This window comes from Dietzia sp. NPDC055343, from assembly GCF_053645265.1.
On the sequence record NZ_JBSHMJ010000017.1, the window covers coordinates 1 to 55,520 of the forward strand.

The following is a 55,520-nucleotide window of genomic DNA, read 5'->3' on the forward strand; positions in this document are numbered from 1 at the left end:
CTCGAACTCGAGGAAGTTGTCGACGGCGGCCGGGTCCATGAACGGCAGGACCTGGCTGCCCCAGATTCCGGCGACGCCGGCCTCGCGGTCGATCCGGTAGTAGAGGTTCGCCAGCCCGGCCCAGGACAGGGACCCCGCGCTGCGGCCGGTGGGTGCTTCCTCGTCGTTGACCATGAATGAGTACGCCCACGACTTGCTCTGCCCCGGGGAGAACTCCGCGTCGTGCGAAAGCGCGGGTATCGAGGTCTTGATTGTGGAGACCTTCAGGTCGCCCAGCCCGTTTACCGCCGCGGCAGCCACCGTGGCTGGCTGCAGAACCCTGCCGTGTTCTCCGTCGCCGTCGCGGAGCCACATCCGGAGGAACCGGGTGTAGTCCGGCATGGTCGAGTACAGGCCGTGCCCGCCCATATCGAGTTCGGGGTCCTGGGGGAGCACCAGTTCGGTCGGGGCCAATGCGCCCTCGGTGCGCTGGTGGACGGCGGCTAGTCGTCCTGCCATCGACGGGGTCATGGTGAAGGCGGTGTCGTTCATCCCCAGCGGGGTGAAGATTCTCTCGCCCATGACATCGCCCAATCGCTTGCCCCGCACGGCCTCGACCACCAGGCCCGCCCAGTCGATATTGGTGCCGTAGTTGAATTGTGTGCCGGGCTCGAACAGCAGCGGCGACATCAGCGAGTCCTTGGTGGCGCCGATGATGTCGGGCTGGCCGGTTTCTGCGAGCAATCCAGCGTAGAGGTCGGAGAAGAACGAGTAGCCGAGGCCGGCCGTGTGCAGGAGCAGCATCCGGGTGGTGACGGGCGTGGACGGGGCGCGCAGGACGGGCGCGGCGTTTGAATCGATGCCCTCGGAAACCTGTAGTTCCGCGATCTCCGGCACGTACTCGGAGGCCGGCGCGTCCAGATCGACCAGACCCTCCTCGACGCACTGAAGGACCGCGGTCGAAGTGACGGCTTTAGTGGTGGAGAACATGCAGAAGACCGTGTCAGTCGACATCGGTGCCTCGTCGGCGATCGAGCGCAACCCCGACGCGCCTTCGTAGATGGTGCCGTCGGCCCGCGTGACGGTGGCGACGACTCCGGGGATTCGCGCCTCGGGGACCGTGGCGGTCGTGGTGCGGTTCAAAATGTCATCGAGGCGGGCGTTCAGGGTGGACATCGGTCAACCTCCGAGGTCGGGGCCGCGGTGCGGCCGAGGGGCCCGCGGGGAGCGGGTCGGGAGGATCGTCACCCGTCGGCCCGGCAATTGACGTCGCGGATCGGAACCGGATGTCCGGAGTCGGCACTCAGATGTGCGGCGCGCCTCGCAGGGTCTGTGACGGGTTCTCGCCGAATCGGCGGCGGTAGGAGGCGGCGAAGGATCCGAGATTGACGTAGCCCCAGGCGTGTGCGGCAGAGGCGACCGAAGCGGCTCCGCCGGCCAGTTCGCGGCGTACTCCGTGGAGTCGGCGTTCGTTGAGATAGGCCCGCGGAGAAACCCCCACGTACTTGGAGAAACCGCCGCTCAGGGCGCGGGCGCTGACCCCGGCCGCCGCGGCGATCTCGGAAACGGTGGGCAGGTCTTGGGCGTGTTCATCGATAAAGTGCACGGCGGCCCGGATGTATCCGGGAGCCGGAACGGAACGCGGCGACGACAGGTCGAGGCCGACCCGGTGTGACCAGTCGCCCAACAGCTGGGCGACCAGCATCTCCTCGAGGTGGCGACCTGCCGGCCCTGACGCGACCGCCGCGGGGTCCACCGCGGCGGTGCGGGACGTGTAGTCGAGAAGGCTCAGCCACGGACTGCCGGGGCCGCCCACGACGCACGGCCGGGACCACAGCCGACTGTCGGGAGCTGTGCCGTACCACCGGAGAGACAGGTCGGTGAGGAGACGCTGGGGGATGGTCAGGTTGAGCTGCAGGTGTTCGGTGTCCGCCTCCAGCCGGTAGGGGGAGTGCGCACAGTCCACGACGTAGGTCTGGCCGCCGGTCAGTTCCGTGCTGTTTCGCAGGCCCGCATGCCGGGTGTTCCCGTCGACGGTGGTGAGTACGAGAATATTGCCCGAGTCCACGGCGAACCCGTCCAGGTCGACGTGGATGCCGTAGGTGAAATGCGTCATCGTCATCTCGCCGATGGCGACCGAGTACATCGACGACGACGGGGTGATCCGCCTCCCGTGAGGGCGGACATCGAAGCTCATGTACTTGTCATCGGTCCAGGCGCGGATGAAGTCCCAGTCTCTGGCTCCTGGCCGATTCCGGGCGGATCCCGGTCGGGGATCGAACTCGGTGATCATGCGGACACATTACGTGCGACCGGTACTCGGCCGATGCACATCGACCGCTCCGGGACCGCGGAGTCCGATCAGCTGACGGTCAGCAGGATCTTCCCGTGCGAGTCGCCGGACTCCAGGAGGGCCAGTGCGTCGGCCGCCTGCGCGAGCGGGATCTCGCGTGAGACGCGGGTGGTCACATCGCCCGCGGAGACCAGCGGCCACACGGCATCCACGACCTCCCGGCAGATGCCGGTCTTCCCCCCGGGCCCGTCCACCGGGCGGGCCCGGAGGTTCGTCGCCATGATCCCGGCGCGCTTGGGCAGCAATCCGCCCAGGTTGAGCTCGCCCTTGACTCCGCCCTGGAGGCCGATCACGATGATGCGGCCGTCCGGAGCCAGCGATGCCACGTTCCGCTCGAGGTACTTGGCCCCCATCACGTCGAGAATCAGGTCGACACCGCGGCCGCGCGCGTCGTGCTCGGTCCACTCCGTGACCGTCTCGACGAAGTCCTCGTCCCGGTAGTCGATCACCAGGTCCGCGCCCAGATCGCGGCACATCTGCACCTTCTCCGGTCCGCCGGCGGTGGTGGCCACCCGTGCGCCGAGGGCGCGGCACACCTGGATCGCGTGCGAGCCGATCCCGCCTGCCCCGCCGTGGATGAGGACCCGCGGCGCGCCCAGCTCCTGATCGCCCCAGTGGGCGTCCCCGGCGAGGATTCCGCGGCCGAGGCCGCCCGTCATCGCCAGGTTGGACCACACCGTGCACGCCACCTCCGGTAGCGATGCCGCCTCGTGCAGCGTCAGACCCGCCGGCACCGGCATCACCTGCCCGGCCGGGACCGCGACCTTCTCGGCATAGCCGCCGCCGGCGAGCAGCGCGCACACCTCGTCGCCGATCGCCAGGCCCTCCACGCCCTCGCCGACCGCCGAGATGCGACCCGAGCACTCCAGTCCGAGGATCTCCGACGCGCCCGGAGGCGGCGGGTAGTGCCCCCGGGACTGCAGCAGATCGGCGCGGTTCACTGCCGTGGCCGCCACATCGATCACGACCTCGCCCTGCGCGGGAGTCGGATCGTCGACCTCGGTCAGGCGGAGTGTGTCGGGTCCGTTCGTGTACTCGATGGCCTTCATGAACCCGACCGTAGTCGCGACCGCAGGACCGGGCATCCGGCCGGGATCGATCGGGTCGTGGAGGCGCGGCTTCGTGCGGTCGCCGGGGGTCCACTACGATGAGCACCGTCGTCAGCGTGTGGTTCCACGTGGAACTACGCAGTCGCGCGTGTCGCGGCAGGCGGCGGGGAAGTGTGGCAGAGCGGCCGAATGCACTCGCCTTGAAAGCGAGCGTGCCTAAACAGCACCGGGGGTTCAAATCCCTCCACTTCCGCAGAAGACCTGCAGGTATTGCAGTGCAAGCGGTGCGCAAGGGGCGGGCGGGAATTCGAGGCCGCGGGCTGATCTTAGGGTCACCTAACCTATGGTTGTGGGTATGACCAGCTTGAGGAAGAGCTTCCTGGGTGCGATCGCCCTCGCCGTCGTCGTCCCCTTCGCCCCCGCTGTGGCCGGCACCGCGGCCACAGCGTCCGCCGCGCCCACGGTCCCCGACGACCTCCCGTTCTTCCCCGAGGTCCAGCAGAACCCACAGGTCACCGTGACCACCGAGGACGGCCGGCCGGTCGACGGCCTCGCCGTCCACCGCGGCGACGTCCTGCTGATCCACGGCACCGGCTTCTCCCCGCAGGCCAACCAGGGCGGCTTCCCGCTGCCGGTCCCACCGGGTGTCCCGAACGGTGTGTACGTCCTCTACAGTGCGTTCCCCGACCACTGGAAGCCGAGCGAGGACGCTCCGTCCGGCTCCCGCACTCACCCGCATGACCGGATGGCATGGGTGACCCCCGCCGGAACGCTCGAGGCGATGCCCAAGGCGCCAATCGACATGCATCGTTCCATCGCCCGCGTGGCCCAGCCGATGGCCGACGACGGCAGCTTCACCGCCCGGATCGTCGTAGACCCTGCCGAGAACACCCCGGGCGACAACTGGGGCGTGTACGTCTACGCCGGCGCCGGCTCCGTCAACGCCGCCGAGGAGTTCTACGTCCCGATCGCCTACTCGCCCGAGCCCGGGCCCGACACCCCGCCCGAGCCGACCCCTGACCTCGTCGTGGACGCCGGCCTCGTCCACCAGGCGACCTCCGCCCTCCAGGGCGGCATCAACCCGCGGTCCGGAGCAGCCGAGCAGGACGGGGAGCGCGTGAGCTTCACCCGCGACCACGCCGCCGAGGCCGCCGCCGGCGACGGTATCCAGCGGTACCGCGGCACCGTCACGGCCACGGCGCGGTTCAACATCGTCGAGGTCGCGATGAAGGACCCCCGGATCGAGACCCGTGCCGACGGCAGTCGTGTGCTCACCGCTCTGGTGTCACAGCGCCACGATGTGGGGGCGGACCTGCTGCACCGGGTCGACGTGGGCGTGCTGGGGCCGGTTGACGTGGCCGGCCTCCACCCCGTCGTCCTGGGGCCCGTCACCGTCGGGCACGTAGCCGTCGACGGCTGATCAATGACGCCGCTGCCCGCGTGCGGCGACCAGCGCCGCGAGCTCGACCCGCGTGCGCAGGTCGAGCTTGTGCAGGACGTGGGAGACATGGGTCTGGACGGTGCACGGGGGCCTCCGGCCCCGAAGACGAGCAGTTCTGCCCCGAGAGGTCAGGGAGTGACGACCTTGTCGAGGTCCGAATCCGAGACGCTGACGATCGTATCGAGGACCTTCGAGTAGTTGGGGGAGTCGCCGGAGACGATCGACACGTGGTTCTCGCCGTCGATGACCATCAGCTTGGCGTCGCCGCCGGCCCGGCGGGCCGAGGTGACGTAGCGTCGCGAGTTCTCGGGCGACACCACCGTGTCCTCGGAGCCGTGCAACGCCACGACCGGGGTGTCCGGGGCGATGTTCTGGATCGGGTCCACCATCGCGTAGCGGTCCGGCACCTGCGACGGGGTGCCGCCGATCGCTTTGACGATCCGGTCGTCGCCGTTCTCGGCCGCGTAGACCGCGTCCAGGGGCCCGGCGATCGAGACGACCCGGGTGGGGCGGAACCTGGGCTGGGAGCCGACCTCGTCGTCGTCGAGAAGATGCCTGGTCCCACCCCACACGGCGAGCTGGGCGCCGGCGCTGTGCCCCACGACCACCTCGTCGTCGATCGTGATCTGCGGGAACATCTCGTCGACCTTCACCACATGGTCGAGGGCGTCGGCGACGTCCCGGAACGTCGTGGGCCAGCCTCCGCCCGAACCGAGTCGCCGGTACTCGATGTTGTAGACCGCCATGCCGCGGGTGGCCAGCTCGCGGGCCAGTGGGTCGAACGCATCCGCGCCGATCTCGCTCTGCCACGCGCCGCCGTGGATGATCACGGCCAGCGGCAGGGAATCGACCTCCTCCTCACCCGCCGGGATATAGAGATCGGCCCAGTTCTGCTCGGGATCGGGCTCACCGGCACGAGTCGGGTACTCGAAGCGCTGCACCGCGACCTCGTCCAGTCGCGCGGGGCCGTCGACCGTCGGGTCAACTTTCGCCACCGGTTCGGGGGAGGCGCAGGCCGGCAGCGCGATGAGCGCAGAGGCCAGGGACAGCGCGATCGCCGCGGTATACGGACGACGGCTGACACCACGTCTCAGGGGCACAGTCACTACCTCGTTAGAGTCTTCATTCGACAAGAGCAACCTCGCACGGCGCGAGCGTCCGCAGGGCGTCTCGCGCGGCACGATGCCGCGCAAAGAATGAAGCTCAGCTTAGCGTCTGTGCGAGGCGACGCGAACGTACCGCCACGTATGGGGCTGCCCCCCCCACCGGAAAGCGCAGGGGGATCAGCGGATGACGCGAACCCGGCCCGGCTCCGGCGACGTGAGCGGTCCTTCATCGGTGACATAGCGCGTCAGCGCGGAGATGTCCGTGAGGCCGGCTTCGCGGCGGGTGCCGCGCTCGGCGAACGGCGAGCCGTTCCATTCGGGGGAGGAGAGGAACTCGTTGACCACCACGGTGTACTCGGCGGCCGGGTCGACCGGCTCGTCGTCCACCGTCAGCTCGGTGACGCGCGCACCCTCGGGTTTGCTCATATCGACGGTGTAGCGCACGTTCGAGGACACGGCGGGGCCGTGGTGGCCGATGTCGTCGGCGAACTGGTCGAAGGCGTCCTGGAGGTCCTGGCCGGTGACGGTGACCAGGTAGAGGCGGTCGCCGTAGGGCTGGACCGTGTGCAGGGTGGCGTAGTCGAGGGGTCCTCGCGGCATGTCGGCCAAGAGCGAATCCGGGTTGGACAGCGCGAGATCCGCGCCCCGGCCGCGCGCCGCGTGGAGCTGCCCGTCGGCGATGACGTCGGCCAGCGGGGACTCGCCGTTCTCGTCCATCTCGAGCGGGATCGTCTCGGATGCCTCGCCGATCACCTCGCGGGCAGCCGGCGCCGAGGCTGCCCGCGCCTGACGGACGAGCTCCTCGGTGGCGGCATCCGGCTCAATGTCCAGGTTGACCGTCTGGTTGAACACCGACGTCTGCGGACGGATGACGTGGCCGGTCGTGGGATCCACGGCCAGGTCGACGACGGTGACCGAGCGGCCGTGGGAAGCAGGGGCGACGACCACCCGCTCGTCGTTGTCAGCGTCGAGGATGCGGCACGTGGCCGGGCCGCCGGACGCGCCGACGATCAGGGCGTCGACCGCCGGGTTGACGTTCTTGACCATGTCGATCTCGGTGAGCTGCTCCGGACAGGCCCCGGGGTCCAGGTTGTCGTGCACGGAATCGGACTGGACCAGGCCGACGATCGCCTCGACGCCCAGGAACTGCAGCGACTCCACCGTGTCATCGAGCGCGCGCATGGGGTCGGCCAGCCGGGTGGTGGTCTCCGGAGCCCCCTCCGGCGGCATGGTCACCGCCACGACGCCCACGCGGACGTCGCCGACCCGGTGGATGGCGAAGGGAAACGTCGGCGCCGCGTCGTGCGACGGGACCACGTTGGAGGCCAGGAACGGAAAAGCCGCCCCGCGGAAGGGCGGCAGCGGCGGGTCGACCCGGCACTCCTGCTCGGAACGGCAAGTGGGCTTGACCAGGGATCGGATGTGGTCGGCGCCCTTGTCGAGCTCGCGGCGGCCGATGCCGGCCCCGTCGACCCCGATGCGGTTGAAGAACTCGATGGTCGGACGGTCGCCCAACAACGCCGCCTCGGGTGCGGTCCCGCCGATCGAGTCGCCGGTGGCCAGCAGGAGCGCGTTGTCGGACTGGGCGCGCAGCTTGGCGACGGTGGCGGCGAGGTGGGGACCCCCGCCGGCGGGGCGGACGTTCCCGGATCCGTCGCGCAACTCGCCCTGGAAGCCGACCGGTCGTGACAGTGCCCCCGAGAACTCGCCGATCCCGAGGATGCGCACCGTCTGCGCCTCGACGGACGGGCTCCACGGCTTACTGGTTTCGTTGGTCGTACCTGCCTGAGCAGCCGCGACGGGCGCCGAGACGAGGCCCATGGTCAGCGCGGCGACGGCCGCGACGACGAGCGCCGCCACCGCGGCGGCGGAGCCCGGCCGGGACGTGAGCGTCATTACGGACGTATGGGCAGCTGCGGAGTTCGGCACAGGGCGTGAACTCAGCTGCTGCACATCGACTCCTCACAGGGCGGCCGTAGTTGGGCGTGGCAGAAGAGAAAGCGGACTTGGGGTCTGCTTCCCGAACCTCGCCCATGGTGCCGTCGCCAGGTCACGGGACCCCGCCGGAACAGTCACATTCCGGTTACGAATTCCTTCGCGGCAGCGAGGAACCTGTCGTTCTCATCGGGATCGCCTATCGACACCCGCACTCCGTGGCCGGCGAAACAGCGGACGATGACCAGGCGCTCGCCGCAGTGCTCGTCGAACGCCGCGGACCGGTCGCCCAGCGGCAGCCAGACGAAATTGGCCTGGCTGTCCGGAACCGTGAAGCCCATCCCGAGCAGGGCCTCACGAACGCGGCCGCGCTCGGCGACCACCGCATCGGTACGCACCCGCAGTTCGTCGCCGGCCTCGAGGCAGGCGATGCCCGCGGCCTGTGCCAGCGAGCTCACCGAGAACGGCACCATCATCTTGGCGACCGACGTGACGAGCTGCGCCGGGCCCACCAGGTAGCCCACCCGCAGGCCGGCCAGCCCGTAGGCCTTGGAGAAGGTGCGCAGGGACACGACGTTCGTCCGGGCCATGGCCTCGACCACCCCGTCCACGGGGTCCTCGGAACGCATGTACTCGTAATAGGCCTCGTCCAGGGCCACGGTGACGCGATCGGGGATGCGGCCCAGGAACGCCGCGAGTTCGGCGCGACTGACAGCGGGGCCCGTCGGGTTGTTGGGGGTGCACACGAAGATCAGGCGGGTCCGGTCGGTGACGGCGGCCGCGATCGCGTCCAGGTCCAGCGAGCCGTCGGCGCTGTTGGGGACCTGCACCGGCACGGCGTGGGCGATACGGGTGATGATCGGGTACGCCTCGAACGATCGCCAGCCGAAGATCACCTCGTCGCCCGGCGCGCAGACCGCCTGCACGAGCTGCTGGCACAGCGCCACCGAGCCGCACCCGGTCGTGACGTTCTCCGGCGCCACCCCGAGGAAGTCGGCGAGCCGCTCCACGAGCGCGCGCGCCGTGATGTCGGGGTAGCGGTTGGCGCCGGTGGCGGCCTCACCTATCGCCACGGCCACGCTCGGCAGCGGCCCCGTCGTCGTCTCATTCGAGGCGAGTTTCACCGCGCCCGGCACGGTCGCGCCGGGAACGTAGGCGGGGATGGCGTCGAGGTCGTTGCGCACGTCAGGGGACATGATTACAGCGTAGGACTATCGGGTGACCAGCAGGTGACCGGGCGTTTTGCGAACCAACGACGGCTGTGTGTACTGTTACTCCTCGTTGGCTCAGCAGAGCCTCCAGGAGGCGTGCCAGAGCGGCCGAATGGGACTCACTGCTAATGAGTTGTCCTCCTAAAAGGGGACCGGAGGTTCAAATCCTCTCGCCTCCGCCATGTCGGAGAGCCGGGTGACCGGCTGATCTGGCACGACAGAAGAATATGAGTATGCGCCCGTAGCTCAATGGATAGAGCACTTGACTACGGATCAAGAGGTTAGGGGTTCGAGTCCCTTCGGGCGCACGTCACGAACGCCCCCGTCCACGCGACGGGGGCGTTCGTCGTTTGCGGGCCCGCCTTGCCTGCGCCTCTCGCGCCTCCGCGTGCCGCCCCACGCTACCCCCGCCCTGCGCCCCCGCGCGCCCCGCGCTCCGCCCATTGGTCGCCCCCGTGCCCCGCGCCCCCGCCCCGCCGATTGGTCGCAGCGCTTCGCGTTTCCCCAAGACAGGCGCCGACGGGGGCGGGATCTGTGACCAGTCGACGACGCGCCCCGGTTGTGTGAACCTTCAGGGATGATCGACGACGACGAGGTCGCGCGCGAGCCCACGAAGGAGTTTCCAATGGCAGCTGGTTCAGGAGACTCGCGGGGAGTACGGGTAGCGATCGCGCCGAACCAGGATCGGCACCTGACCGACGCCGTGGAGGCCGCCGGCGGATCGGTCGTCCCACTCTCGGAGGCGCAGATCCTCGTGTGGATCGGTGGGCCGGACGGGTTCCCGGAGCTGCCGGACGCCATTGAGTGGGTCGCGCTCAGCACTGCCGGCATCGAGCATTTCGTCGACGCGAAGGTGATCGACGACAAGCGGCTCTGGACCAACGCTTCCGGCTTTTACGCGCGTGGAGTCGCCGAGCATGCCCTCGCCCTGCTGCTCGGGGGGACCCGGCAGATCGTGCGTTCGGCCAAGACCCGCTGGGCCAAGGAAACCGTTGACCCGGCGGTCCGGACCCTCCGGGGTTCCACGGTCTCGATCATCGGAGCGGGCGGGATAGGACGCGAGCTCACACCGTTGCTCAAGGCGTGCGGTGCGACTGTGCTCGCCGTCAACAGATCCGGGCACACGGTCGACGGCGCCGACGTCACGATGTCGGCTGACCGGACTGATGAGGCGCTCGCACATTCGGACCACGTCGTCCTGGCGGCCCCGGACACGCCGGAGACACGTCACATGATCAACGACCGCACCCTGACGCTGCTCAAGCCACACTCGTGGGTCGTCAATGTCGCGCGCGGGCCACTCATCGACCAGGCCGCGCTGTACCGCGCACTCGCTGCGGGCGCCCTCGGCGGGGCCGCCCTCGACGTGACCGACCCGGAGCCGCCGGCCGACGACGACCCGCTGTTCGATCTCGACAACGTCGTCATCACCCCGCACGTCGCCAACCCGGCCGGCCGACTCACGGAAGAGATGGCGCCGTTCCTGGCCGAGAACCTGCGGCGGTTCGCGGCCGAGGACGAGCTGCTGTCGCTGGTGGAGGTCGGCAAGGGGTACTGAGCACCGGACACGCGCCTGACCGTGACGGAGCGAGGACGGAACGGCTGTTGCTGCGGGGGCGGAGAGGTTCCGGTGTTGCACAGGGGAGTGAAGCCTCACTCACGCGGGAGAAAACTGCCCGCGGCTCGGCGAACGGCGTGCCACGGTACGGGTCCACGCGTTCACAGTGAGCGTCTCGTACCGCCGGATCTGCCCGTTCGGAGGAGAAGCAATGGCACACAGCAAGAGAATCGCAACACTGGCCTCGGCGGCGGCGCTTGCCGGCGGAACCATCCTGGCCGGCGCCGGCGCGGCGGGCGCCCAGGGCTCGTCGGAGGTCGCCAACGACCTCCAGCTCGCCAGCATCGCGCTCAACGGCCCCGTTTCCGTGTCCCCCAACGCGGAAGGCGGCCCAACGGTCGCCTACACCAACGAGGGCGACGCGACCCAGCAGTGCATCGGCTTCACCGCGCCGTACAGCACGATCGAGGAGAACGACATCGATCCCCGTGAGATCAATCCGAACAGCCTGGGATCGCTCGGGGTGCTCGGCACGATCCAGGGTGGTGGCGGCGTCTCCGTTCTGACGGTGAGCCCGCAGGGTGAGCCCGCCGCGGTTGTCAGTGGACCCGGACTCGATCTGGTGGGGACGGCCACCACCTTTGGCACCGGCGTCACGAGCGGTCTTCGAGTGCCGGCCGGCGAGACGGTGACCTGGGACGCGCCCGCTCCGGCGGACGAGCCTGCGGCGGCAGGGGTCATCTGCGCCAGGGAGGGCATCATCGGCCCCCGGCTCGGCAACTTGGTGAACTACTTCGGCATCGACCCGCAGGTGGTCGCCGATCAGGTGAACGACATCCTCGGTCCGCTCGGATCGGTGGGCGCAGGCAGCGTCAACGGCAGCGTCGTGGGCGTGGGAGCCGGCCTCACCGCCTCCCTCGCGGGCGGCGACGACACCGAGGCCGACAGCGGCTCCGGTGCCGCACCGGCGGGTGGCGGTAGCTGAGGAGTCCTTAGCGGGAAGTCTCTGATGGAGGCCCGGTGAGTGGCATCGACCGCCCCTCGCCGGGCCTCTCGTCTGCCCCTCACCGGGCCTCTCGCCGGTACGCACGCAGGGTCTCGACCTGGTCCCACACCACGATCGCCCAGATCGCGATGATCACGACCCACCGGATCGCGGTGGTCGTTCCATCGGCGTCTGTGGCGACGAGGTCCGGGTGGATCACCTGGCCCTGGATCAGCACGAGGCCGGTGAGGAACACGCCGAACGCCACGTCGACGGCCACCTCGATGACCAGCCGTCCACGCCGTGCGCCCGGTTGGACCAGCAGCCACACCTGCATCAGGGCGAGTGCCACGAGGAGGATCAGATAGCCCGCGAGCCAGGCGGTCGGCAGGCCCGGATTGATGAGTGGCTCGCCGTTGTTCAGGTGCCCGATGTAGAGGAACGTCGACGGGATGAACGGCACGGCGGCGAGGACGGCCAGCACGATCAGTGACACGATCGCGTCGACGCGGGTCTCTGCTCGCGGCGGGGCGGCCTCCAGGGTCGCGGGATCCCAGTCGGGCGACGGCGCGAACGGCCCGGGCGTGCCGTCCGGGGTGGAGCGTTCCACGATCGCGACGATGATCGTCCACGCGGCGAAGACGCCGAGGAGCGCGGGCACGACACCTCCGACGACCTGCCCGATCAATCCGCCCAGTTCGGGCTCGGGCGTGGTGGCCACGTAGACGATGCCGTTGGCCAGCGCGGCGATCACGCCGACGACGGGTAGCAACCACCGCAGCACCCGCACCCACACCGGGTACGTGCCCGGCCCGATGAGGTACTGCCGCTGCCCGGAGTAGCGGCGGGCCAGGACGGCCGGGTCGCCGAGCCGGGCGAGCGCCGCGCGTTCGGCGGCGTCCGGATCGGCGCCGGGTGCGACGGCGGAATCCAGTTCGGCCGCGGCCATGTCCTCGATGACGGCGGCAATCTCGGTGGCGATGTCGTCGCGCTGGTTCTCAGGGAGTCGGCGCACCACCTCGGTGATGTAGCGATCGGTCAATGCGGTCATGGTTGGCCTGCCTTCCGGAGTTCGGTGAAGCCGATGCCCAGCGCTCGCCATTCGGAGTCCAGGCGTTCGGCGGTCTGCGCGCCGAGTGGGGTCGTCTCGTAGTACTTGCGGGGCCGCGGCTCGTCGGTGTGCCAGAGCGAGGTGAGTAGTCCCTGGCTCTCGAGCCGTCGCAGGAGTGGGTACAGCGTGTTGGCCTCCGTTGCGATCCCGGCCTCGGCGAGCGTCGTGAGGAGTCCGTAGCCGTACTGCGGCGTCCGGCACGCGAGCAGGCTCCCGAGTACCACCGAGCCGCGCCGCAACTCCTGAAGGTGGGTACTGAGTACCGTGTCCGTCTCATCGCCCATGTGGCACACGATAGTGTGTGTCACACAGTATGTAAATGGCACACAGTAAGAAGGCGAGATCATCAGTGGGCTGACCTGCGGTGTCCTGGGCAGGGTGTTCGGGGCGCCGCAGGTCAGAGGGGTGGGCGCGTGGGAGGAGAGCGGCGAAGTTGACGACAGAGGGACGACGACGAGGCGAGCTGGCCGCGGCGGCCCGCGCTCGTCACCGGGACGGGCGACTCAACTCGCCCAGTCGACCTCGTCGGCCATGCGCAGCAGTCGCTCGCGACGGACGGGATCACTCGCGCCGACCCAGGCGATGAGCCCAAGGACGTGGGCTCGGAAGTCCGGGTGCCCGGCGCGGTTCTGGGAGGAGGCGCCGGAGCGGCGGGCGTTGTGGAGGAGCGCGCGGAGGTTGTCGTACTCGACGCGGCTGACCCGGGGGAGGTCATTGACGACGAGCCCGGCGAGCGTCTGGCGCTGGTGCGCCCGCATGACGCGCACCTTGCCCGCGTGGACGGTGAACCCCTCGGAGGCGATCACCTTGAGCACGACCCACAGCGCCCGGCCGGCGTTCATCTCGTGCCCGGATAGCGCGAGATCATCGCCGTAACGCGTGTAGGTGAGTCCGTTGGCCGCGGCGTATCCGTACAGGCGTCGATCCAGGGAGCGCATCACCAGGTTCGACAGATGTGGAGACGTCGGCGCCCCTTGCGGGAGATGTCGGCCGCGGAGGTAGGCGGCGTGCTCGGAGGGGACGCCGCGGAGCTTGTCCGCAGGGGTCGCGGTGGTGCACAGGTCGGCGAGAAGCCGGGCGACCGCGGGCGGGTATCCGGCTCGGCGGAACACGTCTGCGATCCGCGGGGCGGTGATGCTCTCAAAGCAGTGACGCAGGTCCGCACGCAACGCGATTGGCTTCGCGGAGTGCGGCCACGCGAAGTCGGCGGTGGACGACCCCGGGACGAACCCCTTGGCAGCCCGGTGAGCGGGGATCCGCGAGACCAAGTGCCGCAGGATCCGCCGCTGCACCTCCCGCAGTCGCGGCTTGGGTGCCTCGATGACGCGGACCCCGTCCCGCTTCTCCCGCGTCCACACGCGATAGTGGGGCAGGCCGGGAGTCGCCGTGCGCAGCCAGCCGCCGTGATCGGCGAACCACTCGAGCTCGCCGATGGTGAGATCCAGCCATTCGGCGACGTCGCGCGCCGTGCGCAGTGCGGGCAGCCCGTCGAAGGCCGCGGCGGGCCGAGCCGGCTCGGACACGTCGAAGGACAGGGCACGCGTTGCCGGCGGGGCGGTCCACGGAGCCAGCACTCGCCGCAGGGTCTCGGCCGGGTGCCGGGGTTCGCGCGGGAGCATCAGCAGCGACGGGAGTACCTCGCGCGCGACGTCGCCCGGTAGGACGGCTTCGAGGGCCCGCAGGAGTTCCGGCCAGGTCCAGCCGGTGTAGGTGCGGGAGAACCATGCGGCGGCGTCGCCCACTTCGGCAGGGGACAGTCGCGCGGGCGGGCGTGGCTCGGTCATCAGACAGCGGGACCGTGGCCGGCGGGCGAGGCGACCCTGAACTCGTCTCGGCGGTGCCGATTCGCACGCGGAGCGTGCCGTGCGGCACCGGACGCAGGAACTAACTGTGATGTGTACCCAGGGGTTGCCCCTGAGACGGATCGGATCGATCCACTCTCGCCTCGCCCGCCGCCCACGCCGCACAGTCTGCCAGGGATTCGCTGCTGACCTGCGGCGCCCTGGAAGCACTGTGCAGGGCACCGCAGGTCAGAGGGTGGCGGCCCTGCCGAACCGCCTTCACGCGACGCCGCGGGTTACCCTGCAGCCCATGCGTGTCTCGCCTGACGGAACCTTCGACGGGCTGCGTCCGTCGCACCTGTGCCGGGCGGCGTGCCGGGTCCAGGCGGGCCACGGGCCGATGCGTCTGCACGTCGCGCTCCACCCGGTCATCGACTACCGGCCCTACATCTCGGCGTCTCCCGACGTCTTTCCGCCCGGACACTCCGGCTATGACCAGGGCATGGCTGCTGACCTGCAGATCCCGGCGGAACTGCACGATCAGATTGAGACGTGGATCGATGAGTTCAAGTCGAACTTCCTTCACCTCGGGGACCGCCCGGTCGACCAGCCGGTGTGGCGCGACGGCTTCGACGAGATGGCGTGGCTCGACCGCGGCCACGAGCTCGCCCGGCGGCTGGGCGAGCACTATCCGGAGCACTTCGTGTTCTGCTGCGCGGAGAAGTACGTCGTGTGCGGGCTCGCCGCGGACCAGTTGGACTATGTCTGCGCCCTGACCGGTCAATACAGGCGCGAAGTCGGCTGGCGGATGCCGGGCAACGAGCCCGACCCGGATGTGCCCGCCGAGCTGAAGCTGATGCCCGAGTACGGCGTCGAGTGGGGTCTCTGGGCCGGTGCGTTGCCGTACCACCAGCCGCCCCGGCTCCGTTCGGGCCAGGGACCGATTGGTTTCGCCACACCGCGCTCGCTGGGTCTCACCCCGGAACTCGAGGAGCGACTGCGCGTGTGGAACGAAGACTGGCGGCGCGGCTTCCTCGATTACGACTCCGACGGCGTGGACACCGGGCGTGACCTGGGACTGCCCGGCTACGGTTACGGGTTGCCGCGCTGGAGCGCCGATGTGGATCCCGTCGCCTGGTACCGCGAGGGGCGGACGATCGCCGCTCGGCTGGCAGCCGAGCTCCCGGGCGTGAGGGTGCGGCTCTCCGCGGTGCGGTACGTGTGCGCGCCGCGGCTGCGCCTCGTCGCCAGGATTTTTGACGACGACGAGTTCTTCAGTCGCGACGCGCAGGGCTCCGCCTGGATGCCCGTGTAAAGCGGCAACCGGCCGACCGGCCGGGTCCGTCCATGGGAGGGGTGATGGCCTCCTGCGCATTCGCCCTCAACTCTCCGTAGTTTGTGCCACCTTTGCATCGTGACCTCAACAACGGGTGCGATTCCGCAGTCCAGCACGGGAAAGCCCGATACGCGCATCGCGGTGGCGGCGTTGGCGGCGATACTCGTCCTCGCCCCGATCGTCGTGCTGGACCTGTCGTCGTGGAAGTCGAACGGCTCGCTCTGGTATCTGGGCATGCTTCCGGCACTCATGGGGCTGTTCGCGGGTCGTCGTCTCGCCTTTGCCGCAGCCGCGCTGACGCCGGTGATTGTCGGGATCTCCCTCCTGCTGCGCGACCTGCCGCCTGTTGTCGGAGCCGCGTACATGCTGCTGCTCGGCGTGGCGACGGGGCTCTCGGCCCGGCGGGGGTGGCATGTGATGATGTCCTTCGCTGCCCCGCTCGCCGCCCTCGCGTTGATAGGGGATATGCACGTGGCGCTGCCGTCAGGCAGGTATTCGGCGGACGCCTCACCGGAGTCGATCCTCATGGTGATGGTGGTTCTGCTGATCGGTGGTGTGTGGACTGCGACGTTCGGGGCGTTCGCGATCAACAAGGTGCATGTCACCCCGCCCGAGGCTGTACCGAATCGGACCTCCGTGTACTTCGCCGCGGCGATGGGAGGACTCGTAGCGCTGACCTCGTTCATCTCGTTGACCTGGCTGCCGCCCAATTCGTGGTGGATCGTCCTGACCATGTACGTCGTGGTCCAGCCCTACTACGCGTCTGCGATCACTCGGGTTAGCCAGCGTGTAGTCGGGACCCTTGTAGGGTCGACGGCCGCTGCGGTTGTCGTGGTCGCGTTCCATCACCTGCCCGGCCTGATCGCCGCGCTCGCCGCAGTGCTGACCATCCTTGCGGCGTGGGCCAACCTGCGACTGCCGTACTGGGTGTTCGTCACATTCCTCACCCCGGCGGTGGTCCTGCAGACCGCCGGGGGGACCCACGATGTTGCGCAGGCGATCGCCGATCGCGCCCTTTACACGCTCGTCGGCTCTGGCCTGGCAATAGTCGTGATGGCTGGCGGCCACAAGTATCTGGTCCGGCATCCCCGGCCGCAAGAGACTTGAGTGGCTTGACGACGTCTTGGTGGCCAACGCGCACAGTGGAACCGCGACTGGAGCTCCGGGGGTGGCGCGCCCTGTATGACGACGACGAGGTCGGTCGCTTCGTAGCCTCAGCACATGCCCGCCCCTGCTCGAGACGCCCACCGCCGCACCGCCGGCCATCTGGCGTCGGTGGCTCTGGTCGTCATGTGGAGCTCAGGATTCGTGGGGGCCGAGCTCGGGATCCGCGCGGGCGGCACCCCGCTACAGCTGCTGAGTTGGCGGTTCTCGATCCTCGCGGTGATGCTCGTGACGGTCTGCCTGGCGTTGCGGGTCGACCTGACGGACCGACGGGCGTGGGGCCGGCAGGCGGTCATCGGGCTGCTCAGCCAGGCGGGGTTCCTCTTCCTGATTTTCGAGGGCGTCAACCAGGGGGTCGACGGCGGGACGGCGGCCCTCATCGCCTCGCTCCAGCCGCTGCTGGTGGCGACGGTCGCGGGGAGGATCCTGGGCGAACGGATTACCCCGACCATGTGGATCGGCATGGTGCTGGGGCTGGCCGGCGTGGCGGTGGTGGTCTCCGGGGACCTGGGCGGCGGGTCCGCGCAGTGGTGGGCCTACCTGCTCCCGGCGGCCGGGATGCTCTCGCTGACCACCGGCACGGTCCTCACCCAGAAGCTCAGGCCGACCGAGTCCCTGCTGCAGTCCATCACCATGCAGATGGTGGTGACGGCCCTCGCGCTGGTGGCGGTCTCCGTGGTGGCGGGTCAGACGCCGCTGCCGGCGGAACTCGACTTCTGGCTGGCCGTGCTGTGGCTGGTGTTCCTGTCCACGCTCGGCGGCTACGCCATGTTCGTGTACGTGACCCGCACCCGCGGGGCCACCGTGGCGAGCGTGCTGCTCTACCTCACCCCGCCCACGACCATGCTGTGGGTGTGGCTCATGTTCAGTGTCCCGATCACCGTGATCGCGGTGGTGGGGATGGCCATCAGTGCGATCGGCGTGACCATGGTGCTGCGCTCCCGTTCGGCTGCTGCCGCTCAGGGCGCGCGGAACCAACCCATCGACTCGGAGGGCTGACGGCATGACAACGGGCGACAAGACGTCCGGCGAGGACCAGGCAGCTCTCCGGGATCGAGTGGCCGGGGTGATGATCGGCACGGCGGTCGGCGACGCGCTCGGAGCGGGCTACGAGTTCGGCTCGGCGCCGCTGGGCCCCGGCGGCCCGGACATGATCGGCGGCGGGCTCGGCGGATTCGCACCCGGCCAGTGGACGGATGACACCACCATGGCCTGGTGTGTCCTCGACGCGGCCTCCCGCGGTGACGGACTGCTGGCCGAGGGGGCGCTCACCACGATCGCGCGGCACTTCCGCCGTTGGTACGACTCCGGCCCGTCGGACATCGGTAATCAGACCCGTGCGGTCCTGCACGCGGCCGGATCCGAACCCACCGCCGCCGCGGTGCGTGAGGCGGCTGTCCGCTTCTCGGCCCGGCATGAGCGCTCCGCCGGGAACGGCTCGCTCATGCGCACTGCTCCCGTCGCGCTCGCCCACCTGGGTGATCGGGAGGCCATCGCCCGAGCGGCGACCGAGGTGAGCGCGCTGACGCACGCGGATCCGAGCGCCGGCCAGGCTTGCCTCCTGTGGTCGCTGGCGATCGACCGCGCGGTCCGGGAGCGGGTCTTCGACATCCGTAGTGGGCTGGCGTTCCTGGACGACGACGAAGCCCGCTCCATCTGGGCGAGCCGGATCGGGGTTGCTCGGCGCGCGCTGGGGTGCCTCGGCGTTCCCGACCCGATGGCGCGAGATGATTCACGGCTACCCGGGACTGACGGGCGACGATCTGGCCGCGCTCGCCATCTCCACTGCTGGGCTCGACTCCGGCGGCTGACGTGTGGCTTGTCGGCACTATCCCGTAGACGCCGGGCGCGGCTCGGGAGAAGATTCAGGGGTGAACCCCGAACAGCCTGACCACGTACAGCGAACACTGGCCGATCTCGACGCCCGCCTGGGCCGGATCGCCGGCGAGGTGGCTGAGATCCGTGCGGGGTTGTCGGCGCTCGGCACCCCAGCCGCGGCGCCATCGCCGCAGGGGGCGGGGGAGACGGCCGCGGCCGCGCCACCACGCGAGGCGACGCCCGCTGCCGGCCCGGCCCCGGCGCAGGCGAGCGGTCCGTGGCGCCCGCAGGCTCCTGTCCCGCCACCGCACCAGGGCGGGTCGTGGCGGCCGGGGCCTTCGCCGATGGGCGCCCAGCCGAGCCAGCCCGGCCCGCGTCGGGGCGCCCCGCCAGGCCAGCCCGGCCCGCAGCCGGCTCAGCCCGGCCCGTGGTCGCCGCAGCCCGCCGACCGGCCGTGGCGGCCCGTGCCGGCGCAGGGTCGGCCCGCCCGGCCCTCGCGCATCAACGCCGCCATGGTCATCGCCGCGATCGGTGGCGCCATCATGCTTGCGGGCGTCGCGTTCCTGCTGGTCGTGGCAATCCAGGCCGGACTGTTCCCGCCGATCGCCCGCGTGATCGGCGCCGCGGTCCTGGCCGTCATTCTGGTGGGGCTGGGCCTGCGGTTGCAGTCGCGGCACGAGGCCACCGAGGGCCGGCCCGTCAACCCCGGCGCGCTGGCGCTGGTGGGGACCGGCCTCGCCGCGGCGATGCTCGACGTGATCGCCAGTTCCGTGCTCTACCAGTGGATCCCGGGGCCGGCCGCCTACATGTTCGTCGGCGGCCTCGCGCTGGTCGGGATGATCCTGGCCCAGCGCTGGAGGTCCGCGGTGCTGGCCGGGCTGGTCGCGGCCGGCACGATGGCGCTGTCCCCACTCATCTCGAGCGGCCCCGAGCTGCCGATCTTCTTCGTCATAGTCGGCATCGCCACCGCTGTGCTCGCCGCTGAGCTCGGCCTCGTGGTCCGCCTGATCTGGTCGGTCCCGCCTGCGTTCATGCTCACCGGCTACCTCGCCTCCTCCGACACCGGCCCCGAGGGTGACCAGATCGCCCTCATCGTGGCCGCGCTCGTCTTTGCCGTCGTGACAGTGGCGGTGGCCTGGTACGACTCCTCCCGCAGGGAACCGGTGGCCGAGTACGCCGCCCTCGTCGTCGTCCCCGGCGCCGTCCCCCTGCTCACCTTCCAGGTCCTCACCTACCTCGAACCGGGCTGGCCCGTCGGGGTCGTCCTCGCCGCGGCGTACCTGGGGCTGGCCTACGTCTTCGGGCGGCCGGTGGGACGGGCGGCGGTCGCCGCCGGCGATGCGCGGCGCGGGGCCGGCTTACTGCTCGCCGCGGTGACGGGGTGCGTCGGCAGTGTGCTGCTGGTGGCCGCCTGGGGATCTCTCGACGGCCAGGCCACCACGGGTCTGGCGCTGACGCTCACGGCGATCGCGTACGTGCTCGCCGCCGGGCGGTGGGCGCGGCCGTGGCTGGAGTGGGTCGCCGGGATCGTCGCGGGGCTCGCCCTGCTGGTGTACATGGGGGTCAACCAGCCGCAGCTCGCACTGAGCGAACGGCTGGCGGTGCGCGAGTTCACCTACGTCGACGTGGCGGCCTCGTTCGCCCTCGCGGTGCTGGCGGTCGTGGTGACCTGGTGGCTCGGGCGGCGACTGCCCGGCGCATCCTCGCGCGCGGTGATGGTCGGGGCCGTGGTGGCGCTCGCGGCGTTGTCGGTGATGCTGGTGGCGGCCGGCGTGGTGCTCGGCGACCTGGCCGGCGATCCGCGCAACGGCTTCCTGGCCGCGCACCTCGTCGTGACCGTGCTGTGGATCTGCTGCGCCGCGTGGCTCGTGCTCACCGACAGCCCGCGCGTGGCCGACGCGCGCAAGCTCGGGTTCGTGCTGGGCGCGCTCGCGCTCGCTAAACTCCTGTTCCTCGACCTCGCGACGCTGCCCGGGTTGTTCCGGGTGTTGTCGTTCATCGTGGTCGGCGCGGTCATGTTGGCCGTGGCGGTGCGCTACCGGGGAGGGGACGACGACGCTGCCGCTGTCCCCACCGGCGCCGACCCGTCACCCGCCGAGGGCGGTGGCCCGGCCGGGCAGGCGGCGGGTGCGTGGGCGCCCGGCGGCGGCCAGGGCTGGGCGGGCAACCCCTACCGCAGCGACACGGACCCGTCGGGCAGCGGCTCGCCGACGTAGATCCGGAACGCGCGGGGCCTCGCCCCGGACATGAGAACTTCCACCTCCGGGTGGTCGACTTCGTCCGGGTCGTCCGACGGCAGGCTCCACACCACCTCGCGCGCCGACGTGAGCTCGTGCAGCGCTGTCCGTGTCGCGCGGACCCAGCGCACGTGTTTGAGCGCGGGCTCGTCGCGCAGCTCGTCGTCGGCCAGTTCCTCGCGGTCGCGCAGGTCGACCATGAGGCGTTCGCCGTCCGGCGCCTCGTACGCGGTGCATACGTGGTTGACCAGCACGGCCAGCGGCCACGACGGCCCCGAGCCGAGCAGGTCGATGATGATCATCCGGGCGTCGCCCACCTGGCTGGGCGTCGGAGTGGTGAGGACCTGCATGCGGTCGGCGACGTCCTCGGTGATCTCGATGAGCTGAACGGTCACGACGAAAGCCCCTTCTCTCGACGGGACGGTCGGCAGGGGGATACGCGGCGCGGCCCGGACAGTCCCGACTGTGACCTAGATCATAGTAGATCGCCGGGCCTGCCGGGTATCAGCGAGGTGACGATCCGGGGCGACTCGGGGCGTGCGCCGGTTCGGCACCGTGGCGGGCGTCGCGGCGCTGCTGCCGCTCGAGCCGCCGGGCGGCGTGGCGCTCGTTCTCGCGCTCGACCTCCAGCGCGTGGTCGTACGGGCTGCCGCGGAACCGGCGGAACGAGTAGATCAGCAGCGCCAGGGCGAGGGCCGCGGAGAAGAGGAGCGTCGCACCGGTGCCCCAGCCGCCGACGAGCCACAACTCCGGCGACAGTGGCCACCACGCGGGCGCGGGCGGGTGGATCCCCCAAAAGACGCCGATCCCGGCCAGCCAGGCCACGCCGAGCAGCGATGCGGCGATGCGCGGCCACGTCTGAACGCCACGCGAGGCGCCCTCCATGGCCAGCCGCTTGACGGGGTCGACGCGCTTCTCGAACCACGCGTACTGCTGGGAGAGCACGACCATCCCGGCGAACAACATGAGCAGACCGGGGCCGGGTAGGAACAACGCCGCGATGCCGAGCACCACGAGCGCCCATCCCAGGGTCTCGAGGGCGAGCCGCTTGATCGCGACGTAGCCGAGTCGTTTCACGGGGACCATCGTGGCAGAAAATCCGCCGTGGCTGCGTGCGAGCGGGGGAGCGGCCGCACCCGGGGTCACGCGAGAGACCGCGTCAGGCGGGGACGACGGTGCGGAAGTCGCGGGCGGCGCGCACCCCGGCCTCGATGTCGACCTCGGGCCAGCCGTCGGGGGCGTGGAGGACGGCCGCCAGATGTTCGGCGGTGAGTTCGGCGCCGGCGGCGATCAGTGCGTCCACGGCGTCCCGGTCGGGCGCGTCGAGCAGGGTGTCGTCGGCGAGGCCGTCGATGATGTCGCGCAGCGCGAGCGGCGTGGCGGGGAAGAGTTCGGGGTCGAATCCGTCGTCGACCGGTTGGTCCAGGCGCCACCACCGGCTGCCGTCCCAGCCGTACAGGAAGCCCAGGTAGGTGTCGTGGGAGCGCGCGTGCTCGACGCCGCGCCTCCACCAGCCTGGGGCGTCGCCCACCAGGTCGGTGCCGGCCTCGCCGCCGCGGCCGCTGCCCTCGGTGAGGGAGAACTCGTGGTGCCAGCCGGCGAGCAGCGCGCGGCCCTCGCCGGGGCGCACGAGCGCCATCCACATGTCCTCTTCGCCGACCCAGTGCAGGGCGGCGGCGGTGGGGCGGTGGTGCTCGAGTCCGACCGCGGCGCGCACGGCGGCGTCCACGGCCAGGAGTGAGACGATGTCCTCGGGCGTGGCGTCCATGTCCACGGGGAGCAGAGCCATGTGTCCCACGGTAGGCGCCGAGGGCGACGACGACGAGACCATTGTGATGAACGTCCGGCGACCCGCCGGTTTCCGCCGGGCGGCTGACGCGGTCTGGCCCGACCGGCTGCGGGGGGGCGCCCACCGCTCGTACGGTGTCCGACATGGACACTCGTCTTCCTCCGGGTCCGCGGCTGCCGAACCTGCTGCAGGCACTGCTCGCGCTGTCGGTCCCCGTCGTCCTCTTCCCCGCGGCGGCGAAGCGGTACGGGGTGCCGTTCACGCTCACGATGCTGCCGCAGCGGCGAAAGATCGTGGCGGTCTCCGAGCCGGCGCAGGTCAAGGACGTGTTCGCCGGCTCGCCGTCGGTCTTCCACGCCGGCAAGGGCAATGACCTGCTGCGGCCGCTCCTCGGTGTGCACTCGCTGCTGCTCCAGGACGGCGGCGACCACGCCCGTGCCCGGCGGTTGCTGGCGCCGGCGTTCGGCCGCCGCGAGATCGCCGGCTACCGCGGCCTCGTCGAGCAGGTCACGGCCCAGCAGTTGGACCGGTGGCCGCGCTCGGGGCGGGTGCGCGCGCACGTGCTGCTGAACGAGCTGACCCTCGAGGTGATCCTGCGGGTGGTGTTCGGCGTCTCCGACACCGCGCGGCTCGATCGGATGCGGCCGATCGTGGCCCGCGCCGTCGACGCCGGCCCCGTGGTGATGATCGGCCTGGGGATGCCCGCGCTGCGCGGGATCGGGCCGTGGAAGCGGGAGGTCCGCGACCTGGCGGCCATCCACGAGTTCCTGGGCGAGGAGATCGGGCAGGCCCGCCGCGACCCGGCGCTGGCCGAGCGTCGCGACCTCCTGGCGCTGCTCGTGCGGGCCTCCGCCGAGGACGCGCAGGGCCTGACCGACGCGGAGCTGCGCGACCAACTCATGACGCTGGTGGCCGCCGGGCACGAGACCACGGCCACCGCCATGGCGTGGGCGATGCTCGAGCTGGCCCGCCACCCGGGCGTGCAGGAGCGCTGCGTGGACGAGATGACCGCGGCCGGCGCCGACCAGGACGGGGCGGCCGCGGGCGACGCCGAATACCTCGACGCCGTCATCAAGGAGGTGCTGCGCCTGCACCCGGTGGTGCCGATGGTCATGCGGGAGCTGCAGGAGCCGGCCACCGTGGGCGGGCGCGAGTACCCGCGTGGGGTGACGATCTCGCCGTCGATCGTCCTGGCGCACCGGTCGGACGACTCCTACCCGTCGCCGCAGGATTTCGACCCGCATCGCTTTCTCGGTGATGTGCCGACGCCCACCACCTGGCTGCCGTTCGGCGGCGGCGCGCGGCGGTGCATCGGGGCCTCGTTCGCGATGATGGAGGGGCAGGTCATCCTCCAGCAGGTGCTGCAGCGGTACCGGCTCGTCCCGGTGGGCCGCGGCCGCGAGTGGCCACGTTCGCGCAACGTCACGCTGTACCCGTGGCGGCGGGCCCGCGTGGAGTTGCAGGCGCGCTGACTCCGATACCCGATTGCACGTCCCCGAGGTGGTCGAGGCCATGTCGACGGCGGGAAATCAACCGGTGGCGGGCGCCCGGAACGTGGACTGATGTGCGTTTCGGTGTCACTTTCCCTACCGTGGAGTCTGTGAACGCTTCTCAGTCGCCCGCGCCGCTGTCCGAAGCACAGCGTGCGTCGGCTCCCCGCATGTACACGTGGATCTCTGAGACCGGCAGGGTGATCGAGCAGGTCAGAGTTCTCCCGAAGGGTGACGCCACCCGCGCCCGGGGACGCATCGTCTCGGCGACCCACTCGGATCACGACGCCTTTACGGTCGAGTACGAGGCGGAGATCTCGGCCGACTGTTCGCCGCGTCGCGTGCGTCTCACCGTGACCACCGAGGAGTACGACCGCACCATCGACCTGGTGTGCGACGCCGAGGGGTCGTGGCTGCTCGACGACCCCAGCGACACCCGCTCCCGCGTCGGCGGCGAGGGCGTCAAGGACGTCGACGTCACCTACAGTGTGTTCTTCGCCAGCCTGATGATCCGCCGCCTCGGCCTGGACACCCAGCAGGGCTCCGCGGAGGCACGCGTGCTGTCGGTGGACTCGCTGACCCTCGAGGTCACCGAGGACACGGTCACCATGTCCTCCGATGACGAGCACATCCACGGCATCACCGCCACCGCCTCGACCAGCGCGACGGTCGACGCCGACGGCATGATCCTCGACGTTCCGGGCCTGAGCCGCCGCGTCTGATTCGCCCGGACTGAGCCGGGACTCATCGGCCCGGCCGCGGCGCGCCTGCGCATCTCGATGCGTACGCCCCTCGTCTGAAGAGCGGATCAGTGGGCCAGGCGTACCGCCCGGCCCTGCGAACCCGCGGCCCGCAGCACGTCCAGCCACCCCGGCGCGCCGGGACGGATCGTGATCGCGCCGTCGGTGACGGCGTTGTCGTCGTCATCGTCTCGTCCGGCGTCACCCCGGCCCACCTGCACGTCCTCGTAGGCGCGGCGCGCGCGGTGGCCGTCGTCGATCAGCGGCCCGAGCGTTCCGTCCGTCGCCAGCGACTCCCGCGCGGCGGCCAGGTCGGCCAGACACTCGTCCAACACGCAGAGCAGCGCCTCGCGGTTGGGCTCGCAGATCGCGCGCACCAGGTCCGGAGCGGTGCCGGCGACGCGGGTGCCGTCGCGGAACGAGCCCGCCGCCAGCGCCAATGCGAGGTCGCCGCCGCGCGCCCCGGCCAGCGCGAGCGCCTCGGCCAACACGTGCCCGACGTGGGAGATCCGGGCGACGGCCGCGTCGTGTTCGGCGGAGGTGGCCGAGATCAGGCGCGATCCGCAGTCGCCGGCCATCGCCGCGACGCGCTGCCAGGTGTGGGGGTCGGCGTCGTCGTCGGCGGCGACGAGCCAGGTCGCGCCGCGGAACAGGTCCGGGTCCGTGGCGTCCCAGCCCGAGTGTGCGGTGCCCGCCATGGGGTGCCCGCCGACGAACCGCGCCGCCAGGCCGCGCCGCCGCACCGCCTCGAGGACGGGCCCCTTGACGCTGATCACGTCGGTCAGGGCGACGCCCGGCGCGTGCTCGGCCACCGCGTCCAGCGTCGCGTCGAGGGCGGGGAGAGGGACTCCGACGACGACGAGGGCGTCCTCCCGCGCGGCCCGACCGAGGGTGTGGGCCAGATCCGTGGAGACGTCGAACCCCGCAGCCGTGGCGGCCTCCGCGGTGGGGGCCGACCGGTTCCATCCGAACGCCCTGTCAGGCCCGAGCGCCCGCATCAGCGACCCGCCGATCAGACCGACGCCGAGCACGCACACGTTCCTCGCATCCGTCACCTGACAAGGTTCTCACAGCCGACTACGGTTGAGCCCATGGCCAGCTCCTTCGACCGAAGCTCCCGCGACAGTGGGAGTGACGCCGGCGACGACGCCGTGACCGGCTACGCCCTCGGCGTCATGCAGGAGGGTGGGGCCTGGCACATCACGCGCCTGGCCGACACGGCGTTGACCAGCCTCGATGACGCCGCCCGCCAGGTCCGCTCGCTGCGTACCGAGGGGGCCTCGTTCGGGCTGGTGGACGTGGACCACGAGTTCTTCGTGATCCTGCGGCCCGGCCCGTCCGGAATGCGCCTCCTGCTGTCGGATGCCACCGCTGCGCTGGACTACGACCTCGCCGCCGATGTGCTCGACGAGCTCAACGTGGAGGTGCCCGACCTGTCGGACGAGGAGCTCGAGGACACCGACCCGTGGGGTGAGGGCGACATGGCGATCCTCGAGGATCTCGGGCTGCCGGAGGGGGTGCTGGAGATCATCGTCTCCGAAACCGACCTCTATGCCGACGAGCAGCTGCAGTCGGTGGCCGAGCGGATGGACTTCGCCGACGAGCTCGAGCGGCACCTGCCCGACTCGTGAGTTCACCGTCGCGCCTGGCCGCCGACGAGACGCTGGTCCGCCGGGCGCTCGCCGTGGCCGCCGGGGCGCCGGCCGGGGATGTGCCCGTCGGCGCGATCGTGCTCGGGCCGGACGGCCGTGAGCTGGCCGCCGCCGCGAACCGGCGCGAGGCCGACGGCGACCCGTTCGCCCACGCCGAGGTGCTCGCGCTGCGGGAGGCCGCCCGGGTGCTCGGCGACGGCTGGCGGCTCGAGGACTGCACCCTGGTGGTGACGCTGGAGCCATGCACGATGTGCGCCGGGGCGGCGGTGGCGGCGCGGGTCGGACACATCGTCTTCGGCGCCTGGGAGCCGCGCACCGGGGCCTGCGGGTCACTGTGGGACGTGGTCCGAGACCGACGGCTCGTGCACCGACCGGAGGTACGCGGAGGCGTTCTCGAGGACGAGTGCGCCGCGATCCTCGAGGACTTCTTCCGCGCCCGACGGTGACCCGATCGTGACCCGCGAGCGGTGGAGTCGTTCACCTCGCCTACGTACGGTGGGCCTCACGAGGCGCCGACACATCGGTGCCGCGATCGAGAGGAGCACCACATGGGAGTGGGAGACAAGTTCTCGAACAAGGCCGAGGAGCTGGCCGGGCGCGCGAAGGAGTCCGCGGGAGCGGCCTCCGGTGATCGCGACATGCAGGCCGAGGGCCAGGCCGACCAGGGCTCGGCGAACCTCAAGCAGGGCGCCGAGAAGCTCAAGGACAAGGCCAACGAGGTCGCCGGCAAGATCACCGGCAACAAGGACTGACTCCGTCTTTCGGCCGGTCAGAGCCTGCCCTGAACAGGCTCTGACCGGCCGCTGACCCCGGCGATTTTCGCGACGGGGCCGGTTTCTAGTAACGTACTTCGCGGTGGCGTGTCCGAGCGGCCGAAGGTGAAGCACTCGAAATGCTTTGTTGGGTAACCCCCAACCGTGGGTTCAAATCCCACCGCCACCGCCAAAAGGAGAGCCCCGGATCTCGTTCAGAGGTCCGGGGCTCTCGTCGTTGCAGGTGCTTAAGGACTCCCGCGAGGCCCGCCGCCCGTCGCCCCTCATCGAGAAGAGCGTTTGGCACAATTCCACTCGACGGATACGGGGGAAAGGCTCTTCTCGATGAGGCCGGGGTGGGCTGGGGGCGATCAGTGGGTCGGGCGAGCCCCGGTCGCGACGGGATCGGCGAAGTCCGGCAGCGTCGCCACAGCGAACAGCGTGGTGAGCGCCGAATCGATGATCGACTCCTGCGGCTGCCCCGACTCCTCGCCCAGCAGCGCGAGCTCCTCGATCCCGGCCAGCCAGGCGCGGGTGAGCACCAGCGTCATCGGCTGGGGGTCGGCAACGCCGACGCTCGCGAGGATTCGCAGGCAGATGGTGCGATGCATGCTGTTGACGACCCGCTCCAGCGCCGGATCGACAGACCGACCCGACCGCAGGACCGCCACGTAGTTGTCGCGACGCCGCTGGATGAAACGCACCAGCGCGGTGATGATCGCCCGGGTGCCGCCGTCCGCATGCGTGCCCTCGGGAACCTCCGTCAACGACAGCACGTGATCGGCCGCCGACCGGACGACCTCGGTGAGGTAGTCCAGTTTCGTGGGGAAGTAGTGGAACATCAGACTGCGGGAGACGCCTGCGCGCTCGGCCACGTCGTCCAGGGACAGAGCCTGGAACGGCGTGGTCTCCAGCAGCCGGATCCCGAACCCGACCAGCTGGGCTCTGCGTTCCTGCCGAGAGAGTCTCCGGCTCCCTACTGAGGTCATCGGCCACCTTGTCGTCGTCTTCGTCGTCGTTCTCGCAGTCGTCCTGGCTATCTCGCTGGTCGTCGAATCCAGCGCCTCGGTTCCCACCTCCGCGTTTTCGGGGCCCGGGCACCACCGGTCATCCTAGGGGCACGGCCGTTGCGCCCCGCCCGACGTGCCACGATGGACGCATGTCGGACCACGCGCCCTCCTCGACCCGCCCCACCACCTTCGACGTGGGCGAGCGGATGGTGCTCGACGGCACCGCCGGCGGGCGGACGGGCGTCATCCGCACCCCGCACGGGGACATCGCCACGCCGGCGTTCATCCCCGTCGGCACCAAGGCCACCGTCAAGACGCTGACGCCCGAACAGATCCGCTCGACCGGGGCGCAGGCCGTGCTCGCCAACGCCTACCACCTGTATCTCCAGCCCGGCCACGACGTGCTCGACGCCGCCGGCGGCCTGGGCGAGTTCATGCGCTGGCCCGGGCCCACGTACACCGACTCCGGCGGCTTCCAGGTGATGAGCCTGGGCGTGGGGTTCAAGAAGGTGATCGAGATGTCCGCCGGCGCCGCGACCAAGCCCGACGACTCCGCGACGAACAAGGGGCAGGGGCGGCTGGCGAAGGTCGACGAGGACGGCGTCACCTTCACCTCCCACCTCGACGGCTCCCGGCACCGCTTCTCGCCGGAGGTGTCCATGCAGATCCAGCACGGGCTCGGCGCCGACATCCTGTTCGCGTTCGACGAGCTCACCACGCTGATGAACACGCGCAAGTACCAGGAGAGCTCGGTGGAGCGGACCCGGCGCTGGGCGCAGCGGTGCCTCGATGAGCACGAGCGGTTGTCGCTGGAACGCACGCACCGGCCGGGGCAGTCGCTGTGGGGTGTCGTGCAGGGTGCCCAGTTCGAGGACCTGCGGCGGCAGGCCGTGCGGGGTCTCGTCGAGATGAGCGACCGCGCCGAGTCCGAGGGGCGGCGTGGGTTCGGCGGCTACGGGATCGGCGGGGCACTGGAGAAGGAGAACCTCGGCACGATCGTGGGCTGGTGTACCGAGGAGTTGCCCGAGGACCGGCCGCGGCACCTTCTGGGGATCAGCGAGCCCGACGACATCTTCACCGCGGTGGAGAACGGCGCCGACACCTTCGACTGCGTGGCGCCGACCCGGCTCGCGCGGCACGGCGGTATCTACACGCTGGACGGGCGCGTCAACATGACGCGGGCGCAGTTCCGCCACGACCACTCGCCCCTCGACCCGGGCGGCTTCTCCGAGGTCTCGCGGGAGTACTCGCGTGCTTACATCCACCACCTGTTCAAGGCCAAGGAGTTCCTCGGTCAGACCCTGCTGACCCTGCACAATCTTGCGTTCGTGGTGCGGCTCGTCGACGACGTGCGCGCCGCGATGGCCGCCGGGCCCGACGAGTACCTCGCCTACAAGACGGAGTTCACGGGGCGGTACTACGCGCAGAAGCGGTGACGGCCCGGCTGGGGTTGCCGACTCGTGGGAGGCTGAAGGCATGTTGTCGGAGGAGCGGATCGAAGCCATCAACGCGGCGCTCGCGAGGGATTGATTCTCTTCAGGAGTCGATGTTGAGCAAAGTGGTAGCCAGGTTGCCGGAAGGCGCCGGAGCGCGGGGTCTCCCAGGCGGCGCGCCGTCGAGTGGTCTCACCCCCTCGCATTCGCCCAGAGGAGCCTTCGGGATCTGCCGGATCTGCGACCACTCGACGAGGTGATGGGGCAGGGGCCGCTACTCGAAGTAGATCGAGTGGTGCAGCGAGCATCCCGGGTTGAACGGCGACTCGCACGACGGGCAGGCGTCGGCCTCGAGGTAGTCGCTGATCGAGAGCGTGGTCCGGCAGACGCCGCACAGGATCGCGCGGGTGTCGAACTCGGCCTTCGGCCACGCCGAGACCGGGTGGTCGACGGTCTCGGCGTGGCAGCGGAAACACGGATAGAACTCGCCGCAGCAGTGGAAGCGGATTGCGATGACATCCAGCGGGCCCGCGTAGTGCACGCATCGGGTCTGGTCGTCGACGGTCGGGCCCAGCACCCTGACGGCGGGCACACCGCGCCCGCCGCCAGGGTGGTCGCGCGAGATCATGCCACCGAGTCTGCCAGCGCGGTCGCCAACGGTCAGACCGTCGAGTCCGCGAGGGCCGCCTGGTAGGTGGGCTCGCGCTTCTTGATCCAGCCGATCACCAGGTACGTCACCGGCAGCAGGACAGCCTCGACCAGCGTCTTCCAGACGAAGCCGATCACCACGTAGTTCCAGTAGTCGCCCGAACCGAGCACCATGCCCAGCGCGGGCGCGGCGATCGTGCAGAACACCAGCGTGTCCGCGAGCTGGCCCACCACGGTCGAGCCGAGCAGCCGCGCCCACAGGCTCTTCTCGCCGGTGCGACGCTTCATCCACACCAGCACGTACGAGTTGAGCAGCTCGCCCACCACGTAGCCGGCCAGGCCCGCGAGGAAGAACTGCGGCACGACGCCGGCCACCGCCTCGAACGCGTCCTGGTTCTCGTAGAACGGTGCCGGCGGCAGCTGCGTGGTGATGGTGAACGTCAGCGCGGCCAGGGCGAGCACGGCGAACCCTGAGATCACGACGCGGCGCATCGCGCGGAAGCCGTAGACCTCGCTGATCACGTCGCCCAGCACGTAGGCCAGCGGGAAGAGCAGGAAGGCGCCGTCGGTGACGAACCCGTCGAGCGAGAGGAAACCGAGCTCGAAGCCCAGGTCCGGGAAGAGGAGGACGCCCTTGGTACCGGCGACGTTGCTGATGAGCATCACGCCGACGAACAGGGCGATGAGGTAGCCGTAGTAGGGGCTGGCGACCGCGGCGAACACGGCCCGGTCGCGGGCGGAGGGGGTGCTGCGCGCCGGCTCGGAAGTGTTCCCGTCCGGCCGCCCAGTCCCGAGCGGATCTGAATTCTTCTGCGATGAAGTGGTCACGGGCGTCGATTATCCGCGCCGAGGTCTGTGCGTGGCGAATTCGCGGCCCGCCCAGCCGATCGAGTTCACCCGGCCATCGCCCGGCCTCGCCCGGCCACCACCCTGCACCCTCGGTTGCAAGACACGCCCCTCCGGTCGCAAGACATCCGGTGCGTTTTCTCGCCCTTGGAACGCACATTTTGTCTGGCAACTGCATGGCGGTGTCTTGCAACCGGGGTGTGCGGGTGGGCGGGGCGTGGTCGCGTGGGACAGAGCCGGCGATCGGCCAGCGACCAGCCGACGATCGGCCCGCCGGTCAGCCGAACACCCAGGGCCCGGATCGCAGGGCCGCGAAAGTGACCCGGCCCCGAAGGTCGTGGATCGAGTCCGAGCCCTCGGGCCCACCCAGCGAGGCCACGATGCGGGCGACGGCGGCCCTCGTCGTCGTCCCCGCCTCGGCGAGGTCGGCCAACGTCACCGCGCCGTCCCGCTTGGCGAGCCGCTCCCCGGCCGCGTTCACCGCGAGCGGCACGTGCACGTACTCGGGGCGCGCGAGGCCGAGCAGGTCGGCGAGGTAGGCCTGGCGCGGCGTGGAGGGCAGGAGGTCCTCGCCGCGGACGACCTGGTCCACGCCCTGCGCGGCATCGTCGACGACGACGGCGAGGTTGTACGCCCACACGCCGTCGCCCCGGCGCAGGACCACGTCATCCACAACACCTGCATAGATGCCGTGGACCCGATCGGTGATCGTCAGCTCGGTGAGCTCGGCCCGGAGCCTCAATGCGGGGACCCGCCCCGGGCCGAGGGCGGCGCGGCGGCGGGCACGTTCGGATTCGGGAAGGTCGCGGCAGGTGCCCGGGTAGGAACCCGGCGGGGAGTGCGGGGCGCGCGCGGCCTCGGCGATCTCGCGGCGGGAGCAGTAGCACTCGTAGACCAGGCCGTGGTCGGCGAGCCGGTCGGCTGCGGCGGCGTAGGCGGGGAAGCGCTCGGACTCCCACATGATGTCGCCGTCCCAGTCGATGCCGATCGCGGCGAGGTCGGCCAGCTGACGCTCGGCGACGCCGGGGCGGGCACGGGCGGTGTCGAGGTCGTCGACCCGCATCCGGAACGCCCGGCCCGAGTCGCGCGCGAGCAGCCAGGCGATGACCGCCGTGCGCAGGTTTCCGAGGTGCAGGTCGCCCGACGGGCTGGGGGCGTAACGGCCGGCGCCGGTCGTTCGTGGGCGGACGGTGTCCGCGGGCCGGGCGTCACTGCTCGGCGAGGGGAGGCGCGGGCTGGACGGGGCGGTCGGTGCGGTCACCATTTCAGCGTAGGCGGGGTGGTCCGACGACACGATCCGGCTCCGGTGCACTGTCAGTCGTCGATGAAATCGGTGAGCCACCGGCGGATCTCGATCAGCGTCGATGAGTCCACCCGGCCGGCGCGGCCCACTACACGTCGGCGGGAGATGGTGCGCACCTGCTCGGTCATGGCCCACGATCCGCGAGGGGGCACATCGCCCCGGAGTCGCACGTGGTTCGACCACTTGCGGTCAACCGACGTCACCGGGACGACGATCACGAGGGTGTCAGCGATCGAGAGGTGCCCGCGGGAGGACACCACCACGGCGGGCCGTCGGCCGCTCTGCTCTCGGCCCACGGTGGGGTCGAGGGTCACCCACACGACGTCGCCGGGTTCGGGATCAGGCATCCTGCACGGAATCCCACCAGTCGGTCTCCTCGCGATAGGAGGCCAGATCGGCCGGATCTGATGCATCGATCTCGGCACGAAGCCGGTCGAACCGCTGCTGTTTCTCGACGAGCGAAGCGAGATAGGCCAGATGCTCGCCCAGCGTGCGGTGCTCGGCGGCCGCCTGATGCTTGAGAACGTCACGCAGCTCACGACTGACCTTGATCGTCGTATGAGTCATACCCGGAGTATACCTTCGCGGGTCGGTCAGCGCGGGGTGCGGCGAACTGTCAGACTGGGCGGCATGAGCGCAGACGACAACACCCGCCTGACCGAGGAGCAGATCGAGGAAGGTCTCGCCGATCTTCCCGGCTGGGCGTTCTCGGAGGGGTCCCTGACCTACACCGCGGTATGCGAGTCGCCGCAGGCCGCGATCGACCTGGTTTCCGCCATCGGGCAGGCGGCGAACGGCCAGAACCACCACCCTGACCTGCTGTGGAGCTACGACGAGGTGACCCTGGACCTGCGCAGCCACGACGTGGATGGCGTCACCCAGCGGGACCTGCGGCTCGCACGCGCGGTGTCGGCGCTGTCGGGAGAGTTCGACGCGACCCCGCTGGGCATCGACGACGTCTGAGCGCCCGCTCCGCCCGCCGGGCGTCGACGACGCCTGAGTCCCCGACTCGCCCCGCCCTGGCCGTTGGCAGAGGCCGCCGCCGGCTGCTCACCGTGCCCTAGATTGCGCCGCCGCCTGCTCACCGGGCTCGAGGTTTCGTCGAGTGGTCGCAGATGCGGGGTTCGGCAGCGGGTGTCTTGGGAAAACGTGAAGGGGTCAGACCACTCGACGATCGGCGGTCCGGTCAGCCGGCGGTCCGGTCAGCCGGCGAACGCGAACGCCGAGGCCGCGCCGGCGAGGTCCAACAGCGGCTGCGGGACGCCCCCGAGCACCAGCGTGACCGCCACCGACACACCCACCACCGCGAGGGTGGCCGGCCGCTGCGCGAACGCCACGTCGGGAGACCCCGCCGCCGCGTCCACATCCCCGTGCGCGGCCGCCGCGCCCGAGTACGCCTGCGCGGCCCCCGCGCCCGCGGGAGCCCCCGCACCCGCCCCACCAGGCGTCTCGCGGAAGAACATCACCACGATCACGCGCACGTAGAACGACGCCGCGATCGCGCTGGAGAGCACACCGATCAGCACGAGCCACACCGCGCCGGCGTCGACCGCGGCGGAGAACACCGCGAACTTGGCGATGAAGCCGCTGGTCAGCGGGATTCCGGCGAGCGCCAGCAGGAGCACCGCGAACGCCCCCGCGATCGCCGGCTGCCGCCTCCCGAGCCCCGCCCACGAGCGCAGGTCGGTGATCTCGGCGCCCTCGGGATCGCGGACCAACCCGGCCACCGCGAACACCCCCACCGTGCTCACCGCGTACACCGCGAGGTAGAACAGCAGCGCCGTAGTCCCGGCGGCCGGCGCGCCGACCATCCCCGTAAGCAGGAAGCCGGCGTGCGCCACCGACGAGTACGCGAGCAGCCGCTTGACGTCGTTCTGCGTCACGCCCACCACGGTGCCCACGACCATCGTCAGCGCGGCCACGGCCCACAGCACGGGCACCCACTGCGACTCGAGCCCGGGCACGGCCACGTAGAAGAACCGCAGGATCGCCCCGAACGCGGCCAGTTTGGTCCCTGCGGCCATGAAGGCGGTGATCGAGATCGGCGCCCCCTGGTACACGTCCGGGGTCCAGTTGTGGAACGGCGCGGCGCCGACCTTGAACAGCAGCCCCACCGACATCAGCGCCACCCCGATCAGCGCCAGGGTGCTGCCGCCCTCGGCCCGCACGGTGGCGGCGATCCCGTCGAAGTCGACGGTCCCCGCATAGCCGTACATCATGGCGATGCCGTAGGCGAAGATCGCCGACGAGAACGCCCCGAGCAGGAAGTACTTGAGCGCCGCCTCCTGCGAGAGAAGTCGTCGTCGTCGGGCCATCCCGCACAGCACATACAGCGGCAGCGACAACACCTCCAACGCGATGAACAGCGTGATCAGATCGTTCGCGGCGGGGAACAGCATGAGGCCGCCGGTGGCGAACAGCACCAGCGGGAACACCTCGGTCTGGGTGACGCCGGCGCGCTCGGCGGCCCGTTCGTTGTCGCCGCCCGGCGCCAGCGCGGCCTGGGGCGCGAAGCCGGCGAGGACGGGCCCGCGGGAGGTGCCCGCGCGTGTTCCGGGAGACGATGACGACGACAACGCCGACACCGCGCCCGCGCCCACCCGTCCGGAAGCGGTCGCCACGCCGGCCCGGCCGCGTTCGCTGATGAGCAGCCCGGCACCGAGAGCCACCACCACGGTCGCACCCTGCAGGAACAGCGCCGGCCCGTCGACGGCCACGGCGCCCTCGGCGGTGACGACCTGCGTGCCGGCGAGCAGCAGCACCGCGACCAGCGAGACGGCGAGCCCGCCGAGGTACAGCGCCAGCTGGGTGACGTACCGGGCCCGTGCCGGCACGAACGCCTCGACGAGCACCGAGACGATCGCCGTGCCCAGCACGATGAGCAGGGGCAGGACGGCCTGGTAGTCGATGTCCGGGGTCATCGGGCGGCACCTTCCACGTGGGCGACGGTCGCGGCGACCGCCGGATCGATCACGTCCAGCGCGGGCTGCGGGTAGAAGCCCAGCGCGACCAGTGCCACCACGAGCGGCGCCAGCACCACCCGTTCGCGGACGCTCAGGTCGCGGGTCGACTCGAGCCCCGGCGCAACGGGCCCACCCATCACGCGCTGGTAGGTCCACAGGATGTAGACCGCGGCCAGGACGAAGGTCGCGGTGGCGAGCACGGCGGCCACGGGGTACGGACCGAACGTGCCGACGAACACCAGGAACTCGCTGATGAACGGCGCGAGCCCCGGTAGCGACAGCGTGGCCAGCCCGGCGATGAGGAATACCCCGGCCAGCACGGGCGCCACCTGCTGCAAGCCGCCGTAGTAGGCGATCTCGCGCATCCGGTGCCGCCGCACGAGGAACCCGCTCACGAGGAACAGCGCGGCCGTGGCCAGCCCGTGGTTGACCATGTAGAGCGTCGACCCGGCGGCGGCCTGCTCGGTCCCGGCGAAGATGCCCAGCACGATGAACCCGAAGTGCGAGATCGACGCGTACGCGATGAGCCGCAGCAGGTCGGTCTGGGCGATCGCCATGAGTCCGCCGTAGATGATGCTGATCACCGCGAGCGTGATGAGCACGGGTGCCCCGGTCCGCGCGGCCTCGGGGAACAGCGGGAGGCTGTAGCGCAGCAGGGCGAAGGTGCCGACCTTGTCGATCACCGCCATCATGAGCACCGCCGAGGCGGGCGTGGCGGCCACCGCGGCGCCGGGCAGCCAGGTGTGGAAGGGCCACAGCGGCGCCTTGATCGCGAACGCGAGCGTGAACCCGGCGAACAGCCACAGCATCGCACCGGGCGGGATCGAGAGGCTGCCGTCGGCCACGGCGGCGGTGATGAGCCGGTAGTCGAACGTGCCGCCCCCGTCGGGTCCGATCCCGGACCACGAAGTGTACATATACAGCGTGATCACCGCGGCCAGCATGACCAGCCCGCCGAGCAGGTTGTAGATGAGGAACCGCACCGCCGCGCGCGCCCGCTCCGCCCCGTCGTCCGAGCCGCCGCCGAACATGCCGATGAGGAAGTACAGCGGGATGAGCATGGCCTCGAACGCCACGTAGAACAGCAATACGTCGAGGCTGAGGAACGTCACGAGCGCGAGTGCCTGCGTGGCCAGCATGAGCGCGGGGTAGGCCTGCGCGCGCCGACTGTCGGGCCCGCCGGCGTCGCGCCCCCCGGCGAGCAGGAGCAACGGCATGAGCGCGGTCGCGAGCAGCACCATGACCAGTGCCACGCCGTCCACGCCGAGCGAGTAGGTGGCGCCGAACGCGGAGATCCACGGCCGGGACTCGACGAACTGGTAGCGCTCGCCGCCGGGTGAGAAGCCGACCGCCACGGCGACCGCCAGGCCGAGTGCGATGAGGGAGGCGAGCAGGGCGAGGGGCCTCGCCGCGCGGGTCGCTCCCCGGGGCAGGACGACGACGACAATGGCGCCGATCAGGGGCGTCAGCCACAGGGCGGTGAGCAGTCCGGGGCCGGTCACAGGGCACCTCCCACGAGCATGGCCGCGATCACCAGGCCGGCGCCCGCCAGCATGTACAGGGCGTAGGTCCGGGTGAGTCCGGATTGCAGGAGGCGCCCGCGGGCGGAGGCGTCCCCGACGGCCGCCGCGACCCCGGTGGCCGCGCCCGCGACAACGGTGCGATCGACGACGGCCGTGCCGGCCACGACCGCCTGGCCGGGCCGCATGAACAGCGACTCGTTGAGGTCGTCGGCGTAGAGGTCGCGCCGGGCGGCCCGGGTGAGCGCGGAGCCCTCGGGCGCGGTCACCGGGACGGCTCTGCGGCCGTAGAGAACGACCGCCACCGCCACACCGAGGGCCACCACGACCAGCGACAGCGTGGTGACCAGCCACACCGGCAGGACGTGCGCGGCGTGGTGTTCGCCCACAACGGGGGCCAGCCAGTCCTGCAGGCGGCCGCCGATGGCGAGCACCAACCCCGCGAGCACCGAGCCGATCGCGATCACGATCATCGGCCCGGTCATCACCGGCGGCGACTCGTGTGGGTGGGCCTCCGTGTGCCAGCGCTTGGGACCGAAGAAGGTCAGGATCATCACGCGGGTCATGTAGAAGGCGGTCAGTCCGGCGCCGAGCAGCGCGAGCGCCCCGAGCAGGTAGCCGCCGACCGAGCCCGCCCCCGCCGTGCTGCCCAGGTCGAACGCGGCAGAGATGATGCCCTCCTTCGAGTAGAAGCCGGCGAACGGCGGGACGCCGATGATCGCCAGGTACCCCAGGCCGAATGTGACGAAGGTGATGGGCATGACCGCGCGCAGGGCCCCGTAGCGGCGCATGTCCACTTCGTCGTCGAGCCCGTGCATCACCGAGCCGGCGCCGAGGAACAGCCCGGCCTTGAAGAAACCGTGGGTTAGCAGGTGCATGATCGCCAGCGCGTACCCGGCGGGGCCGAAGCCGGCCGCCATGACCATGTAGCCGACCTGGCTCATGGTGGAGGCGGCCAGCACCTTCTTGATGTCGTCCTTCGCGCAGCCGACGATCGCGCCGAACAGCAGCGTCACCGCGCCCACGACGATCACCGCGGTCCGGGCCGTGGGGGCGGCGTCGAAGATCGGGTTCGCGCGGGTGATGAGGTAGACGCCCGCGGTGACCATGGTCGCTGCGTGGATGAGCGCAGAGACCGGGGTGGGGCCCTCCATCGCGTCGCCGAGCCAGGACTGCAGCGGCACCTGTGCCGACTTGGCGCACGCACCCACCAGCAATAGCAGCCCGAGCGCCGTGACCAGGACTGTGCTGGCCGGCCCGTCGACGGCCGCGAACACGCCCTCGTAGCTCAGCGTGCCCAGCTGGGTGACCATGACGAACAGCGCGATGGCCAGTCCGATGTCGCCGACGCGGTTGACGAGGAACGCCTTCTTGGCCGCGGTCGCGGCGGAGGGCTTGTGCTGCCAGAACCCGATGAGCAGGTACGAGACCAGGCCCACGCCCTCCCAGCCCAGGTACAGGACGAGAAAGTTGTCCGCCATGACCAGCAGCAGCATCGCCGCGAGGAACAGGTTGAGGTAGGCGAAGAACTTACGCCGCGCGGGATCGGTGGCCATGTAGCCGATCGAATAGATGTGGATCAGCAGGCCCACACCGGTGATGAGCAGCACGAACACCATCGACAGCTGGTCCAGCCGCAGCCCGAAGTCCACGTGCAGCTCGCCCACGGAGATCCACGTGAACAGGGTCTGGGTGGCGGCCCGCTCGCCGGCACCGCGGCCGGTCATCTCGACGAACTGCCACAGCGCCACCGCGAAGGCGGCCAGCGCGACCGCGCACGCGAGCAGATGCCCCCATGCGTTCGCGCGTCGCCCGATCAGCAGCAGGAGTACCGCGCCGAGCAGGGGCAATGCGGGGACGAGCCAGAGGGCGGGGTCGGCGACGGCCGGCGCGAGGGTGTGCGCGAGGGCGGTGGATGTCATCGTCGTCGTCCCCCTAGTACCTCAGTAGGTCGGCGTCGTCGACCGACGCCGACCTGCGCGAACGGTAGATGGACATGATGATCGCCAGCCCGATCACGACCTCCGCGGCGGCGACCACCATGACGAAGAACGCGATGACCTGGCCCGTGACGTCGCCGTGCATCCGCGCGAACGTCACCAGCGCGAGGTTGGTGGCGTTGAGCATCAACTCGATGCACATGAAGACCACGATCGCGTTGCGGCGCAGCAGGAAGCCGGCGGCGCCGATCGTGAACAGGATCGCGGACAGGTAGAGGTAATACTCGGGGCTCATCGCCGCGCACCGCCTCGGCGGCCCCGCGCGCGGGGCCCGGCCGCCTCGCCGGCGCCGGACCCGCCCGCCTCGCCGGACTCCAGCTCGCCGCCGGCCGCCGCACGATCGCTGTGCCGGCGCAGCACGTCGCTGACCGAGTCGGGGGCGTCGGAGCCGTCGGGCAGTCGGGCGGGCTGGTCGGCGGCGTTGCGCCGCGCGTACACGCCCGGGCTGGGCAGCGGGGTGACGCGGGCGGAGTCGTCGCGCTGCCAGTCGAGGAACCGCTGCTCGGACAGCTGTCGCTGGGTCAGCCGGCCGGTGAACCGCTCGCGGTGCGCCAGCACCATGGCGCCGAGAGTGGCGATGATGAGCAGCACGCCGGTCAGCTCGAACGCCCACACGTGCCGCGTGAACAGCAACTCGGCGAGTGCGGGCACGTCCTGATGGTCGGGCCCGAAGCCGGCGAACGGCCCCAGCTGCGCCCGCGCCAGGCCGGTGGCCAGCAGGATGCCGAACCCGAGCCCCGCCACGATCGCCGCGACCCGGTGCCCGCGGATCCGCTCGACCAGCGAGTCCGAGGACTCCACGCCGATGAGCATCACCACGAACAGGAACAGCATCATCACCGCGCCCGTGTAGACCACGATCTGCCCCACCCCCAGGAACACCGCACCCTGCGCCATGTACATCACCGCCAGCGACACCATGGTCGCCGCCAGGCACAGCGCCGAGTAGACGGCCTTGGTCGCCGAGACCACGCCCAGCGCCCCGGCCACCGCGATCACCGCGAGGACCCAGAACAGCACCGACTCGCCGCCGGACATCAGCTCGCCTCCCCGTCGTACGGCTCGCCCTGCTCGGGCGCGGAGCCGGTGATCTCGCCGCGGTAGTAGTCGCCGTGGTCGGCGCCCGGGTACAGGTCGTGCGGCGCCGGGACCATGCCGGTGCGCAGCGGCGCGAGCAGGTCGTCCTTGGTGTAGATGAGGTCGGTGCGGTTGTCGTCGGCCATCTCGTAGTCGTTCGTCATGGTCAGCGCGCGGGTCGGGCACGCCTCGACGCACAGCCCGCAGCCGATGCAGCGCAGGTAGTTGATCTGGTAGTTCCGTCCGTACCGCTCGCCGGGGGAGTAGCGCTCTTCGGCGGTGTTGTCCGCGCCCTCGACGAAGATCGCATCCGCCGGGCACGCCCACGCGCACAGCTCACAGCCGATGCACTTCTCGAGCCCGTCGGCGTACCGGTTGAGCTGGTGTCGCCCGTGGTAGCGGGGCGCGACCGGCACCTTCTCCTCGGGGTACTGCTCGGTGTGGGCGGGCTTGAACATCGTCCCGAACGTCACCCCGAACCCGGCGAGGGGCTCGAGGAACCTGGGCACCTCAGGCATGGCGGGCCTCCTTGGTCGGCGGCGTGGCGGAGCGCTGGTGGGGGAGCGGGGGGACGGGGAAGCCGCCGGCGGTGGGGTTGAACGGGGCCGGGTCGAATGAGGTCGGGTCGAACGGGGACGGGTCGGAGGCGCCGGAGCCGACGGAGGAGGTGGCCGGGCCGGGTCGGGGGCCGTCGTGCGCGGCGCCGCGTCGGGAAAGGACACGCCTGACGACGACGATGACGGCCACCGCGGCCAGTCCCGCGATCACCATGGCGGGCGTCAGCAGCGCCGACTCCGGGCCGACGATTACCCGGATGGCGGCCACCACCATCACCCAGGCCAGGGAGACGGGGATGAGCACCTTCCAGCCGAAGGCCATGAACTGGTCGTAGCGCAGGCGCGGGAGGGTGGCGCGCAGCCACATGAACACGAACAGGAAGCCCCACACCTTGATGACGAACCACAACAGCGCCCACCATCCGGAGTCGGCGCCGGGGAGGAGGGAGAACGGCAGCGGGGCCCGCCAGCCGCCCAGGAACAGGGTCGCGGCGAGGGCGGAGACCGTGGTCATGTTGACGTACTCGGCGAGCATGAACATCGCGAACCGCAGCGACGAGTACTCGGTGTGGAAGCCGCCCACGAGCTCACCCTCGGCCTCGGGCAGGTCGAAGGGGGCGCGGTTGGTCTCGCCGACCATCGAGATCACGTAGATGCAGAACGACGGCAGCAGCAGGAACACGAACCACACCCGCGACTGCGCGTCGACGATCCCCGAGGTGGACATGGTGCCGGCGAACAGGAACACGCCCACGAAGGACAGCGCCATGGCGATCTCGTAGCTGATCACCTGGGCCGTGGACCGCAGGCCGCCGAGCAGCGGGTACGTGGAGCCGGACGACCAGCCGGCCAGCACGATCCCGTACACGCCGATCGAGGTCACGGCGAGGATGTAGAGCACGCCCACGTGCAGGTCGGTGAGCTGGAGCGGGGTCCGGTGGCCGAGGATCGAGACCTCCGGTCCGAAGGGGATCACGGCGAACGCCATGAATGCCGGGATCACCGCGATGACCGGGGCGAGCAGGAAGATCGGCTTGTCGACGCCCTTGGGGATCAGCCCCTCCTTGAGGGCGATCTTCACGCCGTCGGCCAGGCTCTGCAGGATGCCGAACGGGCCGACGCGGTTGGGGCCGATCCGCATCTGCATCCAGGCGAGGATCTTGCGCTCGAGGTAGATCGCCGCGAGCACGGTCACCACCAGGAACACGAACACCCCGAGCACCTTGACCAGCACGAGCCACCACGGGTCCGTGCCGAACGCGGTCAGGTCGGCGCTCGTCGTCGCGAGTTCCGAGCCGGTCGCGGCGAGCAGGTGCGGGCGGGTCATGACGCCCCCTCCCCGGCGGTGTCGTCCGGCGTGTCGCCTCCGGCCGCGATGTCCACGAGGTCGCCGGCGGCCGACCCGAGCGTGACGCCCACCGCCGAGCCCGGCGAGTTCTGCGGCAGCCACACCACGCGGTCCGGCATCTCGGTGACGGCCAGCGGCAGGGTGATCGCGCCGCGGTCGGTCGAGACGGTCACCGGCTGGTCGTCGACGGCCCCGATCTCGGCCGCGGTGCCCGGCGACATCCGCGCGACCGGGCGGCGCGCGGTTCCGGCCAGATGCGGCTCCCCGTCCTGGAGGCGGCCGGCGTCGAGGAGCATCCGCCAGGTGGCCAGCACGGCCTGCCCTCGTTCTGGAGCGGTGCCGGCGTGCGGCTGCGAGGCATCGGTGCGCGCCTGTGCATCTGCGCGCGCGGATGCCGGGCTGAGGGCCTCGCGCACGGCGGCCATCTCCCGGCGTGCGGACTCGACGTCCTGCAGGCCGAACCAGGCGCCCGTCTCCTCGGCGAGGGCATTGAGGACACGCAGATCGGGCATCGCATCGGTGCCGGTCAGCGCGGCGGCGAACGGGCGCGGGCGGCCCTCCCAGGTCAGGTAGGTGCCGGACTTCTCGGCGGTGGGCGCGATGGGCAGGACCACGTCCGCGCGGTCGGTGATCTCGCTTCGGCGCAGCTCGATGCTCACCACGAACCCGGCGGACTCGACGGCGGCGAGGGCGGCGGCCGGGTCGGGCAGGTCCGCGGCCTCGGCCCCCGCGATGAGCAGCGCGTCGAGTTCGCCCGCGGCGGCGGCCTCGAGCTGCTCGGTGGTGGCGCGGCCGGGAGCGGTGGGCAGCTCGTCGCAACGCCACAGCTCCGCGAGCGCGTGGCGGGCGGCGGCGTCGGTCACGGGCCGGCCTCCCGGCAGCAGGCCCGGCAGACACCCGGCTTCGAGGGCACCGCGCTCGCCGGCGCGGCGGGGGACCCAGGCCAGGCGGGCGCCGGTGGCGTCGGCGAGCGCGGCCGCGGCGGGCAGGCCGCCCGGGATCGCGCCGAGGCGTTCGCCGACCATGATCACCGCGCCGGGCCGGCGCAGCAGGGTGGAGAGCACGTCGTGGTCTGGTTCGGCGGCGGCGAGTGCGTTGAGGACCTGTGGCTCGACGCCGGGGACGGTCGGCAGCAGGGTGGCATCGGTCTTGAGCACCGCCGGGGAGGCGAAGGGCGCGATAGCGAACACCGGCAGGCCGAGGTCGCGGGCGCAGCGGCGCAGCCGCAGGAAAACGATCGGCGACTCCTCCTCCGGGTCGAAACCCACGAGCAGGACGACCGGGGCCGTCTCGAGATCGGAGTAGGTGACCGCGGCCGGCGGGCCGCCACCGGGCGCCCGGCCGACCACGCGCTCGGCGAGGAAATCAGCCTCCTCGGCGCTGTGGTGGCGGGCCCGGAAGTCGATGTCGTTGGTGTTCAGGACGGCCCGCGCGAACTTGGCGTACGCGTAGGCGTCCTCGGCCGTCAGTCGCCCGCCGGCCAGCACTCCCGTCCGGCCGCGGGCCGCGGCGAGCCCCTCCGCGGCGACCGCCAGCGCGGTCGACCAGGGCACCGGCACCAGGCCGCCGCCCTCGCCGCGGATCATCGGCGTGGTGAGGCGATCACGAGCGCGTGCGTAGGTGAACGACCAGCGGCCCTTGTCGCAGTTCCACTCCTCGTTGACCTCGGGATCGTTGCCGGCCAGGCGGCGGAGCACCTTCCCGCGGCGGTGGTCGGTGCGCTGGCCGCAGCCGCTCGCGCAGTGCTCGCACACGGCCGGGCTGGAGACCAGGTCGAAGGGGCGGGCGCGGAACCGGTAGGCGGCGCCGGTGAGGGCGCCGACCGGGCAGATCTGGACGGTGTTGCCGGAGAAGTAGGACTCGAAGCCCTCCTCGCCGTACACGCCGACCTGCTGCTGGGCGCCGCGCTCGAACAGGTCGAGGAGCGGATCGCCGGCGATCTGCTCGGAGAAGCGCGTGCAGCGCGCGCACATCACGCAGCGCTCGCGGTCGAGCAGCACCTGCGAGGACAGGGACAGCGGCTTGGGGAACGTGCGCTTGACCTCGGTGAACCGCGACAGCGCGTGCCCGCTGGACAGGGCCTGGTTCTGCAGTGGACACTCGCCGCCCTTGTCGCAGACCGGGCAGTCGAGCGGGTGGTTGATCAGCAACAGCTCCATCACGCCGCGCTGCGCCTTGTCGGCGACCTCGGACGTGGCCTGAGTGCGCACCACCATGTCCGGGGTGACCGGGGTGGTGCACGAGGTGACCGGCTTCGGCGCGCCCTCCACCTCGACGATGCACTGACGGCACGCCCCGGCGGGCTCGAGCAGCGGGTGGTCGCAGAAGCGGGGGATCTCCACGCCCATCCGCTCGGCGGCCCGGATGATCAGCGTGCCCTTGGGGACCGACACCTCGCGGCCGTCGATCGTCAACGTGACCTGCTCGTCAGCGGGCGGGGTCATCGGGGCACCTCCCCGGCGCCGGCGGTGGCGCGATCGGCGAACACGGTGGAGCGACGGTGGTCGAACGGGCAGCCGCCGGGGATGTGGGCCAGGTACTCGTCGCGGAACAGGCGGATCGACGACATGATCGGGGTGGCCGCGGCGTCGCCGAGGGCGCAGAACGACTTGCCGAAGACGTTGTCGGAGATGTCCAGCAGCCTCTCGATGTCGTCTTCCCTCGCGGTGCCGTCCTCGAGCCGCTGCATGATCTGCGTGAGCCAGTAGGTGCCCTCGCGGCAGGGCGTGCACTTGCCGCAGGACTCGTGGGCGTAGAACTCGGACCACCGGAGCACCGCCCGCACGACGCACGTGGTGTCGTCGAAGATCTGCAGCGCCTTGGTGCCGAGCATCGTGCCCTCGGCCGCGCAGCCCTCGTAGTCCAGCGGCATGTCCAGGTGGGCGTCGGTGAGGATCGGGGTCGACGAGCCGCCCGGGGTCCAGAACTTGAGGGTGTGTCCCTCGCGGATCCCGCCGGCCAGCTCCAGCAGCTCACGCAGCGTGATGCCCAGCGGCGCCTCGTACTGCCCGGGCCGGGTGACGTGCCCCGACAGCGAGTACAGGGTGAAGCCGGGCGACTTCTCCGAGCCCATCGACCGGAACCACTCGGGCCCGTGCTGCAGGATCGACGGCACGCTCGCGATGGACTCGACGTTGTTCACCACGGTGGGGCAGGCGTAGAGGCCCTCGACGGCGGGGAACGGCGGCCGCAGCCGGGGCTGGCCGCGCCGCCCCTCGAGCGAGTCGAGCAGCGCGGTCTCCTCGCCGCAGATGTAGGCCCCGGCCCCGGCGTGGACGACCAGTTCCAGGTCGAACCCGCTGCCGAGGATGTTCTCGCCGAGGTAACCGGCCTCGTATGCCTCGGCCGCCGCGGCCTGCAGCCGCCGCAGCACCGGCACCACCTCGCCGCGCAGGTAGATGAACGCGTGCGAGGCGCGGATCGCGTACGCGGCGATGATCACGCCCTCGATCAGCACGTGCGGCGTCGCCAGCATCAGCGGCATGTCCTTGCAGGTGCCGGGCTCGGACTCGTCGGCGTTGACCACCAGGTAGTGCGGCTTGGCTGCCGGCCCGTCGGGGTCCGCGGGGCCGTCGTCCGGTTGCTGGGGGATGAAGCTCCACTTGCGCCCGGTCGGGAAGCCGGCGCCACCGCGCCCGCGCAGGCCGGCGTCGAGGACGGTGGAGGTCACCGCGTCGGGATCGGTGGCCAGCGCCGCGCGCAGGCCCGCGTAGCCGTCGTGCGCGAGATAGGTATCCAGCGTCCAGCTGGACGGGGCGTCCCAGTAGCGGCTGAGGTACGGCGCGAGTGCCATGTCAGGCCTCCTCGTCCGGGGTGGGGGCGGTGTCGTCGCGTGTGGGCCCGCCGGGTTCGGGCGCGCGCATGTCGTGCTCGCGCGCGATGCGCAGTCCGGCCAGGGTGGCCTCGCCGGGCGCGCCGTCGTTCGCGCCGGGGCGGGGGTCGGGGAAGCCGGCGAGGATCCGGGAGGTCTGCCGGAACGTGCACAGCGGGGCGCCGCGCGTGGGCGTCACGGTCCTGCCGGCGCGCAGGTCGTCGACGACGCGCCGCGCCTCCTCGGGCGTCTGGTCGTCGAAGAACTCCCAGTTCACCATCACCACCGGCGCGTAGTCGCAGGCCGCGTTGCACTCGATCCGTTCGAGCGTGACGCGCCCGTCGTCGGTGGTGCCGGGCCCGTCGAGGCCCAGGTGGTCGGCGAGGTCGGCGTAGATCTCGTCGCCGCCCATCACCGCGCAGAGGGTGTTGGTGCACACCCCGACGAGGTAGTCGCCCGTTGGCGTGCGTCGGTACATGGAGTAGAAGGTGGCCACCGCCATGACCTCGGCGGGGGAGAGGTCGACGACGACGGCGCAGAACTCGATCCCGGCCGGGGTCAGGTACCCGTCCTCCGCCTGGACCAGATGCAGCAGCGGCAGCAGCGCCGAGCGGGCCTGCGGATACCGGGAGACGATCTGATCGGCGTCGGCCCGGAGGCGGCCCCGCACGTCGGCGGGGTACGCGCGGCGGGCGTCCGGCCGGACGACCTCGCCGGGTTCGTCGGGCAGGCGGCCGAACTGGAGGAACACCGGCTCGCCGCGGGACTGCTGCGGAGTGCTCATCGGTCCACCCCTCCCATCACGGGGTCGATGCTGGCCACGGAGGCGATCACGTCGGCGATCATCCCGCCCTCGCACATGGCGGCGACGGCCTGCAGGTTGGTGAACGACGGGTCGCGGTAGTGCACCCGGTACGGGCGGGTGCCGCCGTCGGAGACCATGTGCACGCCCAGCTCGCCGCGCGGCGACTCGACCGGCACGTACACCTGGCCGGGCGGCACGGGGAATCCCTCCGTGACCAGCTTGAAGTGGTGGATCAGCGCCTCCATGGAGTTGTCCATGATGTGGCGGATGTGCTCCTGGGAGTTGCCGAGGCCGTCGGGGCCGACCTTGAGCCGGGCGGGCCAGGCGATCTTGGGGTCGTCGACCATCACCGGGCCGGGGGCGAGCCGGTCCAGGCACTGCTCGACGATCTTCAACGACTCCTTCATCTCGTCGATGCGGATGACGAATCGGTCGTAGCAGTCGCTGGCAGACCCTGTGACCACGTCGAACTCGTAGTTCTCGTAGCCGCAGTAGGGGTCGGAGCGGCGCACGTCGTGCGGCAGGCCGGTCGCGCGCAGGACCGGGCCCGTCACGCCGAGGGCCATGCAGCCGGTCAGGTCCAGGTAGCCGATGCCGGACAACCGCATCTTCCAGATGGGGTTCTCCCGCAGCAGCATTTCCATCTCGCGGATCCGCCCCGGCAGCACCTCGAGCAGGTCGCGGACCATGGGCACGGCCTCGTCGGGCAGGTCCTGCACCACCCCGCCCGGCCGGACGTAGGCGTGGTTCATCCGCAGCCCGCTGATCACCTCGAACACGTCGAGGATCAGCTCGCGATCGCGGAACCCGAACAGCATCGGGGTGGTGGCGCCCAGTTCCATGCCGGCCGTGGCCACCGCGACCAGGTGGGAGGCGATGCGGTTGAGCTCCATGAGCATCACCCGGATCACCGACGCCCGCTCGGGGACCCGGTCGGTGATCCCGAGCAGCTTCTCCACCCCGAGGCAGTAGGCCACCTCGTTGAAGAACGGCGACAGGTAGTCCATGCGGGTGACGAAGGTGACGCCCTGGGTCCAGTAGCGGAACTCAAGGTTCTTCTCGATCCCCGTGTGCAGGTAGCCGATCCCACAGCGGGCCTGCGTGACCGTCTCGCCCTCGATCTCGAGGATCAGCCGCAGCACCCCGTGGGTCGACGGGTGCTGCGGGCCCATGTTGACCACGATGCGGTCGTCGTCGGCATTGCGCGCGGCCGCGCTGATCGCGTCCCAGTCCTGCCCGGAGGCGGTGAGGATCGTGTCCGAGGCATCGCTGCCCGGGCCGGCGGAGCGGCGGGTGCGGTGCGCGCGGGTGCGGTCGGTGCTCATGAGTACGACCTCCGCTCGTCCGGCGGCGGTACGGTCGCGCCCTTGTACTGCACCGGGATACCGCCCAGCGGGTAGTCCTTGCGCTGCGGGTGGCCCTCCCAGTCGTCCGGCATCTCGATCCGGGTCAGCGACGGATGACCGTCGAAGATCACGCCGAAGAAGTCGTAGGTCTCCCGCTCGTGCCAGTCCGTCGTGGGATACACGCGGGTCAGCGACGGGACGTGCGGGTCCGAATCCGGGGCGCTGGTCTCCAGCATCACGCGGCGGTTGTGGGTGATGGACTGCAGCGGATACACCACGTGCAGCTCGCGGCCGGTGGCGTCCGGGTAGTGCACCCCGCTGGCGCCCAGCGACATCTCGAACCGCAGCTCCGGATCATCCCGCAGCGTCCGCGCCACCGTCGCCAGGTGCTCCCGCACCACGTGCAGGGTCAGCTGGCCGGCGTGGACCACGACCCGCTCGACGGCCTCGTCGAAGCCCGGCCCACCCTGCTGCCGCAGGGCTGCCGTGAGGCCCTCGATGACAGCGTTGTCGTCGTCGTTCTCATACGGCGGTTCCGACCCGCCCGGCAGTGCCGTCGGGCGGACCAGGCCGCCGAACCCCGACGTGTCCCCCGACCCGCGGACGCCGAACATGCCGCGGCGCTCGCCGACCAGTTCCGGCCCGGCGCGGTGCGCATCGGGCACCGCGAACTCACCGGTTGTAGAGGGGGCGTCGCGGCGGCCGGGTACACCACGTCGGTCGGGCGCGTCACGGAGCTCCGGTGGGTCGCCGCGGTCCGGGTTGTCCGTCATCGGAACATCCCCTCGACCGGGATCAACGGGCGCTCGTCCAGGGCGGCCTGCTCGGCGGCCTTCACCGCCTCCACCCGGTTGACGCCCAGCGGCATCGACTCGATCTTGGTGTGCAGCGTGAGGATGGCGTGCATGAGCATCTCCGGGCGCGGTGGGCAGCCGGGCAGGTAGATGTCGACGGGCACGATGTGGTCGACGCCCTGGACGATCGCGTAGTTGTTGAACATCCCGCCGGACGACGCGCACACGCCCATCGCCAGCACCCACTTGGGCTCGGCCATCTGGTCGTATACCTGGCGCAGCACCGGGGCCATCTTCTGACTCACCCGGCCCGCGACGATCATCAGGTCCGCCTGGCGCGGCGAGGCGCGGAACACCTCCGTGCCGAAACGCGCCAGGTCGTAGCGGCCGCCACTGGTGGCCATCATCTCGATCGCGCAGCACGCCAGCCCGAACGTGGCCGGCCACAGCGACCCCTTGCGGAAGTATCCGGCGAGCTGCTCGACCGTGGTCAGCAGGAACCCGGCCGGCACCTTCTCCTCGAGTCCCATGGCCGTGCTCCTCTCCTGTATCTCGCGTGCTTCCGCGCGTGTCGCGGACGCTGCCGGCTAGTCCCAGCTCAGCCCGCCGCGGCGCCACTCGTAGGCGTAGGCGACGGAGACGTTGACGACGAACAGGGCCATCGCGGCCAGGCCGAACAGGCCCAGTTCGTCGAAGTAGACGGCCCACGGGTACAGGAAGAGGATCTCGATGCCGAAGATGATGAAGAGCATCGCGGTGAGGTAGTACTTCACCGGGAAACGGCCGCCGCCCGCCGGCTGCGGGGTGGGCTGGATGCCGCACTCGTAGGCCTCGACCTTGGCCCGGTTGAAGCGGCTCGGCCCCGCCAGTGACGAGACGAACGACGAGAACACGGCGAACGCGACGGCCAGGCCCCCGAGGACCAGAATGGGCACATACTCGTTCACGTCGGTGTCACTCCCTCGCGCCTGGTCGAGGGCGTGCCTGTGGGCACACCTCTCCTGCAACCGCAGGGGGTCCGGGCGGCCTGTCGTGGTGGGTTCTCCAGGGCCCCGTCTCCCCGGTGATCCGGTTCTCACCGGTCACTGACTGTGACTCTACTCACATAGCTTCGACGGGTGTCGGCACTTCGGGCAGACCGCGTGTCAGGGGTGCGGTCGGGACCCGGTGAGGAGGCCGTTGACCGTGTCGCGCAGCGTCAGTGGGTCGATCGGGTGGGCGACGGAGGCGTCCGCGCGGGACCAGTCCGCGAGCCAGCGGTCGTCGGCACGGCCGATCAGGACGAGGATCGGCGGGCAGTTGTCGAGCTCGTCGCGCAGCTGCTTGGCCAGGCCCAGGCCGCCGGTGGGGGCGGCCTCGCCGTCGAGGATCGCCAGATCGACCCCGCCGGCGTCCAGGTGGGCGATCGCGGCCGGGGAGGTGGCCACCTCGACGTGGTCCAGTCGCGGCAGATCCGGGTGCGGGCGCGTGCCCAGGGCGGAGATGACGCGGCCGCGGGTACTGGCGTCGTTGCTGTAGACGAGCACGCGAAGCGCGACGTCCGGGGCCGTGGTCTCCGTCACGGTCGTAATGCTACCGAGGTGGGCGCGCGCCGGAGCCGGGTTGCGGGTCGGGAGGGCGTGCAACTCGGCCGGGCTCGCACCCGGGCCCGTACCACCATCTCAACGACTTGTTGACAATGAGGCGTTGATGCCCCAACGTGGGTGTATGGATTCCAGGGGCGAGACGGACGAGGCCACGACGGTGGAGGTGGCGCGGCAGCAGCTGCTCGACGCGGGGGCTGACGCGCTGCCGCGACAACCGTGGCAGCCGCACCGGGCGGCGCCCGACGACGTGACGCTGCTGCGCTTCGCAGTCCGCCACGCCAATTCCGCGGTGGGCCAGGCCTCACATGACGACATCCGCGCCGCGCTCGCCCTGATCGAGACCGCACGTGAGGATCTGGACGCCCTCGAGTCCGCGCTGATCCTCATCGCACGCGCAGAAGGGCTGACCTGGCCGGACATCGCGCGCCAGCTGCGGGTCCGCACACCACAGGCCGCGCAGCAGCGGTTCCGTCGGGTGAGCGATCGGGCGAACGAGGTGGGCGGGTGACGGGCGCAGCCGACTTCCCGGTTTTGCACGCCGTCAGGCTCGGAGGATTCAGTTCCTCGGCCCAGGTCGGCGAGCGGGCGATGCTCCCCGGGCCGACCGCCGAGGAGGCCCTTCGCGGACTGGAGCGTCAGGGCCTGGTCGAGTTCGTGGAGTTCGCCGGATCCGGCGGTTGGGTCCTCACCGAGCAGGGCCGTGGGCGCGACGCGGCGCTGCACGCCGACGAGATGTCGGTGCCCGGAGTGCGTCAGCTCGTCGAGGAGGGCGCGGCGGAATTCGAGCGGGTCAATCCCCGGATGGTGCGCACGGTCACCGAATGGCAGCTGGCGACGCCCGCCGGCCGGGTCGCGGCGCGGGGCCGCACGGTCGCAGAACTCGACGAGCTCTACCTGGAACTCGACGAGCTGATTGTCCGGCTCGTACCCGCGGTGCCGCGGTACGGGCGCTATCCCCGGCAGTTCGGGGCCGCCGCCGCGCGGGCCCGGGACGGCATCGACGACGCGATCGCCGGCGTCGGCACCCTGTCGTGCCACACGGTCTGGGCCGAACTCCACCAGGATTTCGTGTCCGGGCTGGGGCGGGAGCGCCGGTGAGCTCTGCCGTGGTCGACCTCGATGCCGCCTGCGGCCCGGAGGTCGGGGGTAAGGCGGCGCCGCTGGCGGAACTGCTGCGTGCCGGGTTCGACGTCCCACCCGGATTCGTGGTCCCCGTGTCCGTCTTCCGGGACGCGGTCGCCGGTCTCGGCATCGCCGGGCCGCCGCAGGAGGTCCGCGAGAAGCTCCTCGCCGCCGCGCTACCTCCCTCGGTCGACGGCGCCATCGCCCGCGCGCTTGACCGTCTCACCGGGCGATCGGCTTCGGGGTGCGTGGCGGTGCGCTCGTCGTCGTCATCGGAGGACACCGACCGGAGTTCGGCGGCGGGGCAGCACCACAGCGCGCTCGCCGTGCGGGGTCGCGTCGGGGTGCGCGACGCGATCCGGGCGTGCTGGGCGTCGACATGGAACGAGCGGGCCGTCGCCTACCGTGCGCGCGGGGCCCGCGGTGACGGGGGCGCCCGAAGCGCTGAGGGCACGGACGCTGGGGAGATGGCCGTGCTGGTGCAGGAGTGGGTCGACCCGCAGGTGTCCGGGGTGATGTTCACGTGGCCCGGGGTGACCGGCGGCTCGGGTGCGGTCACGGTGATCGAGGCGACGTGGGGGATCGGCGACGGGCTCGTCTCCGGGCGGGTGACCCCGGACTCCTGGACCGTCGACGGGACCGGCGTACTCGCTCGTCGGATCGGGGCGAAGGCTGAACGTGGCGATCGGGTCGGCGGGCGGATCGTCACCTCCCCGGTGCCCGCGGCGGACCGGGCCCGGCCGTGTCTCCGCGACGACGACGTGCGGACGCTGCACGGGCTCGGCGTCCGGATCTCGCAGGTGCTCGGTGGTCCCAGGGACGTGGAGTGGGCGCTCGAAGGCGACCGGATCCGGGTCCTCCAGGCGCGGCCGGTGACCGCGGAGTTGCCGGCGGCGGCCGCGGAGCCGCAGGGCCCGGAGCGGGATGTGCTGCGCGGGGTCGCCGGCGCGGCGGGGACGGCCACCGGACGTGTCCGTCACGTGCGGGGGCCGGCGGACTTTCGTCAGGTGAGGCCGGGGGACGTGCTCGTCTGCCGTGAGACCGATCCGGCGTGGACCCCGCTGTTCACCGTCGCGGCGGCGGTCATCACGGAGACGGGCGGGGTGCTCTCGCACGCGGCGATCGTGGCGCGGGAGGTGGGGATCCCGGCGGTGCTCGGGGTGGAGGCGGCGACGGCCCGACTCGCGGCGGACGCAGTGGTCCACATCGATGGGGATGCTGGGGCGATCACGCTGGTGGGCCCGAAATGAGAGACGCGGCCCGGGCTCGAGAGCTCCGGGCCGCGTCTGCGGCGGAGGATAGGGGATTTGAACCCCTGAGGGGCTATAAACCCCAACCCGCGTTCCAGGCGAGCGCCATAGGCCACTAGGCGAATCCTCCGTGGAGCACTTTACCCAGCCCGGTTAATCCGAGGCAAACCACGCCCGCGGCGAGCGAGACGCGGGCGGCGCGGGGACGGGGGACGGCGCGCGGCGCGGGGCGGGCCATGTGCGGGCTCGGGGGTCGCACCGCTAGACTCGTCCACGGACCCCGCGCGGCGTCCATCCTGTGAACTCCCCCAGGGCCGGAAGGCAGCAAGGGTCAGCGGGCTCTGGCGGGTGCGCGGGGTCCCCTTATATCTAGAGGCCACCACCATCACCCCAGTTGCCGAACCCGACGGAGGCCACCGTGGCGCTGTCCGATCTCTCCACCGCCGATCTCGCCCAGCTCGAGTCGCAACTGTTCTCGGAGTTCGACGAGTTGGCGGCCACAGGGCTGAGTCTGGATCTGACGCGCGGTAAGCCCTCGCCCGAGCAGCTCGATCTGTCCGAGCGCCTGCTCTCCCTGCCCGGCGAGGGCGACCACATGGCCGGCGGTACCGATGTTCGCAACTACGGCGGCGGTGCGGGTCTGCCCGAGCTGCGGTCGATTTTCGCCGAGCTGCTGGGCGTGGATGTGGACCGGGTGATCGCGCAGGACAACGCGAGCCTGTCGATCATGTACGACCTGCTGACGTTCGCGATGCTGTTCGGCACGCCCGACTCTCTCCGGCCCTGGAAGGACGAGCCGCAGCTGCGCTGGCTGTGTCCCGTTCCGGGCTACGACCGCCACTTCGGGATCACCGAGGCGCTGGGCATCGAGATGGTGCCGGTGCCGCTGGGTCCCACCGGTCCGGACATGGACGAGGTCGAGCGGCTCGTCGCCGAGGATCCGTCGATCAAGGGCATGTGGTGTGTGCCGATCTTCTCCAACCCCACGGGCGCGGTCTACGACGACCACACGGTCTCCCGCCTGGCCCGTATGGCCACCGCCGCCCCCGACTTCCGCGTGATCTGGGACAACGCCTACGTCGTCCACACGCTCACCAACGACTTCCCCAAGGTGCCGGACGTCGACACGATCGCCGCCGAGGCCGGGTACCCGAATCGCTTCCTGCAGGTCTGTTCGACCTCCAAGATCACCTTCGCCGGCGCTGGCGTGTCGTTCCTGTCCTCGTCCGGGGCGAACCTCGACTGGTACCTCGGTCACACCGGGATCCGGTCCATCGGCCCGAACAAGATCAACCAGTTGGCGCACGCCCGGTTCTTCGGCGACGCCGACGGGGTTCGCTCGCACATGCTCAGGCACCGCGAGAGCGTCGCGCCGAAGTTCGAGGCCGCCGACGCCGCGCTGACCCGCCGGCTCGGTGAGTACGGCGTCGCGAGCTGGATGATGCCCGAGGGTGGCTACTTCATCGACCTCGAGGTGGTCGACGGCACCGCGACCGAGACCGTGCGCCTGGCCAAGGAGCTCGGCGTGGCCCTGACGCCCGCCGGGTCGGCCTACCCGTACGGCAACGATCCGGATGATCGCCACATCCGCCTGGCGCCGACCCTGCCGCCGCTGGTGGAGGTGGAGACCGCGATGGATGTCGTGGGGTTGTGCGTGCTGCTCGCCGCCTGCCGCGCTGCTGGCTGACCCGACAACCACGTCCTCCGGCGCGTGCAACAACCGGTCCGGCATCGTTACCGGTTCGGGGGCCAACTGTTGTCGGTGCGTCAGTTCGCGTGAGAGGTCGGCTCCCTCGGGGTGACCTGCGCATCTCCGGCCCGGTGATCTGGGACACGTTATAAAGATCAACCGTGCCGGGACTGACGGGTGTCTGCGGTCTTGACGTGCGATAACTCCGCGGGGCCCGATTGTTGATCAGTCGTCAATAGGGTGAAGGCCTTGAACCCCTCGGGGCGGTCTGGTTGTATCAAACTCGTCCGAGCCGCACGGGTCGGGTGCCGGAGTGCAGCTGAGGGGCTGCGAGGGGCCGGCGCCAATGATCCGGTTCGGGAACCGCGCCGCGGGGTCTGAGGGGGCCTATCGCCGCGCGAGGGACGTCGGGAGGGGCTGCGCATGCGCGGCCCCTCCGGTCATTTCCCCGCATGCCACGTCGGCCGCATGGCCCGGTCGCCGTCCCCATCGTGGTTGTCAGACCCCCTCGGTACCCTCTAGGCGTGGCTCTCTATCGGAAGTATCGTCCCGCCTCGTTCGCCGAGGTCGTGGGGCAGGAGCACGTCACCGATCCGCTCTCGGTGGCGTTGTCCTCCGGTCGTATCAACCACGCCTACCTGTTCTCCGGGCCGCGCGGCTGCGGCAAGACCTCGTCCGCGCGGATCCTCGCCCGCTCGCTCAACTGCGTCCAGGGGCCCACGCCCGACCCGTGCGGTGAGTGCGATTCGTGCATCGCGCTCGCGCCCGGCGGCAACGGCACCCTGGATGTCACGGAGCTCGACGCGGCCAGCCACGGCGGCGTGGACGACACGCGTGACCTGCGTGAACGCGCGTTCTTCGCGCCGGCGTCCTCGCGGTACCGGGTGCTCATCATCGATGAGGCCCACATGGTCACCAACGCGG

The 55,520-nt window shown here is 70.9% G+C and carries 54 protein-coding genes, 5 tRNA genes and 1 other RNA gene (1 of these 60 running past the window's edge); 25 read left to right on the top strand and 35 right to left on the bottom strand.

Features of this window, described 5'->3' with window-relative positions:
• The 3 genes from ACWIE7_RS09830 to ACWIE7_RS09840 all read right to left on the bottom strand — a co-directional run.
• Positions 1-1,155, bottom strand: a 1,155-nt coding sequence (locus tag ACWIE7_RS09830; RefSeq protein ID WP_454069173.1) for a serine hydrolase domain-containing protein, incomplete at its 3' end; no start/stop codon positions are given.
• Between the two features lie 127 nt (positions 1,156-1,282).
• The gene (locus tag ACWIE7_RS09835) at positions 1,283-2,272 is read right to left on the bottom strand and encodes a helix-turn-helix domain-containing protein (protein WP_454069174.1); all 990 of its coding nucleotides are present in this window, start codon (positions 2,270-2,272) and stop codon (positions 1,283-1,285) included.
• Positions 2,273-2,340: 68 nt separating this feature from the next.
• Entirely contained in the window at positions 2,341-3,381 is a 1,041-nt protein-coding gene (locus ACWIE7_RS09840; RefSeq protein ID WP_454069175.1) for an NAD(P)H-quinone oxidoreductase, read from the bottom strand.
• A gap of 167 nt (positions 3,382-3,548) precedes the next feature.
• Here ACWIE7_RS09840 and ACWIE7_RS09845 point away from each other — a divergent pair.
• Positions 3,549-3,634, top strand: a tRNA-Ser gene (locus ACWIE7_RS09845).
• A gap of 102 nt (positions 3,635-3,736) precedes the next feature.
• Positions 3,737-4,801, top strand: coding sequence for an HtaA protein (locus ACWIE7_RS09850; RefSeq protein ID WP_454069176.1), 1,065 nt, complete (start codon positions 3,737-3,739; stop codon positions 4,799-4,801).
• Between the two features lie 149 nt (positions 4,802-4,950).
• Here ACWIE7_RS09850 and ACWIE7_RS09855 read toward each other — a convergent pair whose 3' ends face one another.
• The 3 genes from ACWIE7_RS09855 to ACWIE7_RS09865 form a co-directional block, all read right to left on the bottom strand.
• Positions 4,951-5,922 (bottom strand): alpha/beta hydrolase family protein, encoded by a 972-nt coding sequence (locus tag ACWIE7_RS09855; RefSeq protein ID WP_454069177.1) that lies wholly within the window; start codon positions 5,920-5,922, stop codon positions 4,951-4,953.
• Between the two features lie 183 nt (positions 5,923-6,105).
• Positions 6,106-7,824 carry a bifunctional metallophosphatase/5'-nucleotidase gene (locus ACWIE7_RS09860; protein WP_454069178.1) on the bottom strand — a complete coding sequence of 573 codons (1,719 nt, stop codon included), beginning with the start codon at positions 7,822-7,824 and terminating at the stop codon, positions 6,106-6,108.
• A 176-nt stretch (positions 7,825-8,000) separates the two neighbouring features.
• Positions 8,001-9,059: a histidinol-phosphate transaminase gene (locus ACWIE7_RS09865; protein ID WP_454069179.1), complete on the bottom strand. Its 1,059-nt coding sequence runs from the start codon at positions 9,057-9,059 to the stop codon at positions 8,001-8,003.
• A gap of 105 nt (positions 9,060-9,164) precedes the next feature.
• Here ACWIE7_RS09865 and ACWIE7_RS09870 point away from each other — a divergent pair.
• From ACWIE7_RS09870 to ACWIE7_RS09885, 4 genes are all read left to right on the top strand, one after another.
• Positions 9,165-9,256: transfer RNA gene (locus ACWIE7_RS09870), tRNA-Ser, on the top strand.
• A 53-nt stretch (positions 9,257-9,309) separates the two neighbouring features.
• A tRNA-Arg gene (locus ACWIE7_RS09875) sits at positions 9,310-9,382 on the top strand.
• Between the two features lie 317 nt (positions 9,383-9,699).
• Positions 9,700-10,632, top strand: coding sequence for an NAD(P)-dependent oxidoreductase (locus ACWIE7_RS09880; RefSeq protein WP_454069207.1), 933 nt, complete (start codon positions 9,700-9,702; stop codon positions 10,630-10,632).
• A 211-nt stretch (positions 10,633-10,843) separates the two neighbouring features.
• Positions 10,844-11,617, top strand: a complete 774-nt coding sequence (locus ACWIE7_RS09885; protein WP_454069180.1) for a hypothetical protein — start codon at positions 10,844-10,846, stop codon at positions 11,615-11,617.
• A gap of 79 nt (positions 11,618-11,696) precedes the next feature.
• On the opposite strand, the gene ACWIE7_RS09890 is transcribed toward ACWIE7_RS09885, so the two are convergent.
• The 3 genes from ACWIE7_RS09890 to ACWIE7_RS09900 form a co-directional block, all read right to left on the bottom strand.
• Positions 11,697-12,668, bottom strand: coding sequence for an HAAS signaling domain-containing protein (locus tag ACWIE7_RS09890; RefSeq protein ID WP_454069181.1), 972 nt, complete (start codon positions 12,666-12,668; stop codon positions 11,697-11,699).
• Positions 12,665-13,012 carry a PadR family transcriptional regulator gene (locus ACWIE7_RS09895; RefSeq protein WP_452100683.1) on the bottom strand — a complete coding sequence of 116 codons (348 nt, stop codon included), beginning with the start codon at positions 13,010-13,012 and terminating at the stop codon, positions 12,665-12,667. Before ACWIE7_RS09895 ends, ACWIE7_RS09890 begins: the two co-directional genes overlap by 4 nt.
• A 219-nt stretch (positions 13,013-13,231) precedes the next feature.
• Positions 13,232-14,512: a reverse transcriptase family protein gene (locus ACWIE7_RS09900; RefSeq protein WP_454069182.1), complete on the bottom strand. Its 1,281-nt coding sequence runs from the start codon at positions 14,510-14,512 to the stop codon at positions 13,232-13,234.
• Positions 14,513-14,819: 307 nt separating this feature from the next.
• On the opposite strand from ACWIE7_RS09900, the gene ACWIE7_RS09905 reads away from it, so the two are divergent.
• From ACWIE7_RS09905 to ACWIE7_RS09925, 5 genes are all read left to right on the top strand, one after another.
• On the top strand, positions 14,820-15,824 hold the full coding sequence (locus ACWIE7_RS09905; protein WP_454069183.1) for a hypothetical protein: 1,005 nt from the start codon (positions 14,820-14,822) through the stop codon (positions 15,822-15,824).
• A 99-nt stretch (positions 15,825-15,923) separates the two neighbouring features.
• A complete protein-coding gene (locus ACWIE7_RS09910; protein ID WP_454057891.1) occupies positions 15,924-16,952 on the top strand; it encodes an FUSC family protein in 1,029 nt (342 codons plus the stop codon).
• 114 nt (positions 16,953-17,066) lie between these two features.
• Entirely contained in the window at positions 17,067-18,008 is a 942-nt protein-coding gene (locus ACWIE7_RS09915; RefSeq protein WP_452100688.1) for a DMT family transporter, read from the top strand.
• Between the two features lie 4 nt (positions 18,009-18,012).
• Positions 18,013-18,900 carry an ADP-ribosylglycohydrolase family protein gene (locus ACWIE7_RS09920; RefSeq protein WP_454069184.1) on the top strand — a complete coding sequence of 296 codons (888 nt, stop codon included), beginning with the start codon at positions 18,013-18,015 and terminating at the stop codon, positions 18,898-18,900.
• Positions 18,881-21,043 (top strand): DUF2339 domain-containing protein, encoded by a 2,163-nt coding sequence (locus ACWIE7_RS09925; protein WP_454069185.1) that lies wholly within the window; start codon positions 18,881-18,883, stop codon positions 21,041-21,043. Before ACWIE7_RS09920 ends, ACWIE7_RS09925 begins: the two co-directional genes overlap by 20 nt.
• Here ACWIE7_RS09925 and ACWIE7_RS09930 read toward each other — a convergent pair.
• The 3 genes from ACWIE7_RS09930 to ACWIE7_RS09940 all read right to left on the bottom strand — a co-directional run bounded on the left by ACWIE7_RS09930 (position 20,998) and on the right by ACWIE7_RS09940 (position 22,853).
• On the bottom strand, positions 20,998-21,459 hold the full coding sequence (locus ACWIE7_RS09930) for a hypothetical protein (RefSeq protein WP_230931134.1): 462 nt from the start codon (positions 21,457-21,459) through the stop codon (positions 20,998-21,000). The genes ACWIE7_RS09925 and ACWIE7_RS09930 overlap by 46 nt on opposite strands.
• A gap of 109 nt (positions 21,460-21,568) precedes the next feature.
• Positions 21,569-22,150: a PGPGW domain-containing protein gene (locus ACWIE7_RS09935; protein WP_454057889.1), complete on the bottom strand. Its 582-nt coding sequence runs from the start codon at positions 22,148-22,150 to the stop codon at positions 21,569-21,571.
• A gap of 73 nt (positions 22,151-22,223) precedes the next feature.
• Complete coding sequence (locus ACWIE7_RS09940; RefSeq protein WP_452100693.1) at positions 22,224-22,853, bottom strand: hypothetical protein; 630 nt, start codon at positions 22,851-22,853, stop codon at positions 22,224-22,226.
• Positions 22,854-22,996: 143 nt separating this feature from the next.
• On the opposite strand from ACWIE7_RS09940, the gene ACWIE7_RS09945 reads away from it, so the two are divergent.
• Both ACWIE7_RS09945 and ACWIE7_RS09950 read left to right on the top strand, forming a co-directional pair.
• Positions 22,997-24,325, top strand: coding sequence for a cytochrome P450 (locus ACWIE7_RS09945; RefSeq protein WP_454069186.1), 1,329 nt, complete (start codon positions 22,997-22,999; stop codon positions 24,323-24,325).
• A 128-nt stretch (positions 24,326-24,453) separates the two neighbouring features.
• Positions 24,454-25,065: a putative glycolipid-binding domain-containing protein gene (locus tag ACWIE7_RS09950; protein ID WP_454069187.1), complete on the top strand. Its 612-nt coding sequence runs from the start codon at positions 24,454-24,456 to the stop codon at positions 25,063-25,065.
• A gap of 86 nt (positions 25,066-25,151) precedes the next feature.
• On the opposite strand, the gene ACWIE7_RS09955 is transcribed toward ACWIE7_RS09950, so the two are convergent.
• Positions 25,152-26,138, bottom strand: a complete 987-nt coding sequence (locus ACWIE7_RS09955; protein WP_454069188.1) for a prephenate dehydrogenase — start codon at positions 26,136-26,138, stop codon at positions 25,152-25,154.
• Positions 26,139-26,174: 36 nt separating this feature from the next.
• Here ACWIE7_RS09955 and ACWIE7_RS09960 point away from each other — a divergent pair, with 36 nt between their 5' ends.
• The 4 genes from ACWIE7_RS09960 (at position 26,175) to ACWIE7_RS09975 (ending at position 27,680) form a co-directional block, all read left to right on the top strand.
• A complete protein-coding gene (locus ACWIE7_RS09960; protein WP_454069189.1) occupies positions 26,175-26,714 on the top strand; it encodes a tRNA adenosine deaminase-associated protein in 540 nt (179 codons plus the stop codon).
• Positions 26,711-27,181 carry a nucleoside deaminase gene (locus ACWIE7_RS09965; protein WP_454057886.1) on the top strand — a complete coding sequence of 157 codons (471 nt, stop codon included), beginning with the start codon at positions 26,711-26,713 and terminating at the stop codon, positions 27,179-27,181. The genes ACWIE7_RS09960 and ACWIE7_RS09965 overlap by 4 nt, the downstream gene beginning before the upstream one ends.
• A gap of 102 nt (positions 27,182-27,283) precedes the next feature.
• The gene (locus tag ACWIE7_RS09970; RefSeq protein ID WP_452100699.1) at positions 27,284-27,487 is read left to right on the top strand and encodes a CsbD family protein; all 204 of its coding nucleotides are present in this window, start codon (positions 27,284-27,286) and stop codon (positions 27,485-27,487) included.
• A gap of 102 nt (positions 27,488-27,589) precedes the next feature.
• A tRNA-Ser gene (locus ACWIE7_RS09975) sits at positions 27,590-27,680 on the top strand.
• A gap of 178 nt (positions 27,681-27,858) precedes the next feature.
• On the opposite strand, the gene ACWIE7_RS09980 is transcribed toward ACWIE7_RS09975, so the two are convergent.
• Entirely contained in the window at positions 27,859-28,476 is a 618-nt protein-coding gene (locus tag ACWIE7_RS09980) for a TetR/AcrR family transcriptional regulator (RefSeq protein ID WP_454057885.1), read from the bottom strand.
• Positions 28,477-28,646: 170 nt separating this feature from the next.
• On the opposite strand from ACWIE7_RS09980, the gene tgt reads away from it, so the two are divergent.
• The gene (gene tgt / locus ACWIE7_RS09985) at positions 28,647-29,933 is read left to right on the top strand and encodes a tRNA guanosine(34) transglycosylase Tgt (RefSeq protein WP_452100116.1); all 1,287 of its coding nucleotides are present in this window, start codon (positions 28,647-28,649) and stop codon (positions 29,931-29,933) included.
• 271 nt (positions 29,934-30,204) lie between these two features.
• On the opposite strand, the gene ACWIE7_RS09990 is transcribed toward tgt, so the two are convergent.
• From ACWIE7_RS09990 to ACWIE7_RS10010, 5 genes are all read right to left on the bottom strand, one after another.
• Positions 30,205-30,558, bottom strand: coding sequence for a CHY zinc finger protein (locus ACWIE7_RS09990; protein ID WP_452100115.1), 354 nt, complete (start codon positions 30,556-30,558; stop codon positions 30,205-30,207).
• A gap of 32 nt (positions 30,559-30,590) precedes the next feature.
• Positions 30,591-31,406, bottom strand: a complete 816-nt coding sequence (locus tag ACWIE7_RS09995; protein ID WP_452100114.1) for a queuosine precursor transporter — start codon at positions 31,404-31,406, stop codon at positions 30,591-30,593.
• A 295-nt stretch (positions 31,407-31,701) separates the two neighbouring features.
• A complete protein-coding gene (gene gluQRS, locus ACWIE7_RS10000; RefSeq protein WP_454069190.1) occupies positions 31,702-32,685 on the bottom strand; it encodes a tRNA glutamyl-Q(34) synthetase GluQRS in 984 nt (327 codons plus the stop codon).
• A 53-nt stretch (positions 32,686-32,738) separates the two neighbouring features.
• Entirely contained in the window at positions 32,739-33,074 is a 336-nt protein-coding gene (locus ACWIE7_RS10005; protein WP_454057882.1) for a type II toxin-antitoxin system PemK/MazF family toxin, read from the bottom strand.
• Positions 33,067-33,294 (bottom strand): hypothetical protein, encoded by a 228-nt coding sequence (locus ACWIE7_RS10010; RefSeq protein ID WP_452100112.1) that lies wholly within the window; start codon positions 33,292-33,294, stop codon positions 33,067-33,069. The genes ACWIE7_RS10005 and ACWIE7_RS10010 overlap by 8 nt, the downstream gene beginning before the upstream one ends.
• Positions 33,295-33,357: 63 nt before the next feature.
• Here ACWIE7_RS10010 and ACWIE7_RS10015 point away from each other — a divergent pair, with 63 nt between their 5' ends.
• Positions 33,358-33,690, top strand: a complete 333-nt coding sequence (locus tag ACWIE7_RS10015) for a 4a-hydroxytetrahydrobiopterin dehydratase (RefSeq protein WP_452100111.1) — start codon at positions 33,358-33,360, stop codon at positions 33,688-33,690.
• 239 nt (positions 33,691-33,929) lie between these two features.
• Here the strand turns inward: ACWIE7_RS10015 and nuoN are convergent, their stop codons facing one another.
• The 15 genes from nuoN to ACWIE7_RS10090 all read right to left on the bottom strand — a co-directional run bounded on the left by nuoN (position 33,930) and on the right by ACWIE7_RS10090 (position 50,510).
• On the bottom strand, positions 33,930-35,648 hold the full coding sequence (nuoN, locus tag ACWIE7_RS10020; protein WP_452100110.1) for an NADH-quinone oxidoreductase subunit NuoN: 1,719 nt from the start codon (positions 35,646-35,648) through the stop codon (positions 33,930-33,932).
• Entirely contained in the window at positions 35,645-37,192 is a 1,548-nt protein-coding gene (locus tag ACWIE7_RS10025) for an NADH-quinone oxidoreductase subunit M (RefSeq protein WP_454069191.1), read from the bottom strand. Before ACWIE7_RS10025 ends, nuoN begins: the two co-directional genes overlap by 4 nt.
• Positions 37,189-39,132, bottom strand: a complete 1,944-nt coding sequence (nuoL, locus tag ACWIE7_RS10030) for an NADH-quinone oxidoreductase subunit L (protein WP_454069192.1) — start codon at positions 39,130-39,132, stop codon at positions 37,189-37,191. Before nuoL ends, ACWIE7_RS10025 begins: the two co-directional genes overlap by 4 nt.
• 13 nt (positions 39,133-39,145) lie before the next feature.
• Positions 39,146-39,445 (bottom strand): NADH-quinone oxidoreductase subunit NuoK, encoded by a 300-nt coding sequence (gene nuoK, locus ACWIE7_RS10035; RefSeq protein ID WP_230931117.1) that lies wholly within the window; start codon positions 39,443-39,445, stop codon positions 39,146-39,148.
• Positions 39,442-40,248 carry an NADH-quinone oxidoreductase subunit J gene (locus ACWIE7_RS10040; protein ID WP_452100107.1) on the bottom strand — a complete coding sequence of 269 codons (807 nt, stop codon included), beginning with the start codon at positions 40,246-40,248 and terminating at the stop codon, positions 39,442-39,444. Before ACWIE7_RS10040 ends, nuoK begins: the two co-directional genes overlap by 4 nt.
• Positions 40,248-40,796: an NADH-quinone oxidoreductase subunit NuoI gene (nuoI, locus tag ACWIE7_RS10045; protein ID WP_452100123.1), complete on the bottom strand. Its 549-nt coding sequence runs from the start codon at positions 40,794-40,796 to the stop codon at positions 40,248-40,250. Before nuoI ends, ACWIE7_RS10040 begins: the two co-directional genes overlap by 1 nt.
• A gap of 1 nt (position 40,797) precedes the next feature.
• Entirely contained in the window at positions 40,798-42,171 is a 1,374-nt protein-coding gene (gene nuoH, locus ACWIE7_RS10050) for an NADH-quinone oxidoreductase subunit NuoH (RefSeq protein WP_454069193.1), read from the bottom strand.
• The gene (locus ACWIE7_RS10055; RefSeq protein ID WP_454069194.1) at positions 42,168-44,636 is read right to left on the bottom strand and encodes an NADH-quinone oxidoreductase subunit G; all 2,469 of its coding nucleotides are present in this window, start codon (positions 44,634-44,636) and stop codon (positions 42,168-42,170) included. Before ACWIE7_RS10055 ends, nuoH begins: the two co-directional genes overlap by 4 nt.
• The gene (nuoF, locus tag ACWIE7_RS10060) at positions 44,633-45,985 is read right to left on the bottom strand and encodes an NADH-quinone oxidoreductase subunit NuoF (protein WP_454057877.1); all 1,353 of its coding nucleotides are present in this window, start codon (positions 45,983-45,985) and stop codon (positions 44,633-44,635) included. Before nuoF ends, ACWIE7_RS10055 begins: the two co-directional genes overlap by 4 nt.
• A gap of 1 nt (position 45,986) precedes the next feature.
• Positions 45,987-46,787 carry an NADH-quinone oxidoreductase subunit NuoE gene (nuoE, locus tag ACWIE7_RS10065; protein ID WP_454069195.1) on the bottom strand — a complete coding sequence of 267 codons (801 nt, stop codon included), beginning with the start codon at positions 46,785-46,787 and terminating at the stop codon, positions 45,987-45,989.
• Entirely contained in the window at positions 46,784-48,133 is a 1,350-nt protein-coding gene (gene nuoD / locus ACWIE7_RS10070) for an NADH dehydrogenase (quinone) subunit D (protein ID WP_454069196.1), read from the bottom strand. Before nuoD ends, nuoE begins: the two co-directional genes overlap by 4 nt.
• The gene (locus ACWIE7_RS10075; protein WP_454069208.1) at positions 48,130-48,768 is read right to left on the bottom strand and encodes an NADH-quinone oxidoreductase subunit C; all 639 of its coding nucleotides are present in this window, start codon (positions 48,766-48,768) and stop codon (positions 48,130-48,132) included. Before ACWIE7_RS10075 ends, nuoD begins: the two co-directional genes overlap by 4 nt.
• Positions 48,769-48,923: 155 nt before the next feature.
• Complete coding sequence (locus ACWIE7_RS10080; protein ID WP_230931110.1) at positions 48,924-49,478, bottom strand: NuoB/complex I 20 kDa subunit family protein; 555 nt, start codon at positions 49,476-49,478, stop codon at positions 48,924-48,926.
• Between the two features lie 57 nt (positions 49,479-49,535).
• Positions 49,536-49,895 (bottom strand): NADH-quinone oxidoreductase subunit A, encoded by a 360-nt coding sequence (locus ACWIE7_RS10085; protein WP_230931109.1) that lies wholly within the window; start codon positions 49,893-49,895, stop codon positions 49,536-49,538.
• A 198-nt stretch (positions 49,896-50,093) separates the two neighbouring features.
• A complete protein-coding gene (locus ACWIE7_RS10090) occupies positions 50,094-50,510 on the bottom strand; it encodes a hypothetical protein (RefSeq protein ID WP_452100101.1) in 417 nt (138 codons plus the stop codon).
• 145 nt (positions 50,511-50,655) lie between these two features.
• Between ACWIE7_RS10090 and ACWIE7_RS10095 the strand changes: the two genes are divergently transcribed.
• Genes ACWIE7_RS10095 through ACWIE7_RS10105 form a run of 3 tightly spaced genes read left to right on the top strand, consistent with a single transcriptional unit; the run spans position 50,656 to position 52,906 of the window.
• The gene (locus ACWIE7_RS10095) at positions 50,656-51,042 is read left to right on the top strand and encodes a hypothetical protein (RefSeq protein WP_452100100.1); all 387 of its coding nucleotides are present in this window, start codon (positions 50,656-50,658) and stop codon (positions 51,040-51,042) included.
• Positions 51,039-51,632 carry a hypothetical protein gene (locus ACWIE7_RS10100; protein WP_452100099.1) on the top strand — a complete coding sequence of 198 codons (594 nt, stop codon included), beginning with the start codon at positions 51,039-51,041 and terminating at the stop codon, positions 51,630-51,632. The genes ACWIE7_RS10095 and ACWIE7_RS10100 overlap by 4 nt, the downstream gene beginning before the upstream one ends.
• Positions 51,629-52,906, top strand: a complete 1,278-nt coding sequence (locus ACWIE7_RS10105; protein WP_454069197.1) for a PEP/pyruvate-binding domain-containing protein — start codon at positions 51,629-51,631, stop codon at positions 52,904-52,906. The genes ACWIE7_RS10100 and ACWIE7_RS10105 overlap by 4 nt, the downstream gene beginning before the upstream one ends.
• A gap of 42 nt (positions 52,907-52,948) precedes the next feature.
• On the opposite strand, the gene ACWIE7_RS10110 is transcribed toward ACWIE7_RS10105, so the two are convergent.
• A tRNA-Ser gene (locus tag ACWIE7_RS10110) sits at positions 52,949-53,036 on the bottom strand.
• Between the two features lie 142 nt (positions 53,037-53,178).
• On the opposite strand from ACWIE7_RS10110, the gene ffs reads away from it, so the two are divergent.
• From ffs to ACWIE7_RS10125, 3 genes are all read left to right on the top strand, one after another.
• Positions 53,179-53,273: signal recognition particle sRNA small type (gene ffs / locus ACWIE7_RS10115), an RNA gene on the top strand.
• Between the two features lie 51 nt (positions 53,274-53,324).
• Entirely contained in the window at positions 53,325-54,593 is a 1,269-nt protein-coding gene (locus tag ACWIE7_RS10120; protein ID WP_454069209.1) for an aminotransferase class I/II-fold pyridoxal phosphate-dependent enzyme, read from the top strand.
• A gap of 527 nt (positions 54,594-55,120) precedes the next feature.
• A protein-coding gene (locus ACWIE7_RS10125) for a DNA polymerase III subunit gamma and tau (RefSeq protein ID WP_454069198.1) crosses the window boundary here: on the top strand, positions 55,121-55,520 show its 5' portion. It continues 2,243 nt past the right edge of the window; the window shows 400 of its 2,643 coding nt (coding positions 1-400); the start codon lies at positions 55,121-55,123; its stop codon lies off the right edge, out of view.

Excerpts from the sequence above, each read along its gene's own strand:
- ACWIE7_RS09835 (WP_454069174.1), bottom strand. The coding sequence starts at position 2,272 with ATGATCACCGAGTTCGATCCCCGACCGGGATCCGCCCGGAATCGGCCA.
- ACWIE7_RS09840 (WP_454069175.1), bottom strand. The coding sequence starts at position 3,381 with ATGAAGGCCATCGAGTACACGAACGGACCCGACACACTCCGCCTGACC.
- ACWIE7_RS09850 (WP_454069176.1), top strand. The coding sequence starts at position 3,737 with ATGACCAGCTTGAGGAAGAGCTTCCTGGGTGCGATCGCCCTCGCCGTC.
- ACWIE7_RS09860 (WP_454069178.1), bottom strand. The coding sequence starts at position 7,824 with ATGACGCTCACGTCCCGGCCGGGCTCCGCCGCCGCGGTGGCGGCGCTC.
- ACWIE7_RS09865 (WP_454069179.1), bottom strand. The coding sequence starts at position 9,059 with ATGTCCCCTGACGTGCGCAACGACCTCGACGCCATCCCCGCCTACGTT.
- ACWIE7_RS09880 (WP_454069207.1), top strand. The coding sequence starts at position 9,700 with ATGGCAGCTGGTTCAGGAGACTCGCGGGGAGTACGGGTAGCGATCGCG.
- ACWIE7_RS09885 (WP_454069180.1), top strand. The coding sequence starts at position 10,844 with ATGGCACACAGCAAGAGAATCGCAACACTGGCCTCGGCGGCGGCGCTT.
- ACWIE7_RS09890 (WP_454069181.1), bottom strand. The coding sequence starts at position 12,668 with ATGACCGCATTGACCGATCGCTACATCACCGAGGTGGTGCGCCGACTC.
- ACWIE7_RS09895 (WP_452100683.1), bottom strand. The coding sequence starts at position 13,012 with ATGGGCGATGAGACGGACACGGTACTCAGTACCCACCTTCAGGAGTTG.
- ACWIE7_RS09900 (WP_454069182.1), bottom strand. The coding sequence starts at position 14,512 with ATGACCGAGCCACGCCCGCCCGCGCGACTGTCCCCTGCCGAAGTGGGC.
- ACWIE7_RS09905 (WP_454069183.1), top strand. The coding sequence starts at position 14,820 with ATGCGTGTCTCGCCTGACGGAACCTTCGACGGGCTGCGTCCGTCGCAC.
- ACWIE7_RS09915 (WP_452100688.1), top strand. The coding sequence starts at position 17,067 with ATGCCCGCCCCTGCTCGAGACGCCCACCGCCGCACCGCCGGCCATCTG.
- ACWIE7_RS09920 (WP_454069184.1), top strand. The coding sequence starts at position 18,013 with ATGACAACGGGCGACAAGACGTCCGGCGAGGACCAGGCAGCTCTCCGG.
- ACWIE7_RS09935 (WP_454057889.1), bottom strand. The coding sequence starts at position 22,150 with ATGGTCCCCGTGAAACGACTCGGCTACGTCGCGATCAAGCGGCTCGCC.
- ACWIE7_RS09940 (WP_452100693.1), bottom strand. The coding sequence starts at position 22,853 with ATGGCTCTGCTCCCCGTGGACATGGACGCCACGCCCGAGGACATCGTC.
- ACWIE7_RS09945 (WP_454069186.1), top strand. The coding sequence starts at position 22,997 with ATGGACACTCGTCTTCCTCCGGGTCCGCGGCTGCCGAACCTGCTGCAG.
- ACWIE7_RS09960 (WP_454069189.1), top strand. The coding sequence starts at position 26,175 with ATGGCCAGCTCCTTCGACCGAAGCTCCCGCGACAGTGGGAGTGACGCC.
- ACWIE7_RS09970 (WP_452100699.1), top strand. The coding sequence starts at position 27,284 with ATGGGAGTGGGAGACAAGTTCTCGAACAAGGCCGAGGAGCTGGCCGGG.
- ACWIE7_RS09980 (WP_454057885.1), bottom strand. The coding sequence starts at position 28,476 with ATGACCTCAGTAGGGAGCCGGAGACTCTCTCGGCAGGAACGCAGAGCC.
- tgt (WP_452100116.1), top strand. The coding sequence starts at position 28,647 with ATGTCGGACCACGCGCCCTCCTCGACCCGCCCCACCACCTTCGACGTG.
- ACWIE7_RS09990 (WP_452100115.1), bottom strand. The coding sequence starts at position 30,558 with ATGATCTCGCGCGACCACCCTGGCGGCGGGCGCGGTGTGCCCGCCGTC.
- ACWIE7_RS10005 (WP_454057882.1), bottom strand. The coding sequence starts at position 33,074 with ATGCCTGATCCCGAACCCGGCGACGTCGTGTGGGTGACCCTCGACCCC.
- ACWIE7_RS10010 (WP_452100112.1), bottom strand. The coding sequence starts at position 33,294 with ATGACTCATACGACGATCAAGGTCAGTCGTGAGCTGCGTGACGTTCTC.
- ACWIE7_RS10015 (WP_452100111.1), top strand. The coding sequence starts at position 33,358 with ATGAGCGCAGACGACAACACCCGCCTGACCGAGGAGCAGATCGAGGAA.
- nuoN (WP_452100110.1), bottom strand. The coding sequence starts at position 35,648 with ATGACCCCGGACATCGACTACCAGGCCGTCCTGCCCCTGCTCATCGTG.
- nuoL (WP_454069192.1), bottom strand. The coding sequence starts at position 39,132 with ATGACATCCACCGCCCTCGCGCACACCCTCGCGCCGGCCGTCGCCGAC.
- nuoK (WP_230931117.1), bottom strand. The coding sequence starts at position 39,445 with ATGAGCCCCGAGTATTACCTCTACCTGTCCGCGATCCTGTTCACGATC.
- ACWIE7_RS10040 (WP_452100107.1), bottom strand. The coding sequence starts at position 40,248 with ATGTCCGGCGGCGAGTCGGTGCTGTTCTGGGTCCTCGCGGTGATCGCG.
- nuoH (WP_454069193.1), bottom strand. The coding sequence starts at position 42,171 with ATGACCCGCCCGCACCTGCTCGCCGCGACCGGCTCGGAACTCGCGACG.
- ACWIE7_RS10055 (WP_454069194.1), bottom strand. The coding sequence starts at position 44,636 with ATGACCCCGCCCGCTGACGAGCAGGTCACGTTGACGATCGACGGCCGC.
- nuoF (WP_454057877.1), bottom strand. The coding sequence starts at position 45,985 with ATGGCACTCGCGCCGTACCTCAGCCGCTACTGGGACGCCCCGTCCAGC.
- nuoE (WP_454069195.1), bottom strand. The coding sequence starts at position 46,787 with ATGAGCACTCCGCAGCAGTCCCGCGGCGAGCCGGTGTTCCTCCAGTTC.
- nuoD (WP_454069196.1), bottom strand. The coding sequence starts at position 48,133 with ATGAGCACCGACCGCACCCGCGCGCACCGCACCCGCCGCTCCGCCGGC.
- ACWIE7_RS10075 (WP_454069208.1), bottom strand. The coding sequence starts at position 48,768 with ATGTTCGGCGTCCGCGGGTCGGGGGACACGTCGGGGTTCGGCGGCCTG.
- ACWIE7_RS10080 (WP_230931110.1), bottom strand. The coding sequence starts at position 49,478 with ATGGGACTCGAGGAGAAGGTGCCGGCCGGGTTCCTGCTGACCACGGTC.
- ACWIE7_RS10095 (WP_452100100.1), top strand. The coding sequence starts at position 50,656 with ATGGATTCCAGGGGCGAGACGGACGAGGCCACGACGGTGGAGGTGGCG.